Raw genomic sequence first — 55738 nt, 5'->3', positions numbered from 1 at the left:
CCGCCGGAGTGAACTACACGACCTATACCGACGAGCAGGTCGGCGACAATTTCACCGCTGCTTTCGGCGGAACCTCCAGCACGGCCGAAATGAAAAGCTCCTGGGGCTATATCGCGAAGGTCGGCGTCAGCGTCCCGCTCAACAAGGACTGGTTCGTCGATGCCTCCTACTCGCGGTACCAGATCCGCACGACGGCCACGGTCACCACGGCCACGCCGGGGTTCGGCAACATCATCCGCACCATCGACGTCAAGGCGGATCCGGGCATATTCGGGCTGACCGTCGGGTACAGGTTCTGACCGGAGCCGCGCCGGAGCCACTGCATCGCGGCTCGGCCATGTAAGCCGTTGCGCTGATATGATCCGGCCTTCAGCTAACTGTTGACGCCCGTGGCCGGCGTCGCCGTCGCCAGCGTGATCGGCGGTGCGGTGACGTCGTATCTGTTCAGAGACTTCAAGTTCCAGTGATTCGCGCGGCCTTCCGCTGACCATGTCACCCGCCGATATCGAGGCCGCCCGCGAGGCGCTGGAACGCCTCGCCGGAGAGATCGCGCGCCTCGAGGTCGTCGCCGAAGGGTGGGATGCATCTCACGCGCAGACGCTGGCCGCGATCAAGTCGTCGATCGAAGCGCTCGACGCCGAGGCGTTCCGGCGCCTGATCCGCTGCCTGAAAGAAGATCCCGCTGCCGCGGCGCGGCTCGACGCAGCCGTGCGCGATCCGCTGGTCTTCGGCGTGCTGCGCCTTCATGGCCTGGTGAAGGATCCGCTCGAGCACCGCGTGGAGCGTGCGCTCGAGGACGCTGCGAGCCAGCCCATCCATTTCGTCAGTTCGTTCGCTAAACCGCCGGAACGGGAAAGCTGGATATGGATGTGCACCGTCAAGCACATTCCCGACGGCGGCGTGGTCAAGATCACGCACTGGGGCCGCAACTTTCTGCTGCATCGGCAAGGCGATGCGGTGAGCTGCATGACCAACGCGTGTCCTCACCGGGGCATGCCGATCGATTCCGGAAGAGTCGCGAACGGCGTGATCACGTGCCCGTATCACGATTACGAGTTCGACCTGCAGACCGGCCGCTGCCTCAACGTTTCGGAGGACCCGCTCACCATGCACGCGGTGCGGGTGAACGATGGTCACGTCGAGGTGCGCTTGCCGCTATGACCGACGCCGTGCGCACCGCGCTGCGCGTCTCGCTCGCACCCGCGCAGAAGCGCGGGAGTGTCCCGGAGATGTTCGAGGTCTCGTCGTACACCGGCGAGGGGTCGCCGGCATGGTATGCATGGCTGCAGGCCGAACTGCAAAGGGGGATCGATGGCCAAGACCGTTCGTAAGGTTCTCGTCACCGGCGCGGCGGGCACGCTCGGCCGCGCGGTCGCGAAGGCGTTTGCCGACGAGGGCGCGTCGCTCGCGCTGCTCGACAGGAGCGGTGAGCTTCTGGCGTCCGCGTTCGGCGCGGAGTCGGCGACCTCGAAACATTATGCGTGCGATCTCCTCGATGCGCAGGCGGTGGCGGCCGCGGTGCAGCGCTCGGTCGCGGATTTGGGCGGACTCGACGCGGTGTGCCACATCGCCGGCGGTTTCCGCATGGGCGAGGCGGTGCACGAAATCAGCGACGAGACGTGGGACGTGATGATGAACACCAATGCACGCGCGTTCCTCAACGTCGCGCGCGCGGTGATCCCGCCGATGAAACAGGCGGGCGGCGGCAAGATCGTCGCGGTGGGGGCGATGGGCGCGCAGCGCGGGCAGGCGAACATGGGCGCCTACGCCGCTTCGAAGCGCGCGTTGCAGGCGCTCGTCGAATCGATGGCGGCGGAGCAGCGCGCGCACGGCATCAACGTGAACGCGGTGCTGCCGAGCATCATCGACACGCCCGCCAACCGGCGCGACATGCCGAAAGCCGATCCTGCGAAATGGGTGGCGCCGCGCGATCTCGCCAACGTCATCGCCTTCCTGTGCAGCGACGCCGCGAAAGCGGTGCACGGCGCGTGCATCCCGGTGCAGGGCTTGTCGTAGCGCTGCGCCGGTGCGCGCCCGCGCAACGCTGTTCGTCGCCTTGTCGGTAGCGGCTGCGGCCGCGCCGGCGGCGCAGGCGTACCCGACGCGGCCGATCCGCATGCTCGTCGGTTTTCCGACCGGCGGTGAACGCCGCGTTCAATCCGAAGCTCCCGTACCGGGCAGCAGCGGATTTCAGCGGGGTCATCCTCGTCGCGACCGCGCCGGTCGCGCTGACCGCGCACCAAAGCGTGCCGGCGAAGACGCTGAAGGAGCTCATCGCGCTCGCGCAGGCCGCGCCGGGCAAGCTCAACTACGGCTCGGCGGGCGTGGGCGGCAGCCGTTTACGGCGCCTGTGCTCGCGCAGCCCCATCAGGAGTGACGACAGATGCTCTTCGGCGAAGCGGTGATGATCAACTGGAGCGACGTGGCGGTGGAGCACCGCCACGCGTATTACGAGTGGCACAGCCGCGAGCACATGGTGGGCCGCGTCGCCATTCCGGGGTTCAGGCGCGGCCGGCGCTACATCGCGGCGCGCGCGAGCCGCGACTTCCTGGTGTGCTACGAGGTCGAGAACATCGGCGTGCCGACGAGCGAGGCGTACATGATGAAGGCGAACGCGCCGAGCCCGCTCACGCAGCGCACGACGCCGTTCGTGAAGAATGCCTCGCGCGGGCTCGCGCGGGTGCGCGCGTCCTTCGGCATCGGCATGGGCGGCGCCGCGCTGACGCTGCGTTTCGACCCCGACGGCGCACGCGCAGAGTCGCTCGAAGCGTGGCTGACCACCGAAGCGCTGCCGGCGCTGTCGAACATCGCCGAGATCACGGGTGCGCACTTCATGATCGCGGACCGGGAGGCGAGCGCCGTCGTGCCGGTCGAGCGCCAGGGCCGTCCCACCACCGTGCCGAACCGGATCGTGCTCGTCGAGGGCGTGTCGGTCGCAGCGCTCGAAGAGCTGTGCGAAGCGTATCTCAACGACGCGGCGCTGCGGCGCAACGGCGCGGGCGCGGACATCGTGCGCGACACCTACACGCTGCAGATCACGGTGTCGGCTGAACCTTAATCGCCCGCCCGGAGCTCGCGATAGGCCGCTTCCACGTCGGCGGCCATGCGCCCGTCGCGCACCAGGCTCTCCCGGCGCTGGAGGTAGATGTCGCGCACGAAGAGGTAGTTGTCGAGCGCGGCGGTATTGAGCAGGTTACCGGCGTCCAGCAGCCCCGCGCGAGTGTCGACGACGCGCGTGCCCTGCACGGCGAGCTGGGCGCCGACCGGGTTTACCAGGGACAGCGGATCGGTTGCGAAGTCGACCGCGGTGCCGAAACCGTCCCGCACGTTGCTCGAGCCCAGCAGCGGCAGCACGAGGTAGGGCCCGCGCGGCGCGCCCCAGACCGCGAGCGTCTGCCCGAAGTCCTCGTTGTGCTTCTCGATGCCTGCCTCGGAGGCGATGTCGAAGAGTCCGAGCACGCCGATCGTCGAGTTGATCAGGATGCGGCCCAGATCGCCGTACGCCGTCGCGAATTTCCCCTGCAGGGTGTTGTTCAGCACATTGCGCACATCGCCGACGTTCGAGAACACGTTGCCGATGCTCGTCCTCACGAACTCGGGCACCGTGGCCCGGTAGCCTTTCGCAGCCGGCTGGAGCACTCGTTTGTCGAGCCCCTCGTTGAAGTTGTACACCTTGCGGTTGAACGGCTCGTAGGGATCCGGCGAGCCGGGCGCAGTGGCGCAGCCGGTGAGCGTTGCGGCGATCGAGAGGCCCAGGATGACGGCGGCCAGGCGTGGTTTCATGTCGTCCCCCCCAGGGTCGGCGCGCGGTCGGTCGCGCGTTCGCCATGATGCGCCACACCGTGGCGGCGAATATGTCGCTCGGGTTTCAGTACGTTTCCGCCGTTATAAAGCCGTCGATACCCTCACGCAACAGCTCGGCCGCGCCTGACCTTCGCCGTGAACTTTGCGACAATATCGGCGAGATACATTCGATGGGAGCGATCATGAGCGACAGCATCCCGAATCCCGTTTCGTCTTCGGACCACATACGCGGCGCGCAGGACGCTACGGTCACGATCGTCGAGTACGGCGATTTCGAGTGCCCGAACTGCAAGCAGGCGGCGCCCGCGGTCGCGGTGATCATGAAGCACTTCGAGGGCCGCGTGCGGCTCGTCTTCCGCCATTTCCCGCTGGAGGAAGTCCATCCTCACGCGCTGCTCGCGGCCGAGGCGGCCGAAGCCGCCGCCGCGCAGGGCCGCTTCTGGGAAATGCACGACCGGCTCTTCGACAGCCAGCCGCGCCTCCAGCTTCCGCGGCTGCGCGAGCTCGCGACCGACCTCGAGCTCGACCTGAAGCGCTTTTCGGAAGAGCTGAGGGATCACGTGCACGTGCCGCGCGTGCGCGAGGACGTCGCCGAAGGCCGGCGCCTCGCGGTACGTCACACGCCGACGTTCTACGTCGACGGCGCGCTGTGCGACGTGTCGTTCGGGGTGCAGCTCCTCGAGCGCGCGGTGGAGAAGGCGCTCCGGCCTTAGGCCTGTACCCGGAGCAACTGCTCCAGCCTGCCGGGATCGACGGGCTTGGTCACGTGGTGGGTGAAGCCGGCCTCGGATGCGCGGCGCTGGTCCTCGATGTCGAGCAGGATCACGTCGGGCCGGAGCTCCGCCGTCGCGGTCAGCGCGATCGAGCCGTCGTGGACGACTTTCACGGTGTGGCCGCCGAGCTCGAGCAGGGTCGCGAGGCTCGTCGCCGCGTCGACGTTGTCGTCGGCGCCGTACCCGCAGTCTTCGCCATCGAAAGTCTTCCGGGCCCGCGGTGGCACGCGTGGGTGAGCGGGCGGCGTGTAAGGTTGTCTTTTTTGCCGTCGGTGCAAACGGCATGCCGCCACGCGCGGCGTCGCCGCGGGTTAGCATCGATCCCATGCGACTGCTCACCGGCACCAGCGGCTACTCGTACAGGGAATGGCTCGGCCACTTCTATCCTGAAAAGCTGGCCGTCGGCGAGATGCTGCGCTACTACGGCGACCGCTTCGAGACGGTGGAGATCAACAACACCTTCTACCGCATGCCGTCGGAGAAAGTGCTCGCGCAGTGGGCGGACGAAACGCCGGAGCGCTTCACGTTCACGCTGAAGGCGCCGCGGCGTATCACGCACGACCAGCGCCTCAAGGAGTCGGAATCGACCGTCGCGGAATTCCTGCGGCGCTGTGACGCCCTGGGCGGAAAGCTCGGCCCGATCCTCTTCCAGACGCCGCACTACCTGAAGAAGGACGTCCCGCGCTTACGCGACTTCCTCGCGCTGCTGCCGCGGGAGAAGCGCGTTGCGTTCGACTTCCGGGAACGACACGTGGCATGCCGACGACGTGTACGACACCTTGCGCGAGCGCGGCGCGATGTTCTGCGTCACCGACAACGAAGAGGGCGATACGCCGTACGTCGTCACCGCGGACTGCGCCTACGTGCGGCTGCGCCGCACGCAGTACGACCAGGCCGACCTCGCCGCGTGGGCCGGGCGCATCGCGGAGCGGCGCCTCGACCGCACCTACGTCTACTTCATGCACGAGGACGAAGCGCTCGGCTGCCGCTTCGCGACGATGCTTCAGGAGGCGTGGAAGGGGCGCGTGACGTAACGAACTTCGTCATGCTGGCGACGAGCTCCAGGCTGTGGCGGCTCGCTCCGCGAGCGCCACGAGCTGCCGGTGCACTTCCTTTGCTATGGGAATGCCGAGCGTGCGGTTCTTCTCGCGTTCCCGGAAAGCGCGCTCCGAAGGGATGCGGATCGGCTCGTTCGGGTCGAGGCGCGGCGTATTGCGCACGTTCTCGATCAGATCGTGCAGGGCCAGGTCGAACTCGCCGCGCGGCATCAGCACCTCGGGATCGAACACGAGGAACATGAAGGCGTAGTCCTGCTTCGGGTACGCGCGCGACGCGCCCGCGAGCAGGCACATCGACTGGATGCCGAGCGACAGCGCGTAGCCGCGGTGGTCGCCGAACGGGAAGACGCCGCCTTTGAGCGCTGCGTGCGGATCGGTGGTCGGCTGTCCGTTCGCGTCGATCGCGATGCCTTCGGGCAGCGATTGCCCGGTGCGGCTGCGCAGGATCACTTCGCCGAGCATCATACCGGCGGTGCCGAAGTCGACGATGAACGGATCGCTCGAAGTCGGAAACGCGAACGCGATGGGGTTGGTGCCCAGCGCCGGCTTCGCGCCGCCGTGCGGCAGCACGAGGTGCACGCCGGTCGCCATGTGGATGCCGACCAGGCCTTCGCGCGCGATGTGCTCCAGGTAGTACGCGTTGCGACCGCTCATCTGGCTGCGATACATGCCGACGATCGCGATGCGGCTTTTCTTCGCTTTGGCGATCGCGGTCTTCATCGCCTGGTAGACCGCGTAATAGCCGACGTTGTTGCCGCCGTCCATCATCGCCGAGACCTCGGTTTCGTGCACGACCTTGACCGGCTCGCGCGGCTGGTGCGTGCGCGGATGATCGTTGATGGTGAGGATGCGAGGCAGCCCCGCGAACGGGTAGCCGCAGAGCGCCGCGTCGACGAGGTGCGCGGTGATGACTTTGGCTTCTTCTTCCGACTGGCCGATGGCGCGCAGCGCCTTGATGCCGAGCGTCGTGGCCTCTGCGACGCTCAATACGATGTCTTTGCTCATCCCCTGATTTTAGACCAGCGCCTGCATCGCCAGCGCGTGCAGCCACTGCCTGAAGTAAAAGCGGATGGTGCCGGGCGCGTGCGCCATGAACACCACCGCGAGCTCTTCGGAAGGATCGACGAAGAAGTACGGCCCGGTCGCGCCCGCCCAGTTGAACTCGCCTCGCGAGCTGACGGCACCCCCGCCGCCGGCCGAACGCCGGACCGCGACGCCGAGGCCGAAGCCGTAGCCGTTGATGTTCGGCCACTGGCGCAGGCGGCTCGAGTCGATCTCCGGGCCGATGTGATCGGCGGTCATGTACTCGACCGTCTTGCGGCCGAGGATGCGCGTGCCGTCGAGCGCGCCGCCGTTCAGCAGCATGAGCGCGAAGCGCAGGTAGTCCTGCGCCGTCGACACGCCGCAGCCGCCGCCGCAGGCGAATTTGTGCGGCTGGGTGCTGTCGCGCATCGGTTGCGGCTTGCCCGTCAGCGGATCGCACGGCAGCCCCTTTGCGAAGCGATGCACGCTCTCCGGCGGAACGACGAAACCCGAGTCGTTCATGCCCAGCGGTTTGAAGATGCGCTCGTCGAGGAACGCCGCGAGCGGCTGCGCCGTCACCGCCTCGATCGCGAGGCCGAGCACGTCGAAGCCGAAGCCGTAGTCCCATTTCGAGCCCGGCTCGTAGTGGAGCGGCAGCTCCGCCAGCTTCCTCAGGAATTCGCCGCCGCTCATGCGTTCCGCAACGTCGGATGAGGAGCTCAGGTAGCGCTTGAAGAACGCGGTGTCGCCGCGATTGCCGTAGGTGACGCCGGCGGTATGGCGCATCAGGTCCTGGATGGTCATCTCGCGCTGCGCGGGAACGCTGTCGCCGACGTGCTCGGCGTCGGCATGCGCGCGCGCCGTCGCGACTTTCAGCTTCGCGAGCTGCGGCAGATAGCGGCTGACCGGCTCGTTCACCATCATCCGGCCTTCTTCGTAGAGCGCCAGCGCCGCGACGCTGACGATGGGCTTGGTCATGGACGCGATGCTGAATACCGCGTCGACGGGCATCGCGGTCTGCGCCTGGCGGTCGAGATGGCCGAACGCCTCGAGGTAAGCGAGCTTGCCGCGGCGCGCGATCGCGATCACCGCGCCGGGGAGCCTGCCTGCGGCGATCTCCGAGTTCACCGCGGCGCCGATGCGGCCGAGGCGCTCGCTCGATAAGCCGACCGCTTCGGGCTCGGCGCGTGGGATGGAAGGTATGTGGGATGGCATCGTCGAAATCCGTAAAGGGAACGCTCGCTATACTACCTCTGCGTCTCGCCCGCAAATTCCAACGAGGAGGAGGTGAGCCTTGCGCATCGCTACGACGGTTTGCGCGCTCGCGGCAGTCTCGATGAGCGCCGCCGCGCACGCTCAGGAGTATCCGACCAAGCTCATCCGCATGGTGGTGCCGGGTCTGCCGGGCGGATCGGCGGACATCATCGCCCGCATGATCGGCGCCAGGCTCAGCGAGCGCTATGGCCAGCCGGTGGTGACCGAGAACCGCAGCGGGGCGGGGCAGATGATCGGCTTCGACTACCTGGCGAAAGCGCCGCCGGACGGACACGTGCTGCTGCTCGGGACGATCACCTACACGACGACCGTGGCGACGCGCGCATCGCTCCCGTTCGATCCGGCGAACGACATCACCGGCGTCACCATGATCGGGCAGGGGCCGCTGCTGCTCGTCGTGCACCCGTCGCTGCCGGTGAAGTCGGTGAAGGAGCTGATCGCGCTCGCGAGATCGCGCCCGCATACCATCAACTACGCGTCCTCGGGCACCGGGACGATCGTTCACCTGGTCGCCGAAGATTTCGCGTCGCGCGCGAAGATCGACATCGTGCACGTGCCTTACAAGTCGATCGCGCCCGCAGTCACCGACGTCGTCGGCGGCCACGTGCCGATGATGTTCGCCAGCCTGCCGGCGGCCTGGCATCACGTCAAATCGAACCGGCTGCGCGCTTTGGGCGTGACGACCGCGAAGCGCTCGCAGTTCATGCCCGGGCTGCCGACGATCGCGGAAGCAGGCGTCCCCGGCTTCGAGGCGTCGACGTGGTGGGGCCTGTTCGCGCAGGGCAGGACGCCCAAAGAGACGGTGGCGAAGATCAATGCCGAGATCCAGAAGATCGTCGTCGCCGACGACATCAAGACGAGATTGAATGCCGAGGGCGCTCAGCCGGTGAGCGGCATGACTTCGGATGCGTTCAACGCGCTGCTGCGGCAGGAGATCGCGTCGTGGCGCGCGATCGCCAAGGAGCGGAAGATTCAGGGGGAGATGTAGCGGGCTATGCCGCAGCGAAGGCAAAGGCGTCGCCGTCCAGCTTGCCTGCTTTGGCCGCCGCGGTTGTAGGATCAATGCACCCGAAGCGCCGCAAGGATGCCCTCATGGCCGTCGACGTCGAAGCCCTCCGCGCCTCCATCAGCCAGTCGCGCCCGCCGTTCTCGCTCAACAAGATCGGCCACGTGGTGCTGAGGGTCTCGGACCTGAAGCGCTCGATCGAGTTCTATACGGGCGTCCTCGGCTTCAAGGTCTCCGACATCTACGGCGACGACATGATGCCCGGCGGCATGGTGTTCATGCGCTGCAATGCCGATCATCACGGCATCGCGCTCGTCGGCGGCGCTTCCGGGCGCGCGGGCAAGGGCGATCTGCATCACCTGGCGTTCGAGGTCGGATCGCTCGACGAAGTGTTCCGGGCGCGCAAGCATCTGCGCGAGCGCGGCGCGACGATCGTGTTCGAAGGCCGCCGGCGCGCCGGCGTGCAGGTCGCGATCGAGTTTCTCGATCCCGACGGCCACAACCTCGAGATCTACTGGGGGCTCGATCAGATCGGCCCCGACGGCGTGGCGCGTCCGGCGAGCGAATGGCGAGGCGCGAAATCCTTGGAGGAAGCCATCGCCGATCCGCCTCCGGGCCAGGTCCCGGTCGTTCACGACGAGAGCCTGATCGAGCGCAAGTAGCGCGTTCAGAAACGGATCACGCCGGGCTCGCGGTGAGAAGGGCCGCGAGACCAGGCATTCGCCGCCGTTGGTGGAAGCCATCGTTTCACCCCCTTCGGGTTCGTCAACTTCGACCGGGGCATCATGCCAAAATACCCGGCGCGCCGCTCGGCGCGGTCGCACACAAGGAGGAGAACATGAAGCTGCACTATTCACCGGCCTCGCCGTTCGCGCGCAAGGCTTGGGTCACCGCCATCGAATGCGGTTTCGGCGACAGGCTCGAGCTCGCGGCGACCAATCCGCACGAATCCACTCCCGCGCTCGTCGCGGCGAATCCGTTCAGCAAGGTCCCGGCGCTCGAGCTCGACGACGGGGAGATCGTCATCGAGAGCCTGCTCATCTGCGAGTATCTCGACGACATGGCCGGCGGCGGCATCGTCTTTCCGAAGGATCGCGCCGAGCGCCTGGCGATGCTGCGCCGGCACGCGGTCGCGAACGGCCTCATGGAGGTCTCGGTGCTGCGCCGGGTCGAAAGCCTGCGCGCCAGAGATCCGGATCGCGACAAGAACATCGCGCGTCAGGCGGCGATCGGCAAGCGCGTTCTCAATCGGCTCGAGGCGGACGCCGGCTCGCTCGGCGACGCGCGCGACCTCGCGAACCTGTCGCTGGCCATCGCGCTCGATTACCTCGATTTCCGCTTCGCGTCCGACGCGTGGCGCGAAAGCAGGCCGAAGCTGGCGGCATGGCACGACCGCTATTCGAAACGCGATTCGCTGCAGTCGACGATGCCGAAGTGACGGAGCGAGCCATGTATTACGAGAGCAACTGGATCCACAGCTTCCCGCAAAACTACCAATGGTCGAACGCGACCCTGATCACCAAGGGGATGGCGCCGTACGGCGCGGTGGCGCTGGGCGAGATCGACGAGATCGTGCTGCGGCTGCACGCGCGCGCGGACGAGCCCCACGCGTGGTGGGAGGAGTGGTGCGCGATGGCCGAGCGCGTCGAGAAGCTCGGCGACGAAGCCGCCGCCGCGGGGCACCACGCGACCGCCGGCAACTACTACCTGCGCGCCGGGATGTACTACTTCACCGGCGAGCGCATGGTGCCGCCGGGCGAGCAGAAGACGGGCATCTACAAGCGCAGCCTGCGCTGCTCGCAGGAAGGGTTGAAGCGCCGCTATCCCGAGCTCGAGATCGTCGATGTGCCGTACGAGAATTCGGGCCTCGCCGCGTATTTCCTGAAGACCACGCGCACCAGGGGTCCCGCGCCGACGGTCGTCCTCTTCAACGGTCTCGACAACTGTAAGGAAATGAACGTGCTCTTCGCGGGGGCCGAGCTCGCGTTTCGCGGTTTCAACTGCCTTGCGATCGACGGCCCGGGACAGGGCGAGTCGCTGCGGCTGCGCAACCATCCCTCGCGCTACGACTACGAAGCTGCGGGCACGCCGGCGTACGAGTACGTCGCCTCGCGTGCCGACGTCGATCCCAAACGTGTGGCGATCATCGCCTACAGCGCCGGCGGCTATTACGCGCCGCGCGTCGCCGCGTTCGAGAAGCGCTACGCGGCGTGCGTCGCCTGGGGACCGCATTACGACTATCACGCGGTGTGGGAAAAGCGCTACGCGGCGATGAAGAAGGACGGCAACAGCGTCGCGACTTCGCACTTCCAACTGCCGTGGGTGCTCGGCGTCGCCGACATGGCAACCGCGATGGAGAAGCTGAAGAAGTTCACGCTCGAAGGCGTGGTGCAAAAGCTCGAGTGCCCGCTGCTCATCACCTGGGGCGCCGAGGACAAGCTGACGCCGCGCGAGATCGCCGACCGGCTCTACAAGGAAGCGGGCTCGAAGGACAAGACGCTGAAGGTCTTCGACCGGGCAACCGGCGGCTTCGAGCACTGCCAGGCCGACAACCGCCAGGTGGGGACCGATTACATCTGCGACTGGCTCGAAGACCGGTTGCGCTGAGGAGACGCCATGAGAGAGTCGCGGCGTTGGATCGTCGCATTGCTGGCGCTGCTCGCCACGGGCGCCGGCGCGCAGGAGTATCCGAGCAAGCTGATCCGCATGGTCGTGCCGTTCCCGCCCGCGGGCGCGACCGACAATTACTCGCGCATGCTCGCGAAAGAGCTGCAGGCCTCGTTCGGGCAGACGGTGATCGTCGACAACCGCACCGGCGCGACGGGGCTGATCGGCACCGAGCTCGCGAAGCGCGCGCCGGCCGACGGCTACACGCTGCTCTTCACGTCGAACACCGCGCACGTGCTCGGACCGCTGCCGCGCGAGCCGCGCCCGTTCGACGCGGCTGCGGACTTCACGCCGATCACCAAGCTCGTGCGCTATCCGCTGTATCTGCTCATCCATCCTTCGGTGCCGGCGAAGTCGCTGAAGGAGTTCATCGCCTTCGCCAAGAACCGTCCGGGGCAGCTCATCTATGCGAGCTCCGGCCAGGCGGGCACGAGTCATCTGGTTGCGGAGCTTTTCAACGAGGCGGCGGGGATCAAGGCGGTCCACGTGCCTTACAAGGGGACGACGCCGGCGATCCAGGCGACCGTCGCCGGCGAGACCCACTACCTCTTCAACAACATCGGCGTGTCGCAGCCGCTGGTCGCCGCGGGGAAGCTCAGGGGCCTTGCCATCACCGGCGAGAAGCGCTCGCCCGCGCTGCCGGAGATGCCGACGCTCGCCGAGCAGGGGATCCGCGGGCTCGAGAGCGCGCAGACCTGGCTGGGGCTGCTCGCGCCGGCGAACCTGCCGCAGCCGCTGCTCGCCAAGCTGCACGCGGAAGTCACGCGGATCATGAAGACACCCGAGATGGAGAAGCGCATCCAGACGGACGGCTACGTGCTCGCCCTGAACACGCCCGCGCAATTCAAGAGTGAGTTGCAGGGCGAGGTCGCGACGTGGTCGCGCGTCATCAGGCAGCGCGGGATCAAGGCGGAGTGATGGCGGAAACGCAACGCGCGCCGAACTACTTCATGTACTTCCCCGACAGCTATCGCTGGTCGGCGGAGATGATGGCGCTGTTGAGCGCGGCGCCTTACGGAGGACCCGAGATCGCCGAGATCGACCGCGCCGGCAGGAAGCTCAAGGCCCACGTCGGCGACGACGATGCGTGGTTTCGCGTGCTGCGCGAGGAAGGGGAGGTGCTCGATCGCCGCGCGCGGGATGCGGAAGGGGACGGGCACAAGCTCACTGCCGCGCAAAACTATCTGCGCGCATGCTCGCTGTATCAGCACGCCGAGCACTTTCGGCAGCCGAAGGACGACGCGGCGCTGGCGGTGTTCCAGCGCTCGATCGAATGCTTCGGGAAGTTCGCCGCGCTCACCGACCGCCCGCGCATCGAGCTCGTCGACGTGCCGTTCGACGGCGGCGCGTTTCCCGCGATCTTCGTGCACGCGGAGAACGCGAACGCGGACCGCACCCCTGCGGTGGTGCGCTTTCCCGGCTTCGATACGCAAAAGGAGCTCCAGTTCTTCCGCGGCGTGACCGACATCACCCGCCGCGGGATATCGGTGCTCGTTGTAGACGGGCCCGGCAGCGGGGAAGCGCTGCGTATGCGCGGATTGCTGCTGCGTCACGATTACGAGATCGCGGGGAGCGCGGCGATCGATTACCTCGAGACGCGCAAGGACGTGGACGCAAAGCGCATCGGCATCGTCGCGCTCTCCCTCGGGGGCTATTTCGCGCCGCGCTGCGCCGCGTACGACGCGCGCTACAAGGCCTGCGTGATCTGGGGCGCGATGTGGGACTATCACGAGACCTGGCGCAAGCGCATCGAGCGCCTGCGCAATGCCTCACTGTCGGTGCCGCCGCATCACCTGCTGTGGGTGACCGGCACGAACGATTACGACGAGGCGCTGAAAAAGATCGAAGGGCTCCGCCTCGACGGCGTCGCGCAGAACGTGACGTGCCCGGTGCTCATCACCCACGGCACCGAGGACGAGCAGGCGCCGCTGGAAGATGCGCGCAAGCTCTACGACGCCCTCGCGTCGCAAGACAAGACGCTGCGCATCTTCGACGCCGGGGAGGGCGGCGCGCAGCACTGCCAGCGCGACTATCTCACCCACGTCGGGGCGGTGATCGCGGACTGGCTGGTGGAAAAACTGTAAAGCCGTGCGGTGCGCTGGCGCGCACCCTACAAATGGCTACAGCAGGCAGTTACTCGGGGATCTTGGTCGACTGCCACGCGATCATGCGCCACGTGCCGTTCTGGTTTTCCCAGACGTCGGTGAAGCGGACGCGGAACGAGTTGGGCTTGCCGTTGGAATTGACGCTGATCGCGGCGACGCCGGTGAGGACGACCGCGTTGCCGAGGTCCTGTGCCTTGACCTCGGACGGGACGACCGACGTGTAGACCGTCGTTCCCGATTCCATCCCCTGGATGATGCTCTCCTTGGTGTCCTGGCGCGCGGACGAGTGGGTGTAGACGAGCCCTTTGCACAGCATGCCTTTGAGCGCCACGGTGTCCTTCTGCGCCATCGCGGTCATGCGCTGCTTGTCGCGCTCGATGATCATTTCTGCGTTGCCGGCCATGTCGCTCTCCTTGCGTGATGAAGCGACGAGTGTAGCGCCTCCGCGCTATCCTATGCGTCAGGAGGAGTGACCCATGAAAAGAACGTTCGCATTGACCCTGCTCGCGTGCAGCGCCACGTGCGCGCTCGCGGCCGAATATCCGACCAAGCCGGTCCGTATCGTGACCCCGTTCCCGCCCGGCGGCAGCGTCGATCTCGTCGCGCGCCTGATCGGCACCGAGCTGTCCAAGCCGCTCGGACAGCAGGTCGTCATCGACAACCGCAGCGGCGCCTCGGGCATCATCGGCACCGAGCTCGCGAAGAACGCGGCCCCCGACGGCTACACGCTGCTCGTCAACACGCTGCCTTTCGTCACCAACCAGTTCGCGTACGACAAGGTGCCGTACGATCCGATCAACGATTTCGCGGCGATCTCGCTGCTCACGTCGGTGGCGTCGGTGCTGGTCGCCCATCCGTCGCTGCCGGTGACGACGATGAAGGACCTGATCGCGCTGGCGAAGGCCAAGCCGGGCGCGATCACCTACGGCACGGCCGGCGCCGCGACCAACCCCCACATCGCGGGCGAGCTCCTGAACAACCTCGCCAGGATCAAGCTCGTCGCGGTCCATTACAAGGGCGGCGGCCCGGCGACCGTCGCGACGCTGAGCGGCGAGACGCAGCTCTACTTCGTCAACGCCATACCCGAAGCGCTGCCGCACATCCGCGCCGGGAAGCTCAAAGCGCTCGGCATCACCGCGACGAAACGCAACGCGAGCGCGCCCGACATCCCGACGATGGCCGAAGCCGGGCTGCCGGGCTACGAATTCACCACCTGGCAGATCCTTGCCGCCCCGAAGGCCACGCCGGCGCCGATCATCGCGACGCTGAGCGAGAAGGTGCGCGCCACGCTCAAGGCGCCCGACGCGATGAAGCGCTGGCAGGATCGCGGCTTCGACGTCATCGCGAGCACGCCGCAGGAGATGACCGCGCATCTCAACAGCGAGGTCAGGAAGTGGCGGGCGGTCTTCAAGGAACAGCACATCAAGGCGGAGTAACGCCATGGCAGGCGTCAGCTATCTCGAAGACCTGAAGCCGGGGCAGACCTTCGGCTCGGGAACGCTGACGGTGGACGCCGACGCCATTACGTCGTTCGCAGCGCAATTCGATCCACAGCCCTTCCATCTCGACGAGGCGAGCGCGCGCGAAACGTTCTTCGGCGGGCTGGTGGCGAGCGGATGGCATACCGCCGCGATGACCATGCGCCTCCTCGTCGGCGGCGAGCTCAGGCCCGCGGGCGGACTGATCGGCGCCGGTGTCGACGAGCTGCGCTGGCCGCGGGCGGTGCGTGCCGGCGACGTGCTGCGCGTGAGCACCGAGGTGCTCGAAGTGCGCGAGTCGAAGTCGCGTCCGGACATCGGCTCGATCAAGCTCAGAACCACCACGCTCAATCAGGACGACGAGCCGGTGCAGGTGTTCGTCGGCAACCTGATCGTGCAGCGTCGTCCGCGCGCGTGAGTCCCGGCTAATCTTCCAGCATGAGCTGTCGCCCGGCGCCGGGCGCGCGCTTCGGAAACGTTTCGCTGGTCACGAAGTCGCTCGCGCGCACGGTGTGGCGCTCGGCGCCGCGCTGACCCTGCCAGCCGCGGTTGACGAAGCTCAGGTAGGGCGACGGCGGTCCCGCCAGCGACGGACCGTAGGTCGCGGCGACCCAATGCTCGTCGTAGCCCAGCGAGATCAGCACCGTCGGGAAGATGTTCAGATGCGAGGCGTGGTCGAACAGCGTCTCGCTCGATCGGAAACCCGCACCCTTGCGATCGCCGGTGATCGCGAGCAGCGGCACCGAATACTCCTCCGCGGCGGGATCGCCGTTGCAGTGCGTCGCGCGCTTCGTCAGGTCCTGCCCGTGGTCCGACGTGTAGACGAGAAGGATGCGGTCGAACGGCAGCCCGCGCGAGAGACGCTCGAAGAACTTCCCGGTCGTATGCGACACCGCCGCGGCGTACTTTTCCGCGCGCGATGCGTTGGCTCGGACCGCATCGGGCGGATAGTTCATCTCGTAGGGGAAGTGCGCGCCTTTCTTCACGACGTAAATGAACGCCGGCCGCGGACTCTTCAGGCGCTTGTTCAGTATGTCCGCGATCGCGATGTCGGTCTGCGCGTCGCGTTCGGCCGGGACGAACTCCTCGATGAGCTCGAGCTCTTTCGGGTTCAGGTAATTCTGCTTGCCGCCGGTGGACTGACCGTCGATCAGCACCGTGGCGAATCCGGCGGCGCGCGCGTAAGCCCAGATCATCGGATTGGTGCGCGGATCGTAGTCAGCGTGCGCCGCTTCCTCGCGCCGCACGCCCCAGCGCAGCAGCGCGTTGCTCGGCGCGCTGCAATTGGTGGTCGACGCCGCTTCGCCGAAATCGGCCACCGGGAGGCCCTGCGTGCGGCGCGCGACGAGACGCTCGTAAGCCTCGCGCGTCACGCTCTCGTCGACGATCACCACGATCTTGCGGAATGGGGAGGCGCGGACGGGGCGCGCGTCGAGCGGCCGCGGATCCGGCGCTCTCGCGTAAAGCGCGGGTATCCCGAATGCGTACAGATTGCTTTCCGCCACCGAGCTCGGCGGCTGCAACACCATGCCTGCCGCGGTGAATCCGAGCAGCGCGAGCGTCGCGAGCGGCGACGCGCGTCGATGCGTCGCGAGGCGTTCCGCGACACCGCCGCTCCTGCGCGCGAGCCACCGCAGCACGACGAAAACCGCGATCAGCGCGGCAGCGCGCGCCGTGGCGGGCAGTATCTTCGCGCCGTGCTCGATCGAGACGTTGCCGAGCTGGCCGATCTCGTGCGGCAGCCATTCGATCACGTCGACGGTCAGCGCCTCGCGCATGATCGAGAGGTAGGCGTAGTTGACCGTCAGCGACACGAACGCGCAGGCGAGCAGCGCCCACAGCAGCCACGCGCGCGCCGCGATCGTGAACGCGGCGAAGGTGACGAAGCCGCACGCGATCCAGGCGGTGTAGAGCGCCGTCTTGGCGGGCGGGCGCGTGGCGTTCGTCGCGACGTCCACGACGATCGTCCAGTTCATGACGAGGTAAGCGGCCAGCGCGGCGATCACGAGCGCGATCGCGAGCGACCGGCGCGGCCGGGTCGGCCGCGGTCCTGCGGACATCAGGCGGGAATCTCCTCGTATTACGCTTTTGTTACGAACAGATGGAGCTTACCGCTATTCCGTCCGAGGGCGCTCATATCGGGGTGCAAAGTTCCGCAATACGGAAATGCGCGGGCCTGCGCCCTGCATGATTCAGAGGGTCTAAACGTGTTTACGCGAAGAGAGGTTTGCGATGAAGGCGCACCTCACAGCCGCGGCTGTTTCTCTGATTCTGGGCGCTTACGCCATGGCCGCCGATCTACCGAAGGTAGACCCCGCGCCGGCCGATCGCGGTGCAGCATCGATGCACCCGGACGCCATCAAGCTCTGCGAGCGGCTCGCGGGCATGGAGCGCGAAATCTGCATGCAGCAGGCGCTGGAAAACCAGCGCCTGGCGGTTCCGCCGCCGGTCGGGGCGACACCGGCTACGCCGGGAAGCGGAACGGTGCCTGCGCCCGGAACGGCGAAGCCGGCGCGGTAACCACCCCCACCCTAGCCCTCGCCCCGAGGGGGAGGGAATGCTTCGCGGATGATCTGTGAACCGGTCGCGCGCCACACGTGCTCGTGCGCAACGACGTGCGCGAGCGCCGCATCGAGGTAGCCGATGCGAAACGGCTGCCCGATGAGAAACGGGTGCAGCGGCAGAGCGAGGAGGCGCGGATTCGCCGCGCCGTCGCGGTAAAGCACGTCGAAGGTCTCTTCGATCATCCTGCCGTAGCGGTCGATCTCGATGCGCCGGTCCCACAGCGCATTGACGTCGTCGAGCGGCAACGAAACGGGCAGGGCGCATAGCTCGCCCTGCGGCACGTTCATGCGGTAGGGCTGCTCGTCGTTCGCCCAGTCGCACACGTAACGGATGCCGGCTTCGGCGAGCAGCCGCGGCGTCCTCTCCGACTCCCCCGCTTCGGGTCCCCACCAACCGGTCGGCGCCGTGCCGGTCGCCTGTGCGACCGCGTCGAGCGACGTGCGTATGTAGCCGCGCTCCTCGGCTTCGGACATGAGGCTCGTGATCGGGCGCGAAGCCGAGAGGCCGTGCGCGACGATCTCGCCGCCGCGCGCCGAGCAGTGCCGCACCAGCCACGGATAGTGGCGTGCGGTCATCGCGTCGATCGCGATCGTCGGCGGGATGCCGTGCTTCTCCAGCACGTCGAGCACGCGGAAGACGCCGACCCGGTGGCCGTACTCGCGGTGCGACCATGCGGTGACGTCGGGGAAGGGACCCCAGCCGTAGCCGCCGGCGAAGTTGGGCGGCTGGTAACTTCCCTCGGGGCGCTTCCACTCGGCGTGGCCGAGCGAGACGATCGCGCACACCGCGACGCGCGCTTCATGCGGCCAGCGTAACTGCGGGCGCGTCGCGTTCAGCGGCGACCACGCGTAGTGCTCGTGGTCCATGCCGCGGCGGAACGCAGGACGTGCGTATCGGGCGTCAGCGGCCATCGATACGCTCCGCGTGCGCGACCGCCGCATCGTAGGTATGCGCGAGATAGTGCTCGGCGATCTCGTCGGTGGTCGCCTGCCACACGCCGGCGTGCGACAGGATGTGCTCGAGCACTTCGGCCAGATACTTCACGCGGTCCGGCCGTCCCATGAGATAGGGATGGAACGCGATGCACATACAGCGTCCGCTGCCTTCGCCCTCGCGATAGAGCCGGTCGAACTGCGCCTTGCAGATCTTCGCGTAGTAATCGGCATCGAAGTGGCGCGTGAAGAGCGACGCGTCGTTGAGCTCCGAGGTGTAGGGCACGCACACGAGCTTTCCCGATCGCACACGGACCGGCAGCGGCTGGTCGTCGATCTTCCAGTCGGTCTGGTAGACGAAACCGGCTTCGGCGACGAGGTCCGGCGTGCGCTCGGTGTTCGACGCGGCGGGTCCCGACTGGCCCTTGATCTCGCGGCCGGTATGCTTGCGAAAGAGCTCACGGCACGTGACGAGCACCTCGCGCTCCTGTTCTTCCGACAGCGTCGTGAGAAAGCGCGTGTTGTAGTAGCCGTGGTTGACGAACGCCCAGTCGCGCTCGAGCATCGCCTCGGCGATGTCGGGGAAATGCTCGAGCACGCCGATGTTGAGCGTCGTCGAGCAGCGCACGCCGTAGTGGTCGAGCACCGGCAGCAGGCGCCAGAAACCGACGCGGTTGCCGTATTCGTGCGCGGAGTACGTTTGCGCGTCCGGCAGCGGCATCCGCGGCCACGGATTGCGCGCGCCGTCGAGCGGCGGCAGATACTCGTAATGCTCGACATTGGGCGCCACCCAGAACGCGACGCGCGCACCGTTCGGCCAGCGGATGACCGGCCGGTCGATGAGCGGCAGATAGTCGACGCGATTCGGCGCGAGCGATGCTTCGGCCATGCCGTCCTCCCGACAGTGATTATAGAATCCCGGAGGCTTGAGGGCGTTTTCTACCGCAGAGGACGCAGAGGACGTCGAAGGCGTAGGGAGCGAGTAAGGCAGGCGCGGGAGAGTCGTCATTCCCGCGAAGGCGGGATCCATTTTCAAAGCGCAAACGTCAAAATGGATTCCCGATCAGCTCCGCTACCGCGGGTCGGGAATGACGATCTTCAATCTGCGTCCTCTGCGATTGATTGCTTTTGATTCCGAGGAGCACGCGTTGCGTAAAGCAGCATCGATACTCGCGATCATCGGCCTGAACGGCGTCGGTACCTGGGCAATCGCACAAAGCTACCCCGTCAAACCGATCCGCATGCTGTTCGGCTCGACCGCGGGCAGCGGCGCCGGCGACACCTCCGCGCGCTTGCTCGCGCAGAAGATGGGCGAGATCCTCGGGCAGAACGTGATCGTCGAGAACCGTCCCGGGGCGGGCGGCTCGATCGCCGACGAAGCGGCGGCGCGCGCGCCCGCGGACGGCTACACCATCCTCTACGCCGCGGGCGCGTCGGCGATCCTGCCGGCGCTGCGTCCGAGGCTCGGCTACAACATCGAGCGCGATCTCGCGCCGGTGTCGCTCGTAGTGATCACCTCGTTCGCGCTCTCGGTGCACCCCAACGTGCCGGTGAACGACGTGAAGGCGCTGATCGCGCTCGCGCGGGCGCAGCCGCGCAAGCTCACGTTCGGCTCGCCCGGGGTAGGCAGCTCGGCGCACTTCGCGGCGGAGCTCTTCAACATGATGTCCGGCGTGCGCATGCTGCACGTGCCGTACAAGGGACCGGCCGAAGCGGTGACCGCGCTCGTCGGCGGCGAGATCGATGTCGCTTTTCCCAGCGTCACCGCCGCGCTGCCGCTGGTCGGCGCGGGCAAGCTGAAGACGCTCGCGGTGAGCTCGGCCCGGCGCGCGCCGCTGTTACCCTCGGTGCCGACGATCGAAGAAGCGGGATTGCCGGGCTATGCGAGGGCAGGGTGGAACGGCGTGCTCGTCCCCGTCGCGACGCCTAAGGACATCGTCGGCAGGCTCAACGGCGCGATCGTCAAGGGCATCAACACGCCCGAGGCCAAAGAGCAGCTCGCCAGGCTCGGCATCGAGGGGCAGCCCGGCACGCCCGAGCAATTCGCGGCGTTCATCAAGAACGAGCTCGCGCAGAACGCGAAGGTCGTGAAGTTCGCCGGGATCAAAGTCGAATAACACAGGAGATCGTCATGACACCACGGCTGCCTCTGGTGCCGGTGGAAGAAGCGCGCCGGCTCGGCGCGGAGATGGGACTCGGCGAAGCGCAGGCGAGCCGCAGCGCTTTCCGCATGCTCGCGCACCATCCGGATCTCGTGCGGCAGGTCTATGGGTTGTTGCGCATGCTCCAGACGCGCAACAAGCTGCCGTCGCGCCTGCGCGAGCTGATGATCATGCGCATCGGCTGGACCACCGACGCCGCCTACGAGTGGTTCCAGCACTACCGCATCGCGACCCAAGAGGTCGGACTGACCGACGAGGAGATCGTCGCGGTCCGCGACTGGAAAAAGTCCGGCCTCTTCTCCGCAGCCGACCGTGCTGTGCTCGCCGCGGTCGACGACACCCGCGAGCGCGGCGAGATTTCGGAAGCGGTGTGGGCGGATTGCGAGCGGCTCTTCCCCGAGCCGGCGCTGCTCGTCGAGATGGCGGTGATGATCGGCAACTGGACGCTGTTCTCGCAGATCATCAAGACGCTGCGCATCCCGGTCGAAGGGGGTGACGCGTGGCCGCCGGACGGGCAGGCGCCGCGGGTGTAGAGGGGTTTACGCGCGCGCGGTCCTCAGGCCGGCGATGACGTCCTGGATCTCCGCGACGAAGGGCTCGAACGCGCCGGTCCTCGCCGCAGCGACCACTTTCTCCAGCTCGCCGGCCGCCGCGGCGGCGATCTGCGTGGTCTGCCGGAGCTGCGCCTGATTCAAATCCTGCAAGTGCCCGTTCAGCAGGTCGATCGCCTCGCCGATCGCGGCTTCTTCGGCGGGGTCGGTGGTGCTCGTGCGGCGCCGCGTGAGGATGGCGAGCGCGTTGACGATCTGTCCGCGGGTCGTAGTGTTCAAAGCCATGAATCGCTCCCCCGGTTGATCACTGCAGGCCGCTTCTCAGGATGGAGAACACGCGCCGCGCGTTCTCGGCGTCCGCGCGCAGCTGGGAGGTCTGGCGCACCAGCGTGGCGACCGACACCTGGTTCGCGGGGACGCTCGCGGCCTGGACCGTGAGATCCCACGCCGCCTGGAGCTTGCGCAAAAGCACGACGTAGTTGGCGACGGCGACGCGATAGGCTTCGACACGCGCCACGTCGCCGGCGGCGACCGTGGGATCGGCGTCGGCTTTCGAGACCAGCTTCACCGTCGTCTGCTCGACCAGCGTCCTGAACATCGCGGGCGCCGCGGTCTCGAGCGCGCCGATGAGCCGCGTCACGACCGGAGCGCCCTGCAGCACCAGCCGCCGCGCTTCCTGCGCGCTCGACTGGCGTGCGGCGCTTTCGAGGATGGGATGGAGCGCGCCCAGCACCGGCGCCAGCGCCGGGGTCGCGACGCCCGCCAGCGCGAAGAGGCCGCCGACTTCCCTGGAGAGCGCTTCGATCTCGGCGATCTCGCCTTCGACGTTGCGTCCTTCGGCGAGCGTCGACAGGAGATCGGCGTAGCGCTCGATCACCGACAGCGAGCCGCGCATCATGCGCGTGGCGGGCGGATCGGCGAGCTCGGAATAGTATGCGGCGTCGTTCAGGCAGAAGCCGAGGATCACGCCCTGTTTGGGATCGGACGCTTCCAGCCACGGGAAATCGTCGCGCGGGCACTTGTCGGCGCCCTGCTGGCTCTTGCCCTGCGCGCGCCGCACCGCGATCTCGCGGCCTTGCCTGCGCTCGGCGATCGCAAGATCGTCGAGCAGCGGCTGGCCGAGCGTGTTTACGCTGGCAAACGCCTGGGAAAAGTACTTGATCTGGTCGACGGGCGCGGTCGCGCACGCCGGAAGGAGCAGTGCGACGGCGGGGGCGATGACAGCGGCGTAATTCATGCGGCGGCGCGCCGCTGGCGATACGCTGTTCATCGATCCTCCTTCCGGCGTTCGGCGCTGTTTCGAGCTTTTTTCTCCGGCTCAACTTATCACGAACTCCCCACAGACGCTCGCCGGCCGCGTTCATAGAATCAATGCAGGATCGACCGGCCCCACGCCGGTCCAGGCAGCTATAGACATGATGAAAAAGCAAGTAGTTATCGGCGACAGTTACGCGCTCGCGCGCGACGCGATCAAGGCGTTGCTCGCGACGGCAGGCGATTTCGTGGTGGTGGGTGAGGCCTATGACGGGCGCGAAGCGGTTCGGATCGCGGCCGAGGCGCAGCCGGACCTCGTGCTCGTTCAGGCGTCGATGCCCGGCATGCGCAATTATGCCGCCGTGCGCGCGATGCGCGGCGCGGGCGTGCACGGGGTCATCGTCGTCATCGCCAGGCATTCGACGAGCGAGGACGAAACGCTCGCGCACGAGGCGGGCGCGGACGGTTATATCCCGCGCGAAGTGGGCGGTGCGCAGTTCCTCGAGACGGTGCGCTCGCTGTGCGCCGACGAGCGCCCGCCCGTGCGCATCGAGAAGCCGGGCGATGCAGATCTCGAAGTCGACGGCATCCAGTCCTTCGAGCGCCTGTCGGCGCGCGAGCGCGAGACGCTGCGCCTCGTGGTGCAGGGCTGGTCGAGCGCCGCCATCGCGCGCGAGCTCAACCTCTCGCCGAAATCGGTCGACACCTACCGCAGCCGCATCATGGCGAAGCTCGGCGTCTCGGGAGTGCCCGCGCTCGTCAAGCTCGCGCTCCAGCACGGCGTGACCACGTTCAACTGACCTCGCCGCGTCGCGAGTAAAGTTCGTCCGGCCGCGGCCGTTACCCCGCAAAACAGCTATAAGAAGGGGACGGCCATGCTCTCGCAGCAAGCGCAGGCGCTCACGACGCTGGTACTCGCGCGTCATATCCTCATCGCACAGGTCTTCGAGGCCGGCGCGGAGGCCGAATATCTCACCGCGCTCCACCAGCCGCCGTTCGACCGCCACAGGCCGAGCAGCGAGGATGAGCAAGCCATCCACCGCCGATTTCAGGAGCTGGCGGCCGAGCTGGCGCTCTTCCCCGCGCTCCTTGCCGACCTCGAGCGGCGGATCGATGAGGCATGGGAGTGTCTGCGCGGCGTCATGCCGCCGACGCTGACCTGAGGCTTGCACCGGCACCATCGCGAGATCTTCGGCGATGAGCCCGCCGAACGCGGCGGCGACCGCCGCGATCAGCGAAACCGAATGCGGCATCCGGATCCCTCGTGAAAAAGCGCGGGGATAGGCGATCATCGGGCCTGGAGCGAGCCCCGACCGTCGCCTATCGTGATGCGCCAGCCGATCGAACACCCCTGGAGCCTGGAGTCCTCCGAAATTGCGCGCCGCCTCGGCGCAGATCTCGAAAACGGATTGAGCGGCGCGGAGGCCGCGCGCCGTCTCGCCGCGCACGGCCGCAACGAGCTGCGCGCGGCGCCGCCGTTGCCTCTATGGCGCAAGGTGCTCGCGCAGTTTCGCGACCCGCTGGTCTATCTGCTGCTCGGCGCGATCGCGATCTCGCTCGCCGCCTGGCTGATCGAGGGCCGGCACGGCGTGCCGATCGACGCGATCGTCATCGCGATCATCGTCCTCGCGAACGCGCTCATCGGCTACGCACAGGCCGCGAAAGCCGAAAGCGCCGTGGCGGCGCTCGCGCGCATGACCGCGGTCACGTCGGCGGTGCTGCGCGACGGAATCGTGCAGCGCGTCCCCAGCGCGGAGCTGGTGATCGGCGACGTGCTGCTGCTGGGCGAGGGTGATGCGGTCGGCGCCGACGCGCGGCTCGCGCGCGCCGCGGCGCTGCGCGTGCAGGAAGCTTCGCTCACCGGAGAGAGCGAGGCGGTGCTGAAGGATCCCGCGCCGCTGTCCGGGCCTCTGGCGGTCGGCGACCGCGCCAACATGGTGTTCAAGGGCACCGCGGTCGCGCAGGGCACGGGCGCCGCCGTGGTCACCGCGACCGGCATGGACAGCGAGACCGGTGCGATCGCCGGCATGCTCGAAGCGACGCGCGAAGAACCGACGCCGCTCCAGAAAGAGGTGGCGCGCGTCGGGCGCATGCTCGGCGTCGCGGTGATCGTCATCGCGTGCATCGTGGTGGCGACCGTGTTCGCGATCTCGGACGTGCGCACTCCGGGCGATGCGATCGGCGTGCTGCTCCTCGGGGTGTCGCTCGCGGTCGCGGCGGTGCCCGAGGGACTGCCGGCGATCCTCTCGGTGGTGCTCGCGCTCGGCGTGCAGCGCATGGCCAAACGCAACGCGATCGTGAAACGGCTCGCGTCGGTCGAGACGCTGGGCTCGGCTTCGGTGATCTGCACCGACAAGACCGGCACGCTGACCAGAGCCGAGATGACGATACAGCGCGTCGTCACCGCGTCGGGCGGAACCCGCGTCACCGGGATCGGCTACGCGCCGATCGGGACGGTGGAAGACGACGCGGGGGTGCTCGAAGAAGGGCCGCTGCGCGCCGAGCAGATCGTCGCGTTGAGCGGCGGCAGCCTCGCGGGCAATGCGCAGTTGCGCGAAGCGGCGGCCGGCACGTGGGAGATCCAGGGCGATCCGACCGAAGCGGCGTTCCTCGTCGCCGAGCGCAAGCTCGGCGCGACCGAGCGCCGCGTGCAGCGTTTCGAGCGCGTGCGCGAGATTCCTTTCACGTCCGAGCGCAAGATGATGTCGGCGATCGTCGCCGACGGCGAGCGCGGCGGCGAGCACCTGCTCGTTGCCAAAGGCGCGCCCGACGTGCTGCTCGCGCGCTGCACCCGGGTGCGCGTCGGCATGGACGTGCTCGACCTCGACGACGCAAGGCGCCGGCGCATCGCCGCGAGCGTCGATGCGTTGAGCGACGAAGCGCTGCGCACGCTCGCCGTCGCGTATCGGCGGCTCCCGGCGAACGAGGAGCGCGGCCCCGACGAGGCGCTGGAGCGCGAGCTGGTCTTCGTCGGCACCGTCGGCATCATCGATCCGCCGCGCGAGGAGGCGGCGGTCGCGATCCGCGACGCGCACCGCGCCGGCATCCGCGTGATCATGATCACCGGCGACCACCCGCGCACCGCGCAGCGCATCGCGCGCGATCTGGGCATCGGCGGGAAAGAGGGCGCGGTGCTCACGGGCCTGGCGATCGACGCGCTCGACGGCGCCGGTCTCGCGCAAGCGGTGCGCGACACTTCGATCTACGCACGCGTTTCGGCGCGGCACAAGCTGCGCATCGTCGACGCGCTCCAGGCCGACGGCCACGTCGTCGCGATGACCGGGGACGGCGTGAACGACGCCCCGGCGCTCAAATCCGCGGACATCGGCGTGGCGATGGGCGTGACCGGGACCGAAGTGACGAAGCAGGCCGCTCACATGATCCTCGCCGACGACAACTTCGCGACCATCGTCGCGGCGGTGCGCGAAGGCCGCGGCATCTTCGACAACATCCGCAAGTTCCTGCGCTATCTGCTCTCGTCGAACATGGGCGAGGTCCTGACGGTGTTCTTCGGGGTTGTGCTCGCCGGCGCGCTCGGGCTGGGCGCGGGCGTTCAGAGTGAGGCGGTCGTGCTGCCGCTCCTCGCGACGCAGATCCTGTGGATCAACCTCATCACCGATTCGGCGCCGGCGCTCGCGATGGGCGTGGACCCGCCGACCGGCGACCCGATGGCGCGCAAGCCGCGCGGACCCTTTGATCGCGTCATCGACGCGCGCATGTGGGCGGGCGTGCTGGAGATCGGGGGCGTCATGGCGGCGGTGACGCTGCTCACGATCGACCTGTACCTGCCGGGCGGGCTCATCGAAGGCACGCACGATCTTGCGAACGCGCGGACCGCGGGTTTCACGACGCTCGTCCTGGCGCAGCTCTTCAACTGCGTGAACGCGCGCTCCGACGTGTCGAGCGCGTTCGATCACCTCTTCGTCAACGCGTGGCTGTGGGCGGCCATCGCGCTGTCGCTCGTCCTTCAGGCGGCGGTGGTGAACGTCGGCTTCCTCAACGTCGCGTTCGGCACCGTGCCGCTCGAGGCGTCGCAATGGCTGGTCTGCGCCGCGATGGCGAGTATGGTGTTGTGGGCGAGCGAGCTTCGGAAGTGGCTCGTACGCCGCAGCCGCTGAAGGCTCAGCCGGGTTTCGGCGCGAGCACCACGTTGCGCAGCGCGCGCGCTCGCGACAGCGACAGCCACACGTACGCGAGCACGATCGCCGCGCCGCTCGCGAGCGCGAGGCGCGGCCCGATGAGCGCGCCCGTCGTATTCAGCAGGAAGCCGCTGAGGTACTGGAGGCTCCACACAAGCGTGAACACGCTCATCACCCGCCCGCGGTAATGGTCGTCGACGAGCGTCTGCAGGATCACCTGCACGCAGGTGATGAAGTAGGCGTGGCACAGGCCAGTGACGAAGATCGCGCAGAACGAGAGCCAGTACCAGTCGCTGAAGGCAAGGCCGAGGAGGGACGTGTTGTAAGCGGTGAGCGCGGCGATCATCATGGTTCTCGGCGAGCTCCTGGCCTGCACCCACGCGAAGGAGAGCAGCCCCACCAGCGCGCCGGCGCCCGCGGCGGAGACCAGGATGCCGAGGCCTCGCGAATCGACGTGCAGCACGGTCTTGGCGAACACCGGCAGCATGTGCAGATAGCCCATGGCGAGACTCGCGTTGAGCAGCGCGGCCGCGAGCGCTTTCGCGAAGACCTCGTTGTTGCGGATGTAGCGCACGCTGTCGGTGAAGTTGTTGAGGAGGCTGCCGTGAGAGGTCTGCTCGCGCGGCGGCGGCCGCAGGAGCAGCAGCACTCCGAGCATCGCGCTGACCGCTGCCGCCGACACGAGGAAAGTCGCGGGCGCTCCCGCTGCGGCGATGAGGAATCCCGCGATCGACGGCGCGATCGCGCGGCTGCTGCCGAACGCCATCGAGATCAGCGGCACCGCCGAGCGCAATAACGCGCGCGGCAGCAGGCGCGGGAAGAACGACGCGCGGGCGGGCTCGTCGATCGCGCCCGAGAGCCCGACGAGGAACGCGCCGAGGGCGAGGTGCCAGAGCTGCGCGACGCCGAGCAGGGTCACGCCGCCGACCATGATCATCGCGATGGCGGAATTGACCTGTGCGGTGCCGATGAGCTTGCGCGCGTCGATGCGGTCGGCGAGCACGCCGCCGAGCAGCGTCAGGGTGAACTGAGGCAGGAAGCCGCAGAGATGGACCAGCCCGAGCTGCGCCTGCGAGCCGGTGATCTCGAACGCGAGCCAGCCCAGCGTGAAGCCGAACATGTGCTGGCCGACGACCTGCGAGACCAGCGCGAGCCAGTAGAACCGGAAGTCGCGCGCCTTGAGCGCCAGCAGGGGATGGGCTTTCTCTTCCACGGCGTTGTGGTTGTCGTTGTGTGTTGCGCCAAGCTTACCGTGCGAGTATCGCCCAGCGTTCGTGGTCATACCAGCGGCCTGCGATCTTCAGATAGCGCGGCGAGTAGCCTTCCTTCGAGAACCCGCATGCGCGTACCAGCGCGAGCGAGGCCGCGTTGTCCGGCTGTACGTTGGCTTCGAGCCGATGGAGCTTGAGCTCGCGGAAGGCGTAGCGTGTCGCCGCCCTCACGGCTTCGCGCATCAGGCCCTGGCGATCGAGGCCGCTGAACGCGTAGTAACCGAGATAGGCGCTGCAAAAGCGGCCGTAGACGATCTCGGAGATGTTGATCACGCCGGCGAGCCGGCCGTCGCCTGTGCATGCGAGCAGGGCGCGATACGTCGGCTGCATCGCACGCCCGACGAACGCGCGAAATTCGTCGCGTGTCGCGGGCGGCGCGACCCGGCGCGCGTGCAGCGCGCGACTGCGCCGGACCGCTTCGAGAAATGCATCTTCGTCCTCGAGGCAGGGCAGACGCAGGTGTATGCGGGTTAAATCGCTCCTGCGCGTCGGGTCGCTGCGCGGGTCCTGCCTAGTGACGAGCAGCCGACACAGTTTCGCGTAGCTGTCTTCGGGCGATCTATTCGCCGTGTCGACGACGATACGGCCGGCGTCCCACGGCGCATAGTCACGCCGCACGACGTCGTCCCAGACGAGCTTGGGCCCAGCCCGAGTTTCGAGGCGGCGGCGATGCTCTTCGACGTCCGAACAGGTCACTTCGATATCGATGTAAGGGACGCTGCCTTCCGCGGCGACGGCATGCCAGGCTTCGCGCGTGACGGGCAGGGGATTCACGCAATCGGCGATCACTGCGTGGCCGAGCGCGAGATTGTCGGCGGCGACGCGGCGGGCGATCGCGTATCCGTGCGGCCCGCATGGCGCGCCGGTCCCGTCGGCAAGCGCCTCTTCGATCGTGTCGATGCGCAGGTAGAGAGCGCGGCGGTCGCGTGCGAGCGCGCGGGCGAGGGTGGATTTACCGGTTCCAGGCAGTCCTGTGAAAACGTAGAGCACGGCGCCCTCCCTTGAGGAGTCCCGGGAGGTTACCGCGGAGGGCTGCTCGTCCCGCCAGCCGGTCGCTTTTGCGCATTGCGGCAACCAATGCGGTTGACATGCCGCATGCCGGAGGCGAAGAATCGTGCGATGGATACCCTTGCCAAAGCCGAAGCCGCGGACCTCGCAGCAGCGCGCGAGATGGACCGCTATGTGATCGTCAAGTCCACGATCTATACGTCGGGCGAGCGCGATCCCCGCCAGCCGCCGGAGCATCCCGACTCGCGCGGCAAGCTCCACCTGATGAAGCACGACCCGCGGCTGCCGCGCATGCCCGACCAGCCGACGCTCTTCGATTTCTTCCGCCTGCGCTTCGGCCCGGCGACGCACCTGCTGCAGAGCGCGCGCCTCGCGCAGAAGAACGGCGTGGACGAAAAGCTGGTGCTCGCGTGCCTCATCCACGATATCGGCAACATCGGCTTCATCCGCGCCGATCACGGCTACTGGGCCGCGCAGCTCATCGAGCCGTACGTCGACGAGGAAGTCGCGTTCGCGGTGCGCTATCACCAGGTGCTGCGCTTCTATGCGGACGAATCGGTGGGCTACACCTATCCGCAGTCGTATGTGCGCCTGTTCGGCGCCGATTTCAAACCCGAGCCGTACGTCGAGCGCGAATACCAGTACGCGCGCAACCACAAGTACTACATGTCGGCGCGGCTGCTCACGGTGAACGACCTCTACGCCTTCGACCCCGATCTCGACGTCGACCTCGAAGAGTTCACCGACATCGTCGGCCGCCATTTCCGCCAGCCGAAAGAAGGCCTGGGCTTCGACCACGGTCCCGCCGCCCACATGTGGCGCACGATCAACTGGCCCACGCGCTACCTCTAGCCTTCGCAGGATCCCTGAAGTCTTCCGCCTGTCAGGTAATGCCTGACAGGTTCCCGTCTTGCACCGAGCCGACGCTGTAAGGATTGTGGCGCCGTCCCGGTCTGAGCTTCGAGCACCCGTCCGCGCCCGCGGCTAAGCCGCGGCTGTGGCGGCATAACGACAGACAGCTTTAGCGGCGCCGAGGAGCGCTGCCGAGCACCATGATCACGATCAAGGGCCGTTTCGCGACGTACGGCGAAGTCTGGTTCGACGAAGACCCACCGGCCGCCCCCGCGGTCGACGTCCTGACTTTCCGGGGGCGCTGCGCGCCGCTCGGCGACGAGGCGTGGTCGCCGTTCTCGAGCCTCGTTCACGACCTCACCGTCGATCCCGAGAAACTGTTCGCCACCTTCGACAGCACCGCGCGCTACGAAGTGAGGCGCGCGCAGTCGCGCGATCGCCTCAGCACCGAGTTCTTCACCGATCCGGGCGCCGCGCTCGACGGGTTCTGCGCGTTCTACGACGTGTTCGCCAGGCACAAAGGCCTGCCTCCGTCCTATCGCCGCGCGCTGCGCGCGACCTGCGACGCCGGTCGACTCGTCCTCACGAGCGCATCCCGCGATGGCTCGCCGCTGGTATGGCACGCCTACGTGACCGACGGCAGGACCGCCGCGCTGCTGCATTCGGCGTCGCATTTTCGGGCGGCGAGCGCGGCCAATCGCGCGCTGCTCGGCCGGGCCAACCGCTGGCTGCACTGGCGCGACATGCTCGGTTTCAAGGACATGGGCGTGGCGACCTACGACTGGGGCGGCCTCTTCGACGACGAGAGCGTCCCGGAGCAGGCGAGCGTCAACCGCTTCAAGCGCCGCTTCGGCGGGCGGCCGCATCGCGCTTACACCGCTGTCGCGATGCTGACCGTGAAAGGCCGCGCGTATCGCGCGGTCCGGAGCATGGTCGAGTGCGTCTCGAACGCCCGGCGCGTCGTGCGCAACGCGTGCGCGAACGGAGCGCGTAGCGCGCTGCGGCTCACGTCCTGAGGCTCCGAGGGGTCGAAAGGCGGCACGACCCTTGCGTCAGGTCGGGCCATCATTATCCGACTCTCGCCAGTGACGCCCCCGCAACCCTCGCGCCGCCTCCGCCCCGCATGGGGCAAGATCATCGCGCTCGGGGTGGTCCTCTTCGGGTTCTTCCTGGCGTGGCGCTATACGCCGCTCGCCGACGCGATCACGCCCGATCACGTGATGGACTGGGCGCGCAGGTTCAGGCGTAACGACTGGGCGCCGCTCCTCGTCATTGCGGTCTACACGCCGGCTGCGTTTCTCATGTTCCCGCGGCCGCTCATCACGCTCTTCGCGGTGCTTGCGTTCGGCCCGTGGCGCGGCTGCGTGATCGCGCTCACCGGTATCATCGGCTCGGCGCTCGCCACGTACTTCGTCGGGCGCGCGCTGCCGGACAGGACCCTGCACCGCATCGCCGGACGCAACCTCGATCGCACGACCAACGCGGTGCGCCGCCGCGGCCTGGCGTCGGTGTTCGCAGTTTCGATCGCGCCCGTCGCGCCGTTTCCCGTCGTCGGCATGGTCGCGGGCGCGGCGCGCATCGAGCTCTGGCACTACGTCGTCGGCACGACGCTCGGCATGCTGCCGGGAACGCTGGCGACGACGGTGTTCGCCAACGAGATCGAAGCCGCGCTCGAAGACCCGGGCCGCATCAACTACTGGGTGGTCGCTGCGGTCGTCCTCCTGTTCGCGGCGCTGGTGGTCGGCGTGCGGCGCTGGATGCTCAAGGTCTCTCACGAGGCGTGAAGCCGCGAGCGGCCGTGGCCTGCGCGATAATGGCTGCGACGATGCGGCCGAATCCCACCATCCTCGTGTTTGCAGCGATGCTCGCATTCGCGGCGTGTGCGCATGCGGACGAGGTGCCGATCGCGGCGCAGCCGCTGGTGTACGAGCGCGACGGCGCGGTGCAGGGTTGCGGCGCGCGGCTGACCGGCGGCGAGGCGGTGCAGGCGGGATCGTCGGCGTGGTTCGACGTCTCGTTCAACGTCTTTCGCGACGGTGTCGCGCTGGCGCAGTCGTATGCGTACGAGCTCAGGCCCTCGTACTACGACGGAGAGGCCCGTCCGGCGCGCGTGCCGGTGCAAAGCGCGTGGTTGAAGGCGCCGCAGCGCTCGACTCGGCTCGGCGAGAACCGCCAGCGCAGCGATACGCTCGTCTACCGGCTCGTTCTCGACGATGCGGTCGCGCTCTTCGAAGCGCTCGCTGCGGGCGACACCGTCACGATCGGCATCAAGCGCTGGGACCGGCGCACCGCGTCGATCTACGCCGGCAAGCCCGAATTGAGCGACCAGGGACGCCAGCAGATCGCCGACTGCCTCGCGCGCCTGACGCAATAGACGTCCGTGAAATGCCCGTTTCTCACTCGGGCTGTGATAGATTCACCAGCAGCGCTGAAGCGAGGCGGGAGACAATGTCGGCATTCCTGGACATGCTGGTGTTGCTGGCGGTGATGGCGGTGCTCGTCGCACAGACCTTCTTTCCGCCGCGTTAGCGGACACCAGCCAACGAGAACGTAAAAAATCATGTCCGCTGCGCCCGGCGAGATATTGATGTTGAACTTCCTGGTCGAGGACAAGACGCCGAAATCGGTGTCTCCCGACCAGATCCTTCCGCGCGCGCTGCGGGCGCTGCGCATCCATCTCGGCATGGACATCGCCTTCATCGCTCAATTCCGCGGCGGCCGCCGCGTTTTCCGCTACGTGGACTGCGCCCAGCCGAACGACGCGATACAGGTCGGCGCCAGCGACGCGATGGACGATTCCTACTGCAAGCACGTCCTCGAAGGCGCGCTGCCCGAGCTCATCCCCGATACCAGCGAAATACCCGCCGCGCAGGAGCTCGCGATGACGCGGCTGGTGCCGGTCGGTGCGCACCTGTCGGTGCCGATCCGGCTGTACGACGGGACCGTCTTCGGTACGCTGGGCTGCATCAGCACCGAGGCCGACCGCTCGCTGGGTGCGCGCGACCTGTCGATGATGCGCGTGTTCGCCGAGATGGCGGCCGAGCACATCGAGGCCGACCTGCAGGTCGAGGACGAGAAGCACGATCTCACGGTCAGCCTGAAAACGGTCCTGACGGGCGATCCCATCTCGATCGTCTACCAGCCGGTCTTCGACCTGAAGCAGGCGCAGGTCGTGGGCTTCGAATCGCTCGCGCGCTTCACCACGACGCCGGTGCGAGCGCCGAACGCGTGGTTCGCCGACGCCGCGCGCGTGGGTCTGGACGTCGCGCTCGAGCTCAAGGTGCTCGAGAGGGCGCTCGCGTGCTTCATGCACCTGCCGCCGGGCATCTACGTCGCGTTCAACGTCTCGCCGAACATCGTCATCAGCGGCCAGCTCGAGGTCGCGTTCCGCAACGCTCCGGTCAACCGCATCGTGCTCGAGGTGAACGAGCACGTGAGCATCCGCGAGTACGACGAGATCGCCAAGGCGATGGCGCCGCTGCGCGAGCGCGGGCTGCAGGTCTCGGTGGACGACACCGGCGCCGGCCTGTCGAGCTTCCGGCACATCGTGAGCCTCAGGCCCGACATCGTGAAGCTTCCCATGAGCCTCACGCGCAACATCGACAGCGACGGCGCGCGGCGCGCGCTCGCTTCGGCGCTGATGCAGTTCGCGAACGAGAACGCCGCGACGATCATCGCCGAAGGCGTGGAGACCGCGGCCGAGCTCAAGGCGTTGCGCGCGATCGGCGTCACGCGCGCGCAGGGCTATTTCCTGGGCCGTCCGGTGCCGCTCGCCAACGCGGCCGCGCTGTGCCGCCGCGGCGCGCGCGACACCGACGACGTCGAATCGACGAGCGCCTGACGGCGCGTTTCGTGCTTCGCACTCCGGGACGCTAAAATCCGCGTCGGATTCGACGTCACCCGTTCCCCCATCGTGCTCCTGCGCAACCCCTTGCGCGCCGCGGTCGCGGCGCTCGCCCTGTTCGTGTCGATCGCCTGTCCCGGCGCGGTGCCGGTATTGCGCGCCGACGTCGAGGCCTTCATCGAAGAGATGGCGGGCAAGCACGGCTTCGAGCCGGGGCCGCTGCGGCGGCTGTTCGGCACGGTGCAGCCCAGGCCTTCGATCATCCGCGCGATGTCAGCCCCGGGCACCGCGCGGCCCTGGTACGACTTCAGGCGGCGCCACGTCGATCCGGGCCGCATCGAAGGCGGGGTGCGGTTCTGGGCCGCGAACGCCGCGGTGCTCGAGCGGGCCGGCCGCGAGTTCGGCGTGCCGCCCGAGGTCATCGTCGCGACGATCGGCATCGAGACGCTGTACGGCCGCAACATGGGCGGCTTCCGGGTGATCGACGCGCTCTCGACGCTCGCTTTCGACTACCCGCCGCGTGCCGACTTCTTCCGGCGCGAGCTCGAGGAGTACCTGCTGCTCACGCGCGACTGGGACATCAGCACCGCCACGCGCGGCTCGTACGCCGGCGCGATCGGCATACCGCAGTTCATTCCCAGCAGCTATCGCAAGTACGCGATCGACTTCGACGGTGACGGCCGCCGCGACCTGGTCGCCAGCCCGGCGGACGCGATCGGCAGCGTCGCGAACTACTACCAGACCTACGGATGGAAAGCCGGCGCGCCGGTGGTCTCGCCGGCGAATACCGGCGAGCTCGACGTGGCGCCCTTCATCGCGCAGGGCATCAAGCCGCACACGCCGGTCGGCGAGCTCAAGGCGAAGGGTTTCACGGTGATGGAGCCTGTGGACGACGCGACGGTCGCGACGATCTTCCAGCTCGAGACCGAGAGCGGGCCGCGCGTCATGCTCGGCTTCAACAACTTCTACGTGATCACGCGCTACAACCGGTCGCAGAACTACGCGATGGCGGTGTACGAGCTCTCGCGAGAGATCCGTACTGCTTACGGCGCGCAGTAAGTCATCGCGACGCCGTAGGCGCCGTGGCGATCCCGTGGCGCACCGCACCGGCCGCACCGGGATTGCTTCGTCGCGGTCGCTCCTCGCAATGACGCGCTCGTTACGACCGGGGAAACGCGACGACGTGATCGACCTCGAGGCGTATCCCGATGGTCTCGCCCACGGCGTGGTTGTGGTGGCTGGGCACGAGCGAGAGCACGCGCCCGCCGCCGGGCAGCTGGAGCGTATAGAGGAACTCGGCGCCGCGAAACGCCTTGTGCAGCACGCGCGCCTGCATCGGGCTGGAATCGTCGTGCAGGATGTCGTCGGGGCGCAGCAGCACGTCGACCGCGGCGCCCTGAGCGACCGGATGCATCACGCGCCCGGGCAGCACGCCGAGCTCGACCTGCACCGTGCGGTCGCTCATCACCGTTCCGGGCAGGAAGACGCCTTGCCCGATGAAATCGGCGACGAAGCGCGTCGCGGGCTCGTGGTAGAGCCGGTACGGCGTGTCCCACTGGTCGATCGCGCCGTGCGACATGATGCCGATCTCGTCGGCGATGTTGAACGCTTCGTTCTGGTCGTGCGTGACGAGGATCGCGGTCGTCTTCTGCTGCTTGAGGATGTCGCGCACTTCGACGCTCAGGCGCTCGCGCAGCTCGACGTCGAGATTGGAGAAAGGCTCGTCGAGGAGGAGCAGCGCGGGGCGGGGCGCCAGCGCGCGGGCGAGGGCGACGCGCTGCTGCTGCCCGCCGGAAAGCTCGTGCGGATAGCGCGAGGCCACCTGGTCGAGCCGAACGATGTCGAGCAGCTCCGCGACGCGCGCATCGCGCGCCGCCGGCTGAGACGCGCGCAGCCCGAAGGCGATGTTGCGCTCGACCGTGAGATGCGGAAACAGCGCGTAGTCCTGGAACACCATCCCGATGCGCCGCCGCTCCGCCGGCACCGTGACTCCCGGGCGGCTCATCACTTCGCCGTGCAGCCCGATCTCGCCTTCGCGGACCGGCTCGAAACCGGCTATGCATCGCAGCACCGTCGTCTTGCCGCATCCGCTCGGACCGAGGAGGCAACCGATCGTGCCTTGCTCCAGGCTGAAAGACAGGTCGGACAGCACCGGCCTGCCGTCGTAGGCCTGGCTGACGCCATGTACTTCGAGTAACGCGCTCATCGCTCGATTATAGTTGTCGCCCATGCAAGCCATCCCTGCCCAATGAACGGTTCCGCCTCGTTCGGATACGCCCGCCGCATCGGCATCCCGCGGATCTCGAGTCTCGGCGTCGTCGCGATCTTCGTCGCATGCCTGCTCGCGCTGCCGGTGCTCGTCGTGCTCGGCAACGTCGCAGCACCGGTATCGGGCACGTGGTCGCACCTCGCCGACACCGTGCTGGCGGAGTACGTCTCCAACTCATTGCTGCTCATGGCGGGCGTCGCGTTCGGCGTGATGGTGGGCGGGATCTGCACCGCGTGGCTCACCGTCATGTGCCGCTTCCCGGGACGGCAGATCTTCGAGTGGGCGCTGCTCCTGCCGATGGCGGTGCCGGCGTACGTGATGGCGTACGCGTACACCGACTTCCTCCAGTTCTCGGGGCCGCTGCAGACGTGGCTGCGCGAGATGACCGGCTGGGGTCCGCGCGAATACTGGTTTCCCGACGTGCGCTCGCTCGGGGGCGCGGTCGTGATGCTCTCGCTCGTGCTCTATCCCTACGTCTACCTGCTCGCGCGCTCCGCGTTCCTCGAGCAGTCGGACAGCATGCTGGAAGTCGCGCGCGTCTGCGGTTACGGCGCATGGGGCACGTTCCTGCGCGTGGCGCTGCCGCTCGCCCGGCCGGCCATCGTCGCGGGCACCGCGCTCGCGCTCATGGAGACGCTCGCCGATTTCGGCACGGTGTCGTACTTCGGCGTGCAGACCTTCACCACGGGTATCTTCCGCGCGTGGTTCTCGATGGGCGACCCGGTCGCCGCGGCGCAGCTGTCGGCGGTGCTGCTCGGATTCGTCTTCCTCGTGCTGCTCGTCGAGCGTGTCACCCGCGCGCGAGCGGGCTTCCACGACACCTCGCATCGCAAACGGCTGCGCAACGTCTACCGTCTGCGGGGCTGGCGCGCCGCGGTCGCGGTGCTGTTCTGCGTGACGCCGCTGGTGCTCGGCTTCCTCCTGCCTTCGGGGATACTGCTGAAGCTCGCGCTCGCGCAGGGCGACGCGCAGTTCGGTGCACGCTATTTCCAGCTCACGTTCAACACCGTCACGCTGGCCGTGATCACCGCGACGCTCGCGGTCGTGCTCGCGCTGCTGGTCGGCTATGCGGCACGATCGAGCCGCAATCCCGCGGTCGCGCTCGCCAACCGGATCGCGGGCATGGGCTACGCGGTGCCCGGCGCGGTGATCGCGGTGGGCGTGCTGATCCCGGTGACGCGGCTCGATCATGTCCTGGCGGGCTGGATCAAGACGATGACCGGCGTGTCGCCGGGGCTGCTCCTCACCGGCAGCATCGCCGCGCTGGTCTACGCCTATCTCGTGCGGTTCTTCGCGGTATCGCTGCAGGCGGTCGAGGCGGGCCTCACCAAGGTCACGCCGAGCATGGACAGCGCCGCGCGCTCCCTCGGTTACGGTCCGGCGGCCACGCTCGCGCACGTTCACGCGCCGCTCCTATGGCGCAGCGCCCTGTCCGCAGCGCTGCTCGTGCTGGTGGACGTGATGAAAGAGCTGCCCGCGACCTTCGTCATGCGGCCCTTCAATTTCGACACCCTCGCGGTGCAGGCTTACAACCTCGCGTCCGACGAGCGCCTTGCCGAAGCCGCGACCCCGGCGCTCACCATCGTCGTCGTCGGACTGCTGCCGCTGATCGTGCTGTCGCGGATGATGCTGAGGAAGAGCGAAGCCAGCGAGGCAGTGACAGGCGTCAAAGCCGGATAGAGAGCCGCGCGATAGCGCGGCTTTGTGCTCATCGGTAAGCCACCCAAAGGAAGGGAGGTTCACGGAGGGGAACCTTGGTTCCCCTCCGTGTCGTTAACCGCCCAGTGACGTCAGCCGAAGGCTGAGGTCACTTATATCCGACGCGATCGAAGATCTTCTGCGCGAGCGCCTGGTTCTTGCCGAGCGAGGCGATGTTGATCGTGTCGAACTTCGGCGTGCCCAGCGAGGCGAGGGCGGCGTTGTCGGGCTTGGCGCCCTTCGCGACCGGCCACTCGTTGTTGCCGTTCGCGAAGTAGCTCTGCGCCGAATCGCTCGCGAGGTATTCGAGGTACTGCACCGCGGCCGCGCGGTTCGGCGCGTGCTTGAGCACGCCGGCCCCCGAGATGTTCATGTGCGTGCCGAAGCTCTTCTGGTTCGGCCACACCAGCGCCACCGCCTGGATCGCCTTCTTGTCCTCGGGCTTCTCGGACTTCATCAGGCGCACGAAATAGTAGCTGTTGCTGATCGCCACGCCGCACTCGCCCGAGGCGACTCCCATGATCTGGTCGGTATCGCCGCCCTTGGGCGCGCGCGCGAAGTTCGCGGCGACGCCTCGCGCCCAGTCCTCGGCTTTCTTCTCGCCCCAGTGCTCGATCAGCGCGCTCATGAGCGAGAGGTTGTAGACGTGGCTGCCCGAGCGCGTGCACACCTTGCCCTTCAACTTCGGGTTCGCGAGGTCCTCGTAGTTCTGGACGTCCGCTGCGTTGACCATCGACTTGTTGTAGACGATCACGCGCGCGCGGGCGGAAAAGCCGAACCACTGGTCGTTGGGCGCGCGCAGGTGATCGGGAAGGCGCGACTCCAGCGTCGCCGACTTCAGCGGCTGGAACAGACCGAGCTGCTCGGCGCGCCACAGCCGCCCTGCGTCGACCGTGACGAGCACGTCGGCGGGGCTCGCCGCGGCTTCGTTGCGAAGCCGCTCGATGAGGGGGTCTTCGCCCGCTTCGATGCGGTTGATCTTGATGCCGGCCTGCTTGGTGAAGTTGGCGTAGAGCGCGTCGTCGGTCTGGTAGTGGCGCGACGAGTAGAGATTGAGGACCTTGTCCTGCGCGTGAGCGCCGAGGCTGATGAGCGTGGCGGAGAGCGCGGCGAGGATCTTCTTTTGGGTCAGGGGCATGGCGGCTCCGTTATGTATGGCGGTGATTTCCGCCTGGAGCGCATCGTAACAAGAACGATTCTCAAATATCAAGGAGGATGAGAATCATTACTATTTATGATTCCAGCAATGCCGCCGGGACGGCCTGACGGGTTTTGGTTACTGCTCGAGCCGGCGGGCGCCGTTGAAGCGGGCCGCCCAGTAGCGGTCGGCCATGTTGACGAGCTCGACCGCGCCGCCGCTGGCGGGCGCGTGGATGAAGCGCCCGTCGCCGACGTAGATGCCGACGTGCGAGAACGGACGCCGCATGGTGTTGAAGAACACGAGATCGCCGGGCTGGAGGTCGTCGGTGCTCACGCTTGCGCCGTGACGGCTGATCGAGCGCGCGTCGCGCGGCAGGACGAGGCCGAACGCCTCGCCGACGACGTAGCGCACGAGCCCGCTGCAATCGAAGCCGGTCTCGGGCGAGTTGCCGCCGTACTTGTAGCGTATGCCCAGATAGCCGAGCGCCTGCATCACCAGCTCACGCGTGAGGGTGAGGTGGCGATCGGCGGCCTGGAGGATGGCGGTGCCGCGGTCGGTCTTCAGCGCCACATTGTCATTGGCATGCGCGGAAGACAGCGAACCGACTGCGAGCGCAAACGCTAGTATCGTTTTTTTCACGGCGCGCACTATAGATGACGTCGTAGGTCCTTGTAAAGATAGGAGTTTGTCCTACAACGCGACTGGAAAACCACCGCATTATGACAAGAACATGGACGCGAAGGAAGCAGGCAGGGACGCGAAGAAAAACGGCCTTGCTTTATTTCGTGATCCAGGCGGCGATGCGCGCGACGACATCGCGCTCGATGCCGTTGTAACCGTGATAGGCGAGCGCCTCGCACGGGTCGCCGTGATTCTCGCCGCCGCGGAAGGTGACGAGCTCTTTCTTCGGGACGGGCGCGAGCTTCCTCATGAGGAGAGGGACATCGCCGTAGAGACAGGAGCGGCAGCCGTCCTGCTCGTGATGGACGACGAGCACCGGAATCTTGAGGGTGTCGACGGCGATGTCGGGCACCGGCCTGCCGCGGCGGTCGACGAGGATGGTCGAAGTGAGCACGATGCCGTCGGGGCCGCCGCCGCTCGAGAGCGTCACCGCGACTGCGGCGGCGGACTGGGTGCCGCGGCTGGTGCCGACGAGCCACACCGGCACCTGGGTTTGCGCCTTGAGCCACGCGATCACCGCCTGCACGTCGGCGGCGTGCTCGGGCGTCTGCCGGAAGCCGTTGAGAAAAGGCTCGGACTGGCGGTCCGAAGGTGCATCGATGACGGCGACCGTCAGGCTTTGTGCGGCGAAGAGCTCGCGGCTGCGCACCAGGAAGTTGTTGCGCAAGGTCCGCGGCCGGCCGCTCGTGTCGAATTGAAGACCGCCGTGACCGCCGGCGAAGAGGATGACGGCGGCTTTCGCGTCGGTGGCGGGCAGGAAGAGAAAGCGCTGCGTGACGCCTGACCGCGTGGGGATGTCGACGACTCTTTCGGCGGCGTATACGTTGCACGAGAGCACGAGCAGCGCAACGCACGCCAGGCTACGCAGGATCCGGCGCATGCGGTCCTCCCCCAATGAGAGCGTCATTGTAGGAGACCGGACGACGCGCGCTACAACCTCACGGCGTCGAGCGCGGTATCGACCCGCGTCACGCGGTTCTGCGGCGTATCGGGCGGGAGCCCTGCGAAGTCGCCGCGCAGCGCCTTCAGCGCGTAGCGCTCCTCCTCGATCTCGCGTCGCGTGCGCACGCCGCGCCTTCTCAGGATGGCGAGCGGCGGGCACCAGCCGTGGATCGCGTGCTGGAGGAAGAAGCCGAGCACCGCCGTCGGCAGCAGCAGCCACTTGCGGCCGCCGACGAGCGACAGCGCGATGCCGGTCAGCGCGAACGAGGGAGCGAGCGTCTCGAGGTAACGCTCGACGTCCCGCTCGCGGTCGAGCGCCTGGAGGCGCGCCGCGATCGCCGCATCGTCGCGGCCGGCGAGGTCGAACAGCCGGTCGCGCATCGCGTCGTCCAGGTCGGCGAGAACGGCGGGATCGGTGTGCTCGCGGACACGGTCCTGTCGGTCAGCGTTCACGCGCGCGGCGCTCCTTCGCTGGCGGCGACGGCTTGGGAACGCGCGGCCCGAAGCGCCAGCGCGTGTCGACGCGCGGCAGTGCGTAGGGCAGCGCGTCGAGCGTCTCCGGCACGAACGCCTCGGGAGCGTCCGCCGCGACCGCCGCGTTCACCGCCACGTCCAGGCCGAGCTTGCGCATGAGGTTGTGGGCGTCGACGGGCGCACGCACTTTCACGTCGTTGTCGAAATAACAATAGATGTCGCGGGGCTTGCGCCCGGGTGCAGGCTTGTTGCAGATGCGCACGGGGTCTGCGGGCTCGCCGCCGTCGGCCCACGCACGGATGCGCGAGGCCCAGCGCTCCAGCGCTTCGTCGGTATAGCCGCTCACGTAGAGCTCCGCGTCGCCGTGCAGGCGCAGGTACATGAAGTCCGCGGTGACGTCTTCGTAATACGGCCATTTACCCGCGGTGTCGGCGACGACCAGCGCGATGTTGTGCCGGCGAAGCTGTGCGACGAAGCGTTCGTCGGCGAAGCTCTGGTGCCTGATCTCGACGCAGTGGCGCAGCGGCACGTTGTCGTGGATCGCGAGGCGGCATTTGCCTTTCATGCGCGCGTCGCGGCGGCGCGCGATGCACAGAGCGGTCTCGAGGTCGCGCGGCAGCATCTCGAAGAAATCTTCGAAGCGAGCCTCGTCGTAGCGGAACTGCGGCGGAAACTGCCAGAGGAAAGGGCCGATCTTCTCGCGCAGGTTGAAGATGCCCGAGGCGAAGAAGTTGGCGAGCGCGGTCTCGCAGTTCTTCAGGCGCAGCATGTGCGTGATGTAGCGCCCGCCCTTGATCGCGAAGACGAAGCCCGGCGGCGTCTCGCGATACCACAGGTCGTAGCTGTCGGGGTGCTGCAGCGAGTAGAACGAGCCGTTGATCTCGATCGTCGGGAAAGCGCGCGAGGCGTACTCGAGCTCGCGGCGCTGGGCGAGCTCGCGCGGGTAGAAGACGCCGCGCCACGGTTCGTAGCGCCAGCCCGAGATGCCGATGCGTATGTTCGCTGCCATCCTTCGTGGCTATGCAACCCGCGGACCGGCACGAATTGTGCAAAAACGGCGGACCGAGGAGAACACGAATGCCCGCGCGTAACCCGGATCTGCACGGCAACGTTCCCGACACGTCGCCGATCGTGCTGATCCTCATCGACTTCATCAACGATCTCGAGTTCGACACCGGCGCGGCGCTGCTGCGGCCGGCGGTGCGTGCCGCGCAGGCAGTGGCCGCGCTCAAAGCGAAAGCGCGGGCGCGCGACGTCGCAGTGATCTACGCCAACGACAACTTCGGACGCTGGCGCTCGGACTTTCGCGAGACCGTGAGGCACGTGCTCGAAGACGGCGTGCGGGGTCAGCCGCTCGCCGGGTTGCTGAAGCCGGATGCGGACGATTACTTCGTGCTCAAGACCAAGCACTCCGCTTTCTACGCCACGGCGCTCGAGCTGCTGCTGCAGTACCTGCAAGCGAAGCGTTTGATCCTGACCGGCATCGCCAGCGACATGTGCGTGCTGCTGAGCGCGGCGGACGCGTTCATGCGCGACTACGAGATCTACGTGCCCCGGGACTGCGTCGCGTCCGCATCCGCGGCGAACACGCGCAAGGCGCTGGACTACATGGCGCGGGTGTTCAAGGCCGACACGCGAGCGTCGGCGAAGCTCGACCTGAAAAAGCTGCGGAAGGCTTGACCGTCATTCCCGAGCCGCGACAGCGGAAGCGATCGGGAATCCATTTTGACGTTGTTCTGAAGTCAAAATGGATCCCCGCCTTCGCGGGGATGACGCTATGCGTCACCTTCGCGGGAATGACGTCTTCTTCCTAGAAACGCTCGTTGGGACGCAGGTACCGCCACTGACCGAGCGGCAGGTCGCCGAGCTTGACGTTGCCGATGCGCACGCGTTTGAGCCCCGTCACCGAGAGCCCCACGAGCTCGCACATGCGGCGGATCTGACGCTTCTTGCCTTCCTGCAGCACGAAGCGCAGCTGATCCTTGTTCTGCCACACCACCTTGGCGCGCTTGAGCGGCGAGCCGTCGAGCGACAGGCCGTGGTTGAGAAGCTCCAGCCCGCGGGCTCCAAGCTTGCCCTGCACGCGCACCAGATATTCCTTCTCGATCCCGCTGTCCTGTCCGATGAGCTGGCGCGCGATGCGGCCGTCCTGCGTGAGGACGAGCAGACCCGTCGAATCGATGTCGAGACGGCCGGCGGGGGCGAGGCCTTTGAGATGGGAACGCTCGAAGCGTCTGGCTTCGTCCTCGCTCCAGTGCGCTTCCGGCGCGATCAGCGTGATCGCCGGCTTGTATCCCGGCTCGGGCTGGCCGGACACATAGCCCACCGGTTTGTTGAGGAGGATCGTGACGCGCGCGGTCTGCTCGCTCGCAGCCGCGCGGGCGAGGGTGATGCGCTGGTGCGGATAGATCTTCGTTCCGAGCTCGGTCACCCGCTCGCCGTCGACGAACACGAGCCCGCGCTCGATGTAGCCGTCGGCCTCGCGCCGCGAGCACAGCCCTTGCGCGGCCATCAGCTTGGAGACGCGGACTTTTTCTTCTTCGCTCACGGTTTGCGTGCGTCACGGGATCGCCACGGCGCCTTCGGCGCCTCGCGATGACAGTCTACTTCGTCATTGCGAGGCGCGAAGCGACGAAGCAATCCCGGAGCGTCCGAAACCTAGCCCCGACGCCGGTGCGGCGCCGTCGGCCGGAACAGCGCCGGCTGCGGCATCGACTGATGGCGCGCCGCCTCGGACATCGGCTGCCGAGGCTCCTGCGGGGCCTTCGGCGCTTCGCGCCGCTGATCGTTACCCTGGCGCGGCTGGTGATGCGTGCGATTGCCGTCGGCGTCGCGGCGCGGATGATGGACGCGGTTGCCGCGGTTATCGTCTTCGCGCCGGTTGCCGCGGTTGTCGTCGCGATGCGGGCGATTCCCGCGATTGTCGTCACGCTGGCGCGGCTGCGCGTCGCGGCGCGGACGCTGCTGCTGCTGGCGCGGCTCGCGCGGACGGTCGTCGTGCGCACGCTCGGCGGCGGGACGCGGCACGAAGCCTTCGAGCGGCACGCGCTCGATCGAGCGCTTGAGCAGCTTCTCGATCTGTTTGAGGAGCTGTACTTCCTCGCCGTCGACCAGCGACACCGCTTCGCCGGTCGCGCCCGCGCGGCCGGTGCGGCCGATGCGGTGGACGTAATCCTCGGCGACGTTCGGCAGCTCGAAGTTCACCACGTGCGGAAGCTCCTCGATGTCGAGGCCGCGCGCCGCGATGTCGGTCGCGACGAGCACCGTCACTTCGCCGGCCTTGAAATCGGCGAGGGCGCGCGTGCGTGCGTTCTGGCTCTTGTTGCCGTGGATCGCGACGGCGTTGATGCCGTCTCTTTCGAGCTTCTCGGCGAGGCGGTTCGCCCCGTGCTTGGTGCGGGTGAAGACGAGCACCTGCTCCCACGCGTGGGTGCGGATCAGGTGCGAGAGCACGTCGCGCTTCTGGTCTTTCACGACGAGATGCACGGTCTGCTTCACGAGCTCGGACGCGGTGTTGCGCGGCGCGACTTCGACGCTCTGCGGCTGCTTCAGGAACGTGGCGGCGAGCGAGCGGATGTCGTCCGAGAACGTGGCCGAGAACAGCAGGCTCTGGCGTTTCTGCGGCAGCAGCTTCAGCACGCGCTTGATGTCGTGGATGAAACCCATGTCGAGCATGCGGTCGGCTTCGTCGAGCACGAGGATCTCGACGCCCGAGAGGTCGAGCGTCTTCTGGCCGACGTGGTCGAGCAGGCGCCCGGGCGTGGCGACGAGGATGTCGATGCGCTTCTTCAGGCGGTCGACCTGCGGCTGCATGCCGACGCCGCCGAACATCATCATCGACTTGAGCGGCAGGTGCTTGCCGTAGGTGCGGACCGATTCCTCGACCTGCGCCGCGAGCTCCCGCGTGGGTGTGAGGATGAGGCAGCGCGGCCGACCGGCTTTGGTTCCGCCGACGGCTTCGGGCTGCGTTTCGTACAGGCGGTGGAGGATCGGCAGGGTGAAGCCCGCGGTCTTGCCGGTGCCGGTCTGCGCCGCGGCGAGCAGATCGCTGCCGGCGAGCACCAGCGGAATCGCCTTCTCCTGGATCGGGGTGGGAACGGTGTAACCCGCGTCGGCGATCGCGCGCAGCAGCGGTTGCGCCAGGGCGAGCCCGGCGAATTGACTTTCGGTGGTCATTGAGACTCCAGCGACGGCCTGTCGCTCGAGTCGAGAGACACCAATCAAGGCAGACGAATTAAAGGGGTTTTTCTGGAGGTGGTACGGGCCGGTACGCTGATTGGTGTGGCGTACGGAAGGTCGCGACTATACACGATACTGTAGGAAAATCCAGCCCTGCGGCTAAAATCGAGGGGATGCTCGACCTCGATCCGATATTCGAAGAAGAAGGCACGCTCGCGCGGGTCGTCCCCGGTTTTCGTTCGCGGCCGTGCCAGATGGAGATGGCGCGGGCGGTCGCCGCCGCGATCGAGGACCGCTCGGTGCTCGTCGCCGAGGCGGGCACCGGCACCGGCAAGACGTTCGCGTATCTCGTCCCGGCGCTGCGCTCGGGCGGCAAGGTGATCATCTCCACCGGCACCAAGACGCTGCAGGATCAGCTCTTCGACCGCGACATCCCGACGGTGAGGAGCGCGCTCAGGCTCCCGGTCACCGTCGCGCTGCTCAAGGGCCGCGCGAACTATGTCTGCCACCACCACCTGCAGCGCGCGATGACCGACGGCCGGTTCGGAAGCCGCGACGACACCCGCGATCTCGCGGCCATCGCGCGCTTCGCGCAGAACACGACCACCGGCGACCGGGCGGACTGCGTCGACGTCGCCGAGACCTCGCCGGTGTGGTCGCAGGCCACCTCCACGCGCGAGAACTGCCTCGGCACCGACTGTCATCACTTCGACAAATGCTTCGTGATGCAGGCGCGCAAGGCTGCGCTCGAAGCCGACGTCGTCGTGGTGAACCACCATCTGTTCTTCTCCGACCTGGCGCTGCGCGACGAAGGCATCGGCGAGCTGCTGCCCGCGTTCAACACGGTCATCTTCGACGAAGCGCACCAGATCCCCGAGACCGCGACGCTCTTCTTCGGCGAGAGCGCGTCCACCACGCAGATCGTGACGCTCGTGCGCGACACCCTGATCGAGGCCGCCGCGGGCGCCCGGGATTCGACGACGCTGCCCGACGCGGCGCGCGCCGTGGAGAAGGCCGCGCGCGATCTCAGGCTCGTTTTCAGGGAAGAGGCCGGCCGCATGCCGCTGCGCACCGTCGAGCGCAACCGCGACTTCGCGCCCGCGCTCGGCGCGGTGCTCGCGCGCCTGGACGAGCTGGGCGAGGAGCTCACCGAGCATGGCGAGCGCAGCGAAGGGCTGCAGCGCTGTCGCGAGCGCGCGCTGGAGATCGCGGAAAAGCTCGAGCGCTGGAGGAGCGGCGTCGACGGCGAGCGCGTGAAGTGGGTCGAGCTCTTCAACCAGTCGCTGCATCTGAATTCGACGCCGCTGTCGGTCGCGGACGTGTTCGCCAAGCAGGTGCAGGCGCAGGCGCGCGCGTGGATCTTCACCTCGGCGACGCTGTCGGTGGCGCGCGATTTCCAGCACTACTGCGGCGCGCTGGGCCTGTCCGAAGCGAAGACGCAAAGCTGGGACAGCCCGTTCATGTACGACCTGCAGGCCCTGCTCTACGTCCCCGCGAAGATGCCCGAGCCGAACACGCCGGAGTACACGCGGGCCGTGGTGCAAGCCGCGCTGCCGCTCATCGAGGCGAGCGGGGGGCGCACCTTCCTGCTCTTCACGTCGTTGCGGGCGATGCGCGAAGCGCGCGACCTCCTGCACGAAGCGATGCAGCGGCGCATGCTCGACTTCCCGGTGCTCACGCAGGGCGAAGGCTCGCGCAGCGAGCTCCTGGACCGCTTCCGCCGCCTCGGCAACGCGGTGCTCATCGGCAGCCAGTCGTTCTGGGAAGGCGTGGACGTCAAGGGCGAGGCGCTGTCGCTCGTCGTCATCGACAAGCTGCCGTTCTCCGCCCCGGACGATCCGGTGCTCGCCGCGCGCATCGACAAGCTCAACCGGGACGGCCGCAACGCTTTCCTCGAGCACCAGCTTCCGCAGGCGGTGATCACGCTGAAGCAGGGCGCGGGGCGCCTCATCCGCGACGAGAACGACCGCGGCGTGCTGATGATCTGCGACCCGCGGCTGTACGGGAAAAGCTACGGCAGGCGCATCCTCGCGAGCCTGCCGCCGATGCGGCGCACGCGGTCGGAGCAGGAGGCGGTGGCATTTCTCAGAATGGAGCTGCCGATCGTCGCCTGACGCCCCTTTAGTAATTCTGAACGTTGATCAACGGTTGTGACATTGTGCAACCAGGCCGTATGGCCTAAATTGCACCTTGCACAAAGTGTCAGCAGTGGCATTTCAACCCGAACAACCAAGCGCCTCAAGACGCACGGGGGAATCGTGGAAGACCGGAATGTTCGTTATCTGTCGGACGCGCAGGTGATGCTGAGCGACGTCACCGTCGCTGCGATCGTGGCGATCCTGCTGCTGGACGTGCTGCGCGCCGTCTTGTGAGAGGGCGCGTCCGCGCGCTTACTTCGACTCGCGGGCGAAATACATGGCGGCTTTGCGGAGTACGGCGTTCTCCTCCGTAAGGCTCGCGTTTTCGCGACGCAGCCGTTCGAGCTCTTCCTGCAGCGCCTGCACCTGGCCGTCGCCGGACGCGGCCGGCTGTTGTCGTTCGAGCTGCGTCTTCCAGCGTGCGATCTGGTTGCGGTGCACGCCGAGCTCGCGCGCGACTGCTGCAACCGGCTTCTGACCTTCTTCGGCGAGCCGCACAGCCTCCACTTTGAAATCGCGCGAATAGCTTCTGTATGGTTTGCGCTTCATCGATGGCGCTCCTTTCAAAGGATTATGTCGGCGGCTTGCGTTGCCTGCTGCTACCTGCGCGGATCTTCGGCGGTCGCCTCCCGTTGCCTGCTGGTAGGTGTTGCGGGTGCAAGAATGTGGCGCGTGTCCATGTCGTTCGACCACGGTCACGCGTCTTTCGTTCGGATCGGTGCGGAATGCGGCTCCAGGTCGCCGGCGTCGGGTCCAGGCGCCGACGAACGCGGGGCGCCGGACGGTTGCGCTTCGGACGTAGCGATCTCGGCGGATTGCGCCGGGAGGTTCTCGACGCGCCAGTGATGCGCCTTGCACCGCGGGCCGCCGTGCAGCCCCAACTTGCACGGCAGCGGCAGGCGCAGCCAGTGGTTGATGGCGAGGACGACCCTGAGGGCGCGCGGGGTCACGCGGCGGCGGCCTCCAGGACATGCCGCCCGGCAGGCGGCAGGCGATAGCGAATGGGTTGCAATGTAACAAGCTGCCTCGGATATGGTCCTGCGATGATATAGCACCCGTGAGGCGGGCGCTGCCGGGAATTCTCTGAAAAGCGTAATGCACGCTGGCACTTAATCACGGATACGCGACGTGCATTCGCGCACAATGTTACAAATGACGACCTTTAATGCACCAAGCCATCGCCGGGGGACGCTGCCGGCCCGGTTGCGGCGATCGCACGCGGTGGTGGCCGCGGCGCTGATCCTGGGCGGGGCTTGCGCTCACGCAACGCCGCAGCGCGCCGCCGAGTTCTACGACGACGCCCTGCGGAAGTTGCAGCGCAACGATTCGCGGGGTGCAGCGATCCAGTTGCGCAACGCCATCGAGCAGGACAACCGGATGCTGGACGCCCACGTGCTCCTCGGGCAGACGCTCCTCAAGAGCGGCGACATCCGCGGCGCCGAAGCGGCGTTCGAGGCCGCGCTGAAAAAAGGCCTCGATCGCAGCGCGATCGCGCTTCCGCTGGCACAGACATACCTCGGGCTCGGCCGGCCCGACCTGGTCGTGGACCGGGTGCGCGCCGACGGCCTCGCGCCCGCCGCCAAAGCCGAGGTGCTGGCCCTGCGCGGCAGCGCTTACGCCGAGATCGGGCGTCGCAGCCTCGCCACGCAGAGCTTCGCCGACGCCCGCGCTGCGGATCCGCGCTCGATCGCGCCTCATATCGCCGAGACCGGCATGCTGCTGGCGGCGCGGGACTTCGACCGCGCGAAAGCCGTCGCGGCGAGCGCGACCGAGATCGCGCCGCGCAACGCGGAGGCGTGGAACATCCATGCGGCCGTGCTGCACGCGACGGGCGACCTTCGCGGCGCGCTGGCGGCCTACGACAGGGCGTTGGGGCTGGAAGCGCGCCACGTGGACGCCAGGATCGCCCGGGCGGCGCTGCTGATCGATCTGAAGCGCGACGGCGAGGCCGAGAGCGATCTCACCGTGCTCAGGCAGTCCGCGCCGGGAGAGCCCCGGGCGGCGTTCCTGCGCGCGATCCTCGCCGGCCGCAAAGGCGACGAGCGCGCGGTCGTGGACGCCCTTCAGGAAGTGGCGAAGCTGATCGACAGCCTTTCGCCGGCGTGGCTGCAGGCGCACGAGCAGCTGCTGATGCTCGGCGCGATGGCGAGCCACGGGCTTGGCCAGCTCGAGAAGGCTCGGACCTACCTCGACCATGTGCTCATCCGCAGCCCGCGCAATCTCGGAGCGAAGCGGCTCTTCGCATCGATCTGCATGGATCTCAAGGATTATCAACGCGCGCTGCCCGAGCTGGAGGCGCTTTACAAGGCCCAGCCCGACGATGCACAGGTGCTGTCGATGCTCGGCACGGTGCATCTGGTGCAGGGGCGGTATCAGAAGGCGGCCCAGCTTCTCGAAGCCGCGGCAGCGCGCGGCGCTTCGGCCGATGTGAACAGGGCGCTCGGGTTCAGTCTGCTCGAGCTCGGTCGCACCGAGCTCGGACGCATCACACTGCAGAAGGTGCTGGCGGCGAATCCGGCGGACGTCGACGCCGCCATGCGCTTGGCGCTGCTTTACATGCGCGAGAACGAGCCGCGGAAAGCGCTGCAGCTGGTCGAGGCGACGGTCGCGCGCGCGCCGACCAACCTCGCGTTGCTCAATTACATGGGCGTCATCAAGACGGCTTCGGGGGACATGTCCGGCGCCCGCGCGGCTTACATGCAGGTGCTGCGGGCGGACGCCGCATTCCGGCCGGCGGCGCTCAACCTCGCGCGCCTGGACGTCAGTGAAGGAAGGTTCGACGACGGGCGCCGCCGACTGACTGCGCTGCAGGCCGGCAACCCCGACGCGACCGACGTCCTGGTCGAGTTGGCGACGCTCGAGGAGCGGGCAGGCAACCCGGCCGAGGCGATTCGACACCTGCGCAAGGCGCACGATACGCAGCGCCGCGATCCGCGCCCCGGGCTGGCGCTGGTCGAGCTGCACATGCGGCAGCTCCAGTTCGATCGTGCGCTTGCTGCAGCGCTGGACCTGAGTGCGCGATATCCCGCCTATCTGCCCGCAAAGCTCGCGCTGGGAATCGCGTATCAGGCGACCGGGGACGTGCAGAACGCGCGCGCGCTCTATCTCGAAGCCGGCCGCATGGCGGGGCTGGACGCCGTCGCGCAGCTGCGGATCGCGCGAGCGCAGCTCGCCGCCGGCAGTGCGGATGCCGCCTACAGCTCGGCGCAGACCGCGCTCCAGGCCAGGCCGGACATGGTCGAGGCGCTGGCGTTCATCGTCGAGATCGAACGCCAGCGCGGCGGCGCCGCGCGCGCTGAATCGGCGCTGCAGACGCTCAGGAAAAAATATCCGTCGGCGGAGGAGACGTCGATCGCCGCAGGCGATCTGGCGATGTCGCTCAACCGGCCTGCGGCGGCGCTGACCGCTTACCGCGCAGCGCTCGCGCGTCAGGACTCCGCGCCCAATGCAGTGAGAATCGCCCGCGCACACCTTGCCGCCGGAGACGCGGCCAAGGGCCTCGCGTTCCTCGAAGGCTGGACCGCGAAGCGGCCTGCCGACGGCTACGCGCTGAAAGGGCTCGCAGAGATGCATCTGCGGGTCGGTGCATACAAGGCGGCCGGTGAGGTGTACCGGCGCCTGCTCAAGATCGATCCCAACGATCCCGCCGTGCTCAACAACCTCGCGAACGTGCTGGATGCTCTGAAGGATCCCGATGCCGAGAAGTACGCGGATCGCGCGCTGAATCTCGTGCCCGGGCATCCCGACTATGCCGACACGCTCGGCTGGATCCTCGCGCGCAAGGGCCGACTCGACGCCGGCCTGCGCTACCTGCGCGACGCGCGACTGCGCAGCCCCGACAACGGCGACGTGCGATTCCATCTCGCCTACGCGCTCGCGAGCGCGTCGCGCCTCGACGAGGCGCGGGAGGAGCTCAGGGCGGCGATGGCGGCGCCGAGGCGGCCCGCCGACGCCCCCGAGCTGGGGCAGCTCAGGAAACAGCTGGGCATCTGACGGAATTTATTCCTTGAGGTGCATGGCAAATGCCGTCAACCTGTGACATGTTGCACAGTGCAACAACACGCCACAATTCGTCCCTCGCCAGGACGCTCCCGAGACCCGGCACGAGAACCGGAAGGATTGCAATGAAGAAGGCTCTGCGAAGCTTCGTTCCCTGTGCGCTCGCGCTCGCCTGCGGCGACGCGTATGCGGCCATCACATGGAACGTGACCGGGACTCCCACCGCGGGGGTTACGGTGTCCGGCTATTCGAATACCGGCAACATCTCCGGCAAGACCGACAAGCAGAACAACGCCAATAACGGCGAGATCCAGACGATCCAGGCGGCGCAGCTCGTCTCCTACGTCGGCGGCCTCGGCATCACCAACGCGGACAAGTGCTCGAGCGGAAAGTACTGCGATCTCCAGGAAGGAACGAACCCCGAGCATTCGCTGGACAACAACGGTCGCTACGACATGGTGCTGCTGAAGTTCAGCGCACCGGTCAAGCTCACGGGACTGACGATCGGCTGGAAGTCCGGCGATTCCGACATGTCGGTGCTCGCGTACACCGGTTCCGGCGCGGTGACTACGAGCAATTACGCGACCGACAAGAACTTCGTGGGGCTCACGTATTCCGAGCTCCTGAGCAAGGGCTGGACGGCCATCGGCAATTACGCGGACGTCGCCACGAACGCGGTGAAGTCGATCAACAGCGTCAACGTGGTTTCGTCGTACTGGCTGATCGGCGCCTACAATCCGCTCGCGATCAACGCGCTGGCCAACCCGCTCGGGGGCACAGCCTTCAGCACGAGCAGTTACGACTACGTGAAGCTTGCCTCGGTCACGGGGTTTTACGCGGTGCCGGAGCCCGGCTCGCTCGCGCTGGCGGCCGTCGCATTGGCGGGCCTCGGCTTCGCCGTGCGTCGCAGCCGCGCGCAAGCGTCTGCGACTGCCTGAGCGCGACTCAACAACAGCTTCGGTAAGAACGCAAATGGGCCCTCGCAAGAGGGCCCATTTCTTTTGGGTGCCGCCTATCGCCGCGCGTGAGTGAGTGCGAAAAAAAAGCCCCGGCATGTGCCGGGGCTTTCGAGGGGTATGCCTGGAGCCGCGTTACGCGGTCTTCTTGTTGCGGCGGCGCAGGCCGAAGCCGAGGCCGCTCAATGCGACGCCGAGCAGGGCGATCGAGCTCGGCTCGGGGATGGCGTTCGCGGCGAACGTCGCGTTGCCTTGCATGCATTCGGTGCCGGTTGCAGAGGCGGCGCTCGCGCAGTCGCCTTCCGCCGGATGTACCGGAGAGAGGGTCGCCGATCCGAAGAACCCCAGATCGGCCAATCCGTTGCCGGAGTCCAGAGTGTTCGTGTTGTAGTTGAAGTTCGCCACGCCGCCCGTGCCGACCACGTCGAGGAACGACATCGGGTTGAACGAGATGGAAGAGCCGCCGCCCGTGACAACGCCGGCCAAAGTGTGACCGGCGACATCGGTGGCGTGTCCCGCCAGCGTCAGGAACAGGGTGCCGTCCGTGGCGTCGCTCAGGTCTTGCGCGCTCGTCGTTCCCACCCCGGGGTTGAACAGGGTGCCGCCGCTGCCGGGCCCGACGAAATCGAGATAGAACTTGACCGTGCCCAGCTTGGCCGTGAAGGTGTCGACGCCCGGCGCCACGTTCGTGTACTGGTCGATCGTGAAACCCTCGAAGCGGAAAGTGAGCTGGCATGCGCTGCTGCACACCGGCGGAGGAGCGCCGATCGTATTCGGGCCGATGCCGCTCACCCAGCCGATGCCGCTCAGCACATCTCCCGCCCCGTTGATGACGTTCTGGAAGATCGAAGTCGCGAACATCTGGCTGCCGAGCGGCACGTTGATCGTGCCGCCGGTGGCGTAGATGACGTCCGCAGACGCGGGGGCCGCGGCCAGAGCCAGAAGCGCCGCGCCTGCGAGCCGTTTGATGGTTTTCATTTTATCCCCTGATTGACGATTCAATCTGACGCGGCCACTTAAAGCACGGTGTGTGCCAGAAACGAAATGCGCGGCGCATCAGCCACTTAGTCCCGGAGCGGCGACGAGGTGCCGGGGGAGTGTAAAAAACCTCGACAGCACACGCACGAGCCCGGGTTGCACCTCGAAACGCATGTGTCGATTCGGTGCAATTTGTCACAGGTAAGACTTCGGTCTGATACAACTTGTGGTACCCTCGCTGTCCGTCGCCTAGGGGCGGCAGGGGGCGAGGGCATGACGCGAAAAACGATATCAATTCACGAGGTTGCGGCAGCGATGTTGCTGCTTGCCGCGGCGGTGCTGGGCGGGTGCGCGGCCAACAAATATCCGCCGGCGCCGGCGAGCGCGGGCGGCAGCGATTATAACTATGTCATAGGGCCCGGCGACGTCGTCAACATCATCGTCTGGCGCAATCCCGAGCTCTCGATGTCGGTGCCGGTGAGGCCGGACGGCAAGATCAGCGCGCCGCTCATCGAAGACATCGACGTCTCGGGCAAGAGCGCGAGCACCATCGCGAGAACGATGGAAAGCGCCCTGTCGAAATACATCAGGGACCCGGTCGTCACCGTCGTCGTCACCAATTTCGTCGGGCCGTACAGCGAGCAGATCCGCATCATCGGCGAGGCGGCGAAACCCCAGGTGCTGCCGTATCGCCAGAAGATGACGCTGCTCGACGTGATGATCGCGGTCGGCGGCATCACCGATTTCGCGGACGGCAACGCGGCCAGCATCCTGCGCACCGCCGAAGGCAACAAACAGTACGCGGTGCGCATCAAGGACCTGCTCAGGCGCGGCGATGTCTCGGCCAACGTCGAGATGCGCCCGGGCGACGTCGTGATCATTCCCCAAAGCTGGTTCTAACTTCCCGTAGCTCTTCGCCGCGCGGGCGTCGCCGCTTCGCGCGCAGGTGATCGTATGCATGAACTGATACAGCAGGCTGTCACGGTCCTGCGCGGCATGTGGCAGTGGCGATGGCTGGGCCTCGCCGTCGCGTGGATCGTCGGGATCGTCGCTGCAGGCGTGGTGTTCGTGCTGCCGAACCAATACGAAGCATCGGCGCGGATCTGGGTCGACACCCAGTCGGTGCTGAAGCCGCTCATGTCGGGACTCGCGGTGCAGCCCAACGTCGACCAGCAGATCGGCATGTTGAGCCGGACGCTCATCAACCGGCCCAACATGGAAAAGCTGGTGCGGATGGCGGACCTCGATCTCAGCATCAAGTCGAAGGAAGAGCAGGAAGCGCTGATCGACCGGCTGATGAAGACGCTCGAGATCAAGGGCCTCGGCCGCGACAACCTGTTCACGCTCGCGTTTCGCGATCCCGAGCCGGAGAAGGCGAAGCGCGTCGTGCAGTCGCTCACGTCCATCTTCGTCGAGTCCAGCCTCGGCAACAAGCGGCGGGATACCGATACCGCGCGCCAGTTCATCGAAGACCAGATCAAGATCTACGAAGGCAAGCTCACCGAAGCCGAAAACCGGCTCAAGGAGTTCAAGCTGAAGAACCTGAGCTCCGGCACCGGCGACGGCAAGGACGCGTTCGGACGCATCGGCGAGCTCGAGCTGGCGATGAACCAGGCGCGCCTCGCGCTGCGCGAAGCGGAGCAGTCGCGCGACGCGATCAGGCAGCAGCTCGCGTCGGAGTCGCCGAACTTGCCGCTGCCGCAGGATGCGAAGGGCGAGGCGACCGTTCCCGAGATCGATGCCCGGCTCGACGCCCTGAAAAAGAACCTCGATCTCCTGCTCCAGAGGTACACCGACAAGCATCCCGACGTGGCCGGCACCCGACGCGTCATCGCGGAGCTCGAGGCGCAGAAGCGTGACGAGCTGGCGGCACGCAAAGCCGCGGAGAAGAGCGCTCCGGCGGCGCCGGTCGCGCCGGCTGCGACCAACCCGGTCTACCAGAAGCTGAAGATGTCGCTCGCCGAAGCGGAAGCGACCGTCGCTTCCCTGAGAACGCGCGTGGCCGAGCACGAGGCGCGTTACGCGCGGTTCAAGGCATCGATCAACATGATGCCGGAGATCGAAGCCGAATACGCGCAGCTCAACCGCGACTACGACATCAACAAGAAGAATTACGAGACGCTCGTATCGCGCCGCGAGTCCGCCGCGATCTCGGGGCAGATGGACCAGAGCGCCGCGATCGCCGAGTTCCGGCTGATCGACCCGCCGCGCGTATCCCCGCAACCCGTTGCGCCGAACCGCCTGCTGCTCGTCGCGCTCGCCCTCGCGGGCGCCCTGGCCGCAGGTCTGGCCGCGAGCTTCGCCGCGAGCCAGATCCGTCCCTCGGTCCCGGACGCGTTCACGTTGCGCGAGCTCACCGGGCTCACGGTGCTCGGGACGATTTCGTATTTCGTCAGCGAGCCCCTGCGCCGCAAGGAGCGCCGCAGCAAGATCGCATTCATCGGCGGACTGGCGTCGCTCGTCATCGCGTTCGGAATCGTGATCGCGTTCGTATTCATAACCGGCTCGCGGGCGGT

58 protein-coding genes (2 of these 58 running past the window's edge) are annotated in these 55738 nt (G+C 67.4%); 35 read left to right on the top strand and 23 right to left on the bottom strand.

Annotated features, from left to right (window positions below; genetic code table 11):
• The 6 genes from VHP37_24895 to VHP37_24870 form a co-directional block, all read left to right on the top strand.
• Positions 1-299: the end of an OmpW family outer membrane protein gene (locus tag VHP37_24895; protein ID HEX2829607.1), read on the top strand. 406 nt of this gene lie to the left of the window's left edge; 299 of the gene's 705 nt are visible here — the last part of the coding sequence; its start codon lies off the left edge, out of view; the stop codon is at positions 297-299.
• 190 nt (positions 300-489) lie between these two features.
• Positions 490-1161 (top strand): Rieske 2Fe-2S domain-containing protein, encoded by a 672-nt coding sequence (locus VHP37_24890; protein HEX2829606.1) that lies wholly within the window; start codon positions 490-492, stop codon positions 1159-1161.
• Positions 1158-1331: a hypothetical protein gene (locus tag VHP37_24885; protein ID HEX2829605.1), complete on the top strand. Its 174-nt coding sequence runs from the start codon at positions 1158-1160 to the stop codon at positions 1329-1331. Before VHP37_24890 ends, VHP37_24885 begins: the two co-directional genes overlap by 4 nt.
• Positions 1312-2016 (top strand): SDR family NAD(P)-dependent oxidoreductase, encoded by a 705-nt coding sequence (locus tag VHP37_24880; GenBank protein ID HEX2829604.1) that lies wholly within the window; start codon positions 1312-1314, stop codon positions 2014-2016. Before VHP37_24885 ends, VHP37_24880 begins: the two co-directional genes overlap by 20 nt.
• A gap of 125 nt (positions 2017-2141) precedes the next feature.
• Positions 2142-2405, top strand: a complete 264-nt coding sequence (locus VHP37_24875; GenBank protein ID HEX2829603.1) for a tripartite tricarboxylate transporter substrate-binding protein — start codon at positions 2142-2144, stop codon at positions 2403-2405.
• Positions 2384-3058, top strand: a complete 675-nt coding sequence (locus VHP37_24870; protein HEX2829602.1) for a hypothetical protein — start codon at positions 2384-2386, stop codon at positions 3056-3058. The genes VHP37_24875 and VHP37_24870 overlap by 22 nt, the downstream gene beginning before the upstream one ends.
• On the opposite strand, the gene VHP37_24865 is transcribed toward VHP37_24870, so the two are convergent.
• On the bottom strand, positions 3055-3783 hold the full coding sequence (locus VHP37_24865; protein HEX2829601.1) for a VacJ family lipoprotein: 729 nt from the start codon (positions 3781-3783) through the stop codon (positions 3055-3057). The two genes, VHP37_24870 and VHP37_24865, sit on opposite strands and share 4 nt — an antisense overlap.
• A 203-nt stretch (positions 3784-3986) precedes the next feature.
• Here VHP37_24865 and VHP37_24860 point away from each other — a divergent pair, with 203 nt between their 5' ends.
• Positions 3987-4517, top strand: a complete 531-nt coding sequence (locus tag VHP37_24860; protein ID HEX2829600.1) for a DsbA family protein — start codon at positions 3987-3989, stop codon at positions 4515-4517.
• Here the strand turns inward: VHP37_24860 and VHP37_24855 are convergent.
• A complete protein-coding gene (locus VHP37_24855; protein HEX2829599.1) occupies positions 4514-4804 on the bottom strand; it encodes a hypothetical protein in 291 nt (96 codons plus the stop codon). The genes VHP37_24860 and VHP37_24855 overlap by 4 nt on opposite strands.
• Before the next feature lie 498 nt (positions 4805-5302).
• On the opposite strand from VHP37_24855, the gene VHP37_24850 reads away from it, so the two are divergent.
• On the top strand, positions 5303-5611 hold the full coding sequence (locus VHP37_24850; protein HEX2829598.1) for a DUF72 domain-containing protein: 309 nt from the start codon (positions 5303-5305) through the stop codon (positions 5609-5611).
• 9 nt (positions 5612-5620) lie between these two features.
• Here VHP37_24850 and VHP37_24845 read toward each other — a convergent pair whose 3' ends face one another.
• Both VHP37_24845 and VHP37_24840 read right to left on the bottom strand, forming a co-directional pair.
• Positions 5621-6640, bottom strand: coding sequence for an Ldh family oxidoreductase (locus tag VHP37_24845; protein ID HEX2829597.1), 1020 nt, complete (start codon positions 6638-6640; stop codon positions 5621-5623).
• 9 nt (positions 6641-6649) lie between these two features.
• A complete protein-coding gene (locus tag VHP37_24840; protein HEX2829596.1) occupies positions 6650-7873 on the bottom strand; it encodes a serine hydrolase domain-containing protein in 1224 nt (407 codons plus the stop codon).
• 79 nt (positions 7874-7952) lie between these two features.
• Here VHP37_24840 and VHP37_24835 point away from each other — a divergent pair, with 79 nt between their 5' ends.
• The 6 genes from VHP37_24835 to VHP37_24810 all read left to right on the top strand — a co-directional run bounded on the left by VHP37_24835 (position 7953) and on the right by VHP37_24810 (position 13690).
• Positions 7953-8921, top strand: coding sequence for a tripartite tricarboxylate transporter substrate binding protein (locus tag VHP37_24835; GenBank protein HEX2829595.1), 969 nt, complete (start codon positions 7953-7955; stop codon positions 8919-8921).
• A 104-nt stretch (positions 8922-9025) separates the two neighbouring features.
• The gene (locus tag VHP37_24830) at positions 9026-9601 is read left to right on the top strand and encodes a VOC family protein (GenBank protein HEX2829594.1); all 576 of its coding nucleotides are present in this window, start codon (positions 9026-9028) and stop codon (positions 9599-9601) included.
• 176 nt (positions 9602-9777) lie between these two features.
• On the top strand, positions 9778-10377 hold the full coding sequence (locus VHP37_24825; GenBank protein ID HEX2829593.1) for a glutathione S-transferase family protein: 600 nt from the start codon (positions 9778-9780) through the stop codon (positions 10375-10377).
• 11 nt (positions 10378-10388) lie between these two features.
• Positions 10389-11546 (top strand): alpha/beta fold hydrolase, encoded by a 1158-nt coding sequence (locus VHP37_24820; GenBank protein ID HEX2829592.1) that lies wholly within the window; start codon positions 10389-10391, stop codon positions 11544-11546.
• Positions 11547-11555: 9 nt separating this feature from the next.
• On the top strand, positions 11556-12524 hold the full coding sequence (locus VHP37_24815; protein HEX2829591.1) for a tripartite tricarboxylate transporter substrate binding protein: 969 nt from the start codon (positions 11556-11558) through the stop codon (positions 12522-12524).
• Positions 12524-13690: a prolyl oligopeptidase family serine peptidase gene (locus VHP37_24810; protein HEX2829590.1), complete on the top strand. Its 1167-nt coding sequence runs from the start codon at positions 12524-12526 to the stop codon at positions 13688-13690. Before VHP37_24815 ends, VHP37_24810 begins: the two co-directional genes overlap by 1 nt.
• Positions 13691-13739: 49 nt before the next feature.
• Here the strand turns inward: VHP37_24810 and VHP37_24805 are convergent, their stop codons facing one another.
• Positions 13740-14114, bottom strand: a complete 375-nt coding sequence (locus VHP37_24805; GenBank protein HEX2829589.1) for a nuclear transport factor 2 family protein — start codon at positions 14112-14114, stop codon at positions 13740-13742.
• Between the two features lie 73 nt (positions 14115-14187).
• Between VHP37_24805 and VHP37_24800 the strand changes: the two genes are divergently transcribed.
• Together VHP37_24800 and VHP37_24795 are read left to right on the top strand one after the other, a co-directional pair.
• On the top strand, positions 14188-15147 hold the full coding sequence (locus VHP37_24800; GenBank protein HEX2829588.1) for a tripartite tricarboxylate transporter substrate binding protein: 960 nt from the start codon (positions 14188-14190) through the stop codon (positions 15145-15147).
• Between the two features lie 4 nt (positions 15148-15151).
• Positions 15152-15607 (top strand): MaoC family dehydratase, encoded by a 456-nt coding sequence (locus tag VHP37_24795; protein HEX2829587.1) that lies wholly within the window; start codon positions 15152-15154, stop codon positions 15605-15607.
• 7 nt (positions 15608-15614) lie between these two features.
• Here the strand turns inward: VHP37_24795 and VHP37_24790 are convergent, their stop codons facing one another.
• On the bottom strand, positions 15615-17249 hold the full coding sequence (locus VHP37_24790) for a sulfatase-like hydrolase/transferase (GenBank protein HEX2829586.1): 1635 nt from the start codon (positions 17247-17249) through the stop codon (positions 15615-15617).
• A 172-nt stretch (positions 17250-17421) separates the two neighbouring features.
• Here VHP37_24790 and VHP37_24785 point away from each other — a divergent pair, with 172 nt between their 5' ends.
• Complete coding sequence (locus VHP37_24785) at positions 17422-17709, top strand: hypothetical protein (protein ID HEX2829585.1); 288 nt, start codon at positions 17422-17424, stop codon at positions 17707-17709.
• Positions 17710-17720: 11 nt separating this feature from the next.
• Here the strand turns inward: VHP37_24785 and VHP37_24780 are convergent, their stop codons facing one another.
• Positions 17721-18665 carry a polysaccharide deacetylase family protein gene (locus VHP37_24780; protein ID HEX2829584.1) on the bottom strand — a complete coding sequence of 315 codons (945 nt, stop codon included), beginning with the start codon at positions 18663-18665 and terminating at the stop codon, positions 17721-17723.
• Positions 18655-19575, bottom strand: a complete 921-nt coding sequence (locus VHP37_24775; protein ID HEX2829583.1) for a polysaccharide deacetylase family protein — start codon at positions 19573-19575, stop codon at positions 18655-18657. Before VHP37_24775 ends, VHP37_24780 begins: the two co-directional genes overlap by 11 nt.
• A gap of 259 nt (positions 19576-19834) precedes the next feature.
• Between VHP37_24775 and VHP37_24770 the strand changes: the two genes are divergently transcribed.
• Entirely contained in the window at positions 19835-20803 is a 969-nt protein-coding gene (locus tag VHP37_24770; GenBank protein ID HEX2829582.1) for a tripartite tricarboxylate transporter substrate binding protein, read from the top strand.
• A 14-nt stretch (positions 20804-20817) separates the two neighbouring features.
• A complete protein-coding gene (locus VHP37_24765; protein HEX2829581.1) occupies positions 20818-21381 on the top strand; it encodes a carboxymuconolactone decarboxylase family protein in 564 nt (187 codons plus the stop codon).
• Between the two features lie 6 nt (positions 21382-21387).
• On the opposite strand, the gene VHP37_24760 is transcribed toward VHP37_24765, so the two are convergent.
• Together VHP37_24760 and VHP37_24755 are read right to left on the bottom strand one after the other, a co-directional pair.
• A complete protein-coding gene (locus tag VHP37_24760) occupies positions 21388-21684 on the bottom strand; it encodes a hypothetical protein (protein ID HEX2829580.1) in 297 nt (98 codons plus the stop codon).
• Positions 21685-21703: 19 nt separating this feature from the next.
• Positions 21704-22669, bottom strand: a complete 966-nt coding sequence (locus VHP37_24755) for a hypothetical protein (GenBank protein HEX2829579.1) — start codon at positions 22667-22669, stop codon at positions 21704-21706.
• 145 nt (positions 22670-22814) lie between these two features.
• Here VHP37_24755 and VHP37_24750 point away from each other — a divergent pair, with 145 nt between their 5' ends.
• From VHP37_24750 to VHP37_24740, 3 genes are all read left to right on the top strand, one after another.
• A complete protein-coding gene (locus VHP37_24750; GenBank protein ID HEX2829578.1) occupies positions 22815-23453 on the top strand; it encodes a response regulator transcription factor in 639 nt (212 codons plus the stop codon).
• Positions 23454-23528: 75 nt separating this feature from the next.
• Positions 23529-23816 (top strand): hypothetical protein, encoded by a 288-nt coding sequence (locus tag VHP37_24745; GenBank protein ID HEX2829577.1) that lies wholly within the window; start codon positions 23529-23531, stop codon positions 23814-23816.
• 165 nt (positions 23817-23981) lie between these two features.
• Positions 23982-26771 carry a cation-translocating P-type ATPase gene (locus VHP37_24740; protein ID HEX2829576.1) on the top strand — a complete coding sequence of 930 codons (2790 nt, stop codon included), beginning with the start codon at positions 23982-23984 and terminating at the stop codon, positions 26769-26771.
• Positions 26772-26775: 4 nt separating this feature from the next.
• Here VHP37_24740 and VHP37_24735 read toward each other — a convergent pair whose 3' ends face one another.
• A complete protein-coding gene (locus VHP37_24735) occupies positions 26776-28005 on the bottom strand; it encodes an MFS transporter (GenBank protein HEX2829575.1) in 1230 nt (409 codons plus the stop codon).
• Between the two features lie 34 nt (positions 28006-28039).
• Complete coding sequence (locus tag VHP37_24730) at positions 28040-29053, bottom strand: GNAT family N-acetyltransferase (GenBank protein ID HEX2829574.1); 1014 nt, start codon at positions 29051-29053, stop codon at positions 28040-28042.
• Between the two features lie 129 nt (positions 29054-29182).
• Here VHP37_24730 and VHP37_24725 point away from each other — a divergent pair, with 129 nt between their 5' ends.
• From VHP37_24725 to mltB, 6 genes are all read left to right on the top strand, one after another.
• Positions 29183-29923, top strand: coding sequence for an HD domain-containing protein (locus VHP37_24725; protein ID HEX2829573.1), 741 nt, complete (start codon positions 29183-29185; stop codon positions 29921-29923).
• A gap of 200 nt (positions 29924-30123) precedes the next feature.
• Complete coding sequence (locus VHP37_24720) at positions 30124-30939, top strand: hypothetical protein (protein HEX2829572.1); 816 nt, start codon at positions 30124-30126, stop codon at positions 30937-30939.
• A gap of 69 nt (positions 30940-31008) precedes the next feature.
• Complete coding sequence (locus VHP37_24715) at positions 31009-31707, top strand: VTT domain-containing protein (protein HEX2829571.1); 699 nt, start codon at positions 31009-31011, stop codon at positions 31705-31707.
• Between the two features lie 14 nt (positions 31708-31721).
• Positions 31722-32297 (top strand): hypothetical protein, encoded by a 576-nt coding sequence (locus tag VHP37_24710; protein HEX2829570.1) that lies wholly within the window; start codon positions 31722-31724, stop codon positions 32295-32297.
• A gap of 186 nt (positions 32298-32483) precedes the next feature.
• Positions 32484-33764, top strand: a complete 1281-nt coding sequence (locus VHP37_24705) for an EAL domain-containing protein (GenBank protein ID HEX2829569.1) — start codon at positions 32484-32486, stop codon at positions 33762-33764.
• Between the two features lie 72 nt (positions 33765-33836).
• Complete coding sequence (gene mltB, locus VHP37_24700; protein HEX2829568.1) at positions 33837-34826, top strand: lytic murein transglycosylase B; 990 nt, start codon at positions 33837-33839, stop codon at positions 34824-34826.
• Between the two features lie 100 nt (positions 34827-34926).
• On the opposite strand, the gene VHP37_24695 is transcribed toward mltB, so the two are convergent.
• Positions 34927-35973, bottom strand: a complete 1047-nt coding sequence (locus VHP37_24695; protein ID HEX2829567.1) for an ABC transporter ATP-binding protein — start codon at positions 35971-35973, stop codon at positions 34927-34929.
• A 42-nt stretch (positions 35974-36015) separates the two neighbouring features.
• Between VHP37_24695 and VHP37_24690 the strand changes: the two genes are divergently transcribed.
• The gene (locus tag VHP37_24690; GenBank protein ID HEX2829566.1) at positions 36016-37716 is read left to right on the top strand and encodes an iron ABC transporter permease; all 1701 of its coding nucleotides are present in this window, start codon (positions 36016-36018) and stop codon (positions 37714-37716) included.
• Positions 37717-37843: 127 nt separating this feature from the next.
• Here VHP37_24690 and VHP37_24685 read toward each other — a convergent pair whose 3' ends face one another.
• The 5 genes from VHP37_24685 to VHP37_24665 all read right to left on the bottom strand — a co-directional run bounded on the left by VHP37_24685 (position 37844) and on the right by VHP37_24665 (position 41981).
• On the bottom strand, positions 37844-38872 hold the full coding sequence (locus VHP37_24685) for a Fe(3+) ABC transporter substrate-binding protein (protein ID HEX2829565.1): 1029 nt from the start codon (positions 38870-38872) through the stop codon (positions 37844-37846).
• Positions 38873-39010: 138 nt separating this feature from the next.
• Positions 39011-39445: a C40 family peptidase gene (locus tag VHP37_24680; GenBank protein HEX2829564.1), complete on the bottom strand. Its 435-nt coding sequence runs from the start codon at positions 39443-39445 to the stop codon at positions 39011-39013.
• A gap of 208 nt (positions 39446-39653) precedes the next feature.
• Positions 39654-40436: an alpha/beta hydrolase gene (locus VHP37_24675; GenBank protein ID HEX2829563.1), complete on the bottom strand. Its 783-nt coding sequence runs from the start codon at positions 40434-40436 to the stop codon at positions 39654-39656.
• Between the two features lie 50 nt (positions 40437-40486).
• On the bottom strand, positions 40487-40951 hold the full coding sequence (locus tag VHP37_24670) for a hypothetical protein (GenBank protein ID HEX2829562.1): 465 nt from the start codon (positions 40949-40951) through the stop codon (positions 40487-40489).
• Entirely contained in the window at positions 40941-41981 is a 1041-nt protein-coding gene (locus tag VHP37_24665) for a DUF72 domain-containing protein (GenBank protein HEX2829561.1), read from the bottom strand. The genes VHP37_24670 and VHP37_24665 overlap by 11 nt, the downstream gene beginning before the upstream one ends.
• Positions 41982-42049: 68 nt before the next feature.
• Here VHP37_24665 and VHP37_24660 point away from each other — a divergent pair, with 68 nt between their 5' ends.
• A complete protein-coding gene (locus tag VHP37_24660; protein ID HEX2829560.1) occupies positions 42050-42652 on the top strand; it encodes an isochorismatase family cysteine hydrolase in 603 nt (200 codons plus the stop codon).
• Between the two features lie 130 nt (positions 42653-42782).
• Here the strand turns inward: VHP37_24660 and VHP37_24655 are convergent, their stop codons facing one another.
• Together VHP37_24655 and VHP37_24650 are read right to left on the bottom strand one after the other, a co-directional pair.
• Complete coding sequence (locus VHP37_24655; GenBank protein HEX2829559.1) at positions 42783-43520, bottom strand: pseudouridine synthase; 738 nt, start codon at positions 43518-43520, stop codon at positions 42783-42785.
• Between the two features lie 110 nt (positions 43521-43630).
• The gene (locus VHP37_24650; GenBank protein ID HEX2829558.1) at positions 43631-45148 is read right to left on the bottom strand and encodes a DEAD/DEAH box helicase; all 1518 of its coding nucleotides are present in this window, start codon (positions 45146-45148) and stop codon (positions 43631-43633) included.
• Positions 45149-45324: 176 nt separating this feature from the next.
• On the opposite strand from VHP37_24650, the gene VHP37_24645 reads away from it, so the two are divergent.
• Positions 45325-47265, top strand: coding sequence for an ATP-dependent DNA helicase (locus tag VHP37_24645; protein ID HEX2829557.1), 1941 nt, complete (start codon positions 45325-45327; stop codon positions 47263-47265).
• A 276-nt stretch (positions 47266-47541) separates the two neighbouring features.
• On the opposite strand, the gene VHP37_24640 is transcribed toward VHP37_24645, so the two are convergent.
• Positions 47542-47838, bottom strand: coding sequence for a transposase (locus tag VHP37_24640; protein HEX2829556.1), 297 nt, complete (start codon positions 47836-47838; stop codon positions 47542-47544).
• A gap of 146 nt (positions 47839-47984) precedes the next feature.
• Positions 47985-48239 carry a hypothetical protein gene (locus VHP37_24635; protein ID HEX2829555.1) on the bottom strand — a complete coding sequence of 85 codons (255 nt, stop codon included), beginning with the start codon at positions 48237-48239 and terminating at the stop codon, positions 47985-47987.
• Between the two features lie 253 nt (positions 48240-48492).
• Between VHP37_24635 and prsT the strand changes: the two genes are divergently transcribed.
• Both prsT and xdp1 read left to right on the top strand, forming a co-directional pair.
• Positions 48493-51282, top strand: coding sequence for an XrtA/PEP-CTERM system TPR-repeat protein PrsT (prsT, locus tag VHP37_24630; GenBank protein ID HEX2829554.1), 2790 nt, complete (start codon positions 48493-48495; stop codon positions 51280-51282).
• A 131-nt stretch (positions 51283-51413) separates the two neighbouring features.
• Positions 51414-52226: an exosortase-dependent surface protein XDP1 gene (gene xdp1, locus VHP37_24625; GenBank protein ID HEX2829553.1), complete on the top strand. Its 813-nt coding sequence runs from the start codon at positions 51414-51416 to the stop codon at positions 52224-52226.
• A gap of 153 nt (positions 52227-52379) precedes the next feature.
• Here xdp1 and VHP37_24620 read toward each other — a convergent pair whose 3' ends face one another.
• Positions 52380-53222, bottom strand: a complete 843-nt coding sequence (locus VHP37_24620; GenBank protein HEX2829552.1) for a PEP-CTERM sorting domain-containing protein — start codon at positions 53220-53222, stop codon at positions 52380-52382.
• Between the two features lie 315 nt (positions 53223-53537).
• Between VHP37_24620 and VHP37_24615 the strand changes: the two genes are divergently transcribed.
• On the top strand, positions 53538-54122 hold the full coding sequence (locus VHP37_24615) for an XrtA/PEP-CTERM system exopolysaccharide export protein (GenBank protein HEX2829551.1): 585 nt from the start codon (positions 53538-53540) through the stop codon (positions 54120-54122).
• 54 nt (positions 54123-54176) lie between these two features.
• Positions 54177-55738, top strand: partial view of an XrtA system polysaccharide chain length determinant gene (locus VHP37_24610; GenBank protein ID HEX2829550.1) — the 5' portion only. It continues 10 nt past the right edge of the window; 1562 of the gene's 1572 nt are visible here — the first part of the coding sequence; its start codon is at positions 54177-54179; its stop codon lies beyond the right edge, outside the window.

The sequence above is a fragment of the Burkholderiales bacterium genome (assembly GCA_036262035.1).
Classification (GTDB): domain Bacteria; phylum Pseudomonadota; class Gammaproteobacteria; order Burkholderiales; family SG8-41; genus JAQGMV01.
This window is presented reverse-complemented; position numbering and strand designations above follow the sequence as displayed.

Excerpts from the sequence above, each read along its gene's own strand:
- VHP37_24690 (HEX2829566.1), top strand. The coding sequence starts at position 36,016 with ATGAACGGTTCCGCCTCGTTCGGATACGCCCGCCGCATCGGCATCCCG.
- VHP37_24665 (HEX2829561.1), bottom strand. The coding sequence starts at position 41,981 with ATGGCAGCGAACATACGCATCGGCATCTCGGGCTGGCGCTACGAACCG.
- VHP37_24740 (HEX2829576.1), top strand. The coding sequence starts at position 23,982 with ATGCGCCAGCCGATCGAACACCCCTGGAGCCTGGAGTCCTCCGAAATT.
- VHP37_24860 (HEX2829600.1), top strand. The coding sequence starts at position 3,987 with ATGAGCGACAGCATCCCGAATCCCGTTTCGTCTTCGGACCACATACGC.
- VHP37_24825 (HEX2829593.1), top strand. The coding sequence starts at position 9,778 with ATGAAGCTGCACTATTCACCGGCCTCGCCGTTCGCGCGCAAGGCTTGG.
- VHP37_24785 (HEX2829585.1), top strand. The coding sequence starts at position 17,422 with ATGAAGGCGCACCTCACAGCCGCGGCTGTTTCTCTGATTCTGGGCGCT.
- VHP37_24890 (HEX2829606.1), top strand. The coding sequence starts at position 490 with ATGTCACCCGCCGATATCGAGGCCGCCCGCGAGGCGCTGGAACGCCTC.
- VHP37_24880 (HEX2829604.1), top strand. The coding sequence starts at position 1,312 with ATGGCCAAGACCGTTCGTAAGGTTCTCGTCACCGGCGCGGCGGGCACG.
- VHP37_24870 (HEX2829602.1), top strand. The coding sequence starts at position 2,384 with ATGCTCTTCGGCGAAGCGGTGATGATCAACTGGAGCGACGTGGCGGTG.
- VHP37_24865 (HEX2829601.1), bottom strand. The coding sequence starts at position 3,783 with ATGAAACCACGCCTGGCCGCCGTCATCCTGGGCCTCTCGATCGCCGCA.
- VHP37_24775 (HEX2829583.1), bottom strand. The coding sequence starts at position 19,575 with ATGGCCGAAGCATCGCTCGCGCCGAATCGCGTCGACTATCTGCCGCTC.
- VHP37_24790 (HEX2829586.1), bottom strand. The coding sequence starts at position 17,249 with ATGTCCGCAGGACCGCGGCCGACCCGGCCGCGCCGGTCGCTCGCGATC.
- VHP37_24885 (HEX2829605.1), top strand. The coding sequence starts at position 1,158 with ATGACCGACGCCGTGCGCACCGCGCTGCGCGTCTCGCTCGCACCCGCG.
- VHP37_24650 (HEX2829558.1), bottom strand. The coding sequence starts at position 45,148 with ATGACCACCGAAAGTCAATTCGCCGGGCTCGCCCTGGCGCAACCGCTG.
- VHP37_24640 (HEX2829556.1), bottom strand. The coding sequence starts at position 47,838 with ATGAAGCGCAAACCATACAGAAGCTATTCGCGCGATTTCAAAGTGGAG.
- VHP37_24620 (HEX2829552.1), bottom strand. The coding sequence starts at position 53,222 with ATGAAAACCATCAAACGGCTCGCAGGCGCGGCGCTTCTGGCTCTGGCC.
- VHP37_24695 (HEX2829567.1), bottom strand. The coding sequence starts at position 35,973 with ATGAGCGCGTTACTCGAAGTACATGGCGTCAGCCAGGCCTACGACGGC.
- VHP37_24780 (HEX2829584.1), bottom strand. The coding sequence starts at position 18,665 with ATGGCCGCTGACGCCCGATACGCACGTCCTGCGTTCCGCCGCGGCATG.
- VHP37_24840 (HEX2829596.1), bottom strand. The coding sequence starts at position 7,873 with ATGCCATCCCACATACCTTCCATCCCACGCGCCGAGCCCGAAGCGGTC.
- VHP37_24845 (HEX2829597.1), bottom strand. The coding sequence starts at position 6,640 with ATGAGCAAAGACATCGTATTGAGCGTCGCAGAGGCCACGACGCTCGGC.
- VHP37_24750 (HEX2829578.1), top strand. The coding sequence starts at position 22,815 with ATGATGAAAAAGCAAGTAGTTATCGGCGACAGTTACGCGCTCGCGCGC.
- VHP37_24645 (HEX2829557.1), top strand. The coding sequence starts at position 45,325 with ATGCTCGACCTCGATCCGATATTCGAAGAAGAAGGCACGCTCGCGCGG.
- VHP37_24705 (HEX2829569.1), top strand. The coding sequence starts at position 32,484 with ATGTCCGCTGCGCCCGGCGAGATATTGATGTTGAACTTCCTGGTCGAG.
- VHP37_24805 (HEX2829589.1), bottom strand. The coding sequence starts at position 14,114 with ATGGCCGGCAACGCAGAAATGATCATCGAGCGCGACAAGCAGCGCATG.
- VHP37_24755 (HEX2829579.1), bottom strand. The coding sequence starts at position 22,669 with ATGAACAGCGTATCGCCAGCGGCGCGCCGCCGCATGAATTACGCCGCT.
- VHP37_24815 (HEX2829591.1), top strand. The coding sequence starts at position 11,556 with ATGAGAGAGTCGCGGCGTTGGATCGTCGCATTGCTGGCGCTGCTCGCC.
- VHP37_24685 (HEX2829565.1), bottom strand. The coding sequence starts at position 38,872 with ATGCCCCTGACCCAAAAGAAGATCCTCGCCGCGCTCTCCGCCACGCTC.
- VHP37_24800 (HEX2829588.1), top strand. The coding sequence starts at position 14,188 with ATGAAAAGAACGTTCGCATTGACCCTGCTCGCGTGCAGCGCCACGTGC.
- VHP37_24660 (HEX2829560.1), top strand. The coding sequence starts at position 42,050 with ATGCCCGCGCGTAACCCGGATCTGCACGGCAACGTTCCCGACACGTCG.
- VHP37_24795 (HEX2829587.1), top strand. The coding sequence starts at position 15,152 with ATGGCAGGCGTCAGCTATCTCGAAGACCTGAAGCCGGGGCAGACCTTC.
- VHP37_24765 (HEX2829581.1), top strand. The coding sequence starts at position 20,818 with ATGACACCACGGCTGCCTCTGGTGCCGGTGGAAGAAGCGCGCCGGCTC.
- xdp1 (HEX2829553.1), top strand. The coding sequence starts at position 51,414 with ATGAAGAAGGCTCTGCGAAGCTTCGTTCCCTGTGCGCTCGCGCTCGCC.
- VHP37_24615 (HEX2829551.1), top strand. The coding sequence starts at position 53,538 with ATGTTGCTGCTTGCCGCGGCGGTGCTGGGCGGGTGCGCGGCCAACAAA.
- VHP37_24820 (HEX2829592.1), top strand. The coding sequence starts at position 10,389 with ATGTATTACGAGAGCAACTGGATCCACAGCTTCCCGCAAAACTACCAA.
- VHP37_24745 (HEX2829577.1), top strand. The coding sequence starts at position 23,529 with ATGCTCTCGCAGCAAGCGCAGGCGCTCACGACGCTGGTACTCGCGCGT.
- VHP37_24810 (HEX2829590.1), top strand. The coding sequence starts at position 12,524 with ATGGCGGAAACGCAACGCGCGCCGAACTACTTCATGTACTTCCCCGAC.
- VHP37_24720 (HEX2829572.1), top strand. The coding sequence starts at position 30,124 with ATGATCACGATCAAGGGCCGTTTCGCGACGTACGGCGAAGTCTGGTTC.
- VHP37_24675 (HEX2829563.1), bottom strand. The coding sequence starts at position 40,436 with ATGCGCCGGATCCTGCGTAGCCTGGCGTGCGTTGCGCTGCTCGTGCTC.
- VHP37_24830 (HEX2829594.1), top strand. The coding sequence starts at position 9,026 with ATGGCCGTCGACGTCGAAGCCCTCCGCGCCTCCATCAGCCAGTCGCGC.
- VHP37_24760 (HEX2829580.1), bottom strand. The coding sequence starts at position 21,684 with ATGGCTTTGAACACTACGACCCGCGGACAGATCGTCAACGCGCTCGCC.
- VHP37_24725 (HEX2829573.1), top strand. The coding sequence starts at position 29,183 with ATGGATACCCTTGCCAAAGCCGAAGCCGCGGACCTCGCAGCAGCGCGC.